The sequence below is a fragment of the Caldivirga sp. MU80 genome (genome assembly GCF_001663375.1).
Classification (GTDB): domain Archaea; phylum Thermoproteota; class Thermoprotei; order Thermoproteales; family Thermocladiaceae; genus Caldivirga.
This window is the reverse complement of record NZ_LCTF01000012.1, coordinates 1-56,457: the sequence shown is the minus strand read 5'-3', so window position 1 is coordinate 56,457 and position 56,457 is coordinate 1. Positions and strand designations below refer to the sequence as shown.

Sequence of the window (56,457 nt, the reverse complement as noted above, 5' to 3'; positions counted from 1 at the left end):
CCAGGTAAAGCATGAATCCAAGGTTAATAAGCCTGACGCATATCCCCACGTAGTGGGGTGACCCCGCCATGAATGGCGACAGCTCATTATCATTAGTGTAACCGAGGTACTCCCCGTTGAAGGCTCTCTTCACAATACTCCTAATGGCCTCCTCATTCTCCCAGATAATCCTCTCCATGTTTACCATTCCCATCATGGTGTTGATTAGCTAATCTGGGGCTGGTTGGTTAGCCCAGTGTGGAGTGGCCCGAGGTTGTCGAAACTGCGGCAAGGGGGATTGCCATTGCGGTAAAGGAGGCAAAGGGTAATTGCGTTAGTGTTAGTCCATCCATGCTTTTCAATTACCTCGAAAAACCATTCCATCCCATGATTGCCTCACAGTTCAAATATATTCTTACACAGCTTGAGGGTATGGGGATTGTTAGCCACAGGCGTTATAGGCGTTATGGGAGGAAGGCTAAGGTGTTCTATGTAATATGCCGTGATGTGAACCCAATGACTGATGGGCACTTCAACCCAACTATTGCAGGGCTTCTTTGGGGCTTGGTTAAGGCCCTGCCCCTTGAGGATGCTGTGAAGGCTCTCACGTTACTAATCCTAAGCCACGATGGGCAGTCCCCCTTGCCCAAAACCCTCAAACCTAATCATAATCCAATTCAAGCACAATCGTGGTTAAGGAGCTACTGGTAGAGTACTTGAAGTGCGAGGATTCCTGCCGTGGAAAGTGCGATACATACACTTGCCTTCACGATTGCGTAAGGGATTGTGTTACTAATACGGCTGAGAGGCTTGGGGTTAGCCCTGAGGAGGCTGATATGCTTATTAGGGAGTTCAACGCATGTGTCCTCAAGTGCATGAAGCATGGGCGTAGGGGTTATGGGCTATGCAGTCGAATATGCCTTGGAACGTGAGGCGAATGGTGGCTAGGGGGATTGTAATCCTCATTAAGGGAGCCCCAGGTGACTGTATTCACATTACGCCAAGCCTCCTGGGCAGTATGATTGGTGATGGCTCGGTTAGGGAGGCTTTAAGGCTCTTGAGGGCAATGTCCCTTCACGGCATCCTGGATAGGGTTGATGGCTCCTACACCCTATGCTCAACTGACAACCCAGAATTGTGGTTCATGGTGAAGAGACTACCAATTGACGAAGCCGTTGCATGGCTCCTATGGCTCATTGAGGACGCCTCAGATGGAAAGCCAATATCCGCTGGCCCTAGCTACGAGCTGTAAGCCCAAGGAGCCTAGCGTATATGGCATTAGCCCTGAGTGCCCTTGCCCTATTCACGACTTGGATAATGTATATCCCATTCCCATGGACACCACCAGTCCTATGCTCAACCAGGCTTAACCCAAGCCCCTTGAGCCAGGCCTCATTATTCAGGTACCATCCAACAGCCCTTGATGCGCTATTAGGCTTGACTCCAGTTAGTAGGCTTACGGCATTGGCAAGAGTGCTCGACCTAATCTTGAAGGTTGTGGCGTGGTTTATATTGTAGGCTAGTATGCCCCATACTGCTGGGCTTGTTATGATGTAGGCTATTGCACCTTCAAGGTTGCCCATAGGGTGGTTGGTGCATGAGGGTTAATTAGGGTATGGTGGATTAACAACCCTTTTCAAATGTCCAATGGTTTTTGGATTCTCCCATCCGAGTTTGTTGATTATAAAACTTGTATGGGAGAATCCATGCGGTGATTATATAATTATTGAAGGCACTCTAAGCCTGGTACCATGGGGCTATAGTACTACTGCCAGTCCTCATGGTTAATTATCTTCTCCTATTCTCCCATCCCCCACCCCCTACCCCCAGAGTGGGGAGGCTATTAACCAGTATGTGGAGCCGATGGTGCCACTCATGGTACTCTCCCACTCACCCCCACCCCCACCCAGATGGGAGAATAGGAGAAGACGTTTTACCGTGTGTTTTTGAAGTGTGCCTATTAGCATGTTGTTATTTTACTGGGGTTCTTCACCAAGGAAGAGCCACCTTAGGAACTTGTCAATCCTAATACTATACCCCTTATACTTCTCCCCACCCTTACTGTAAGTCCCAATCTCAACGCCAAGGAGCCTTGATGGGCGCCCTGGCACAATCATAGTCCCAGGCTTGAAGACAATCCTAGTCTGCCCACTACTAAGCCTCATGGCAATAAGCCTAAAAGCCTCCAATGCATCCTCACTAACCTTCAAGGTGGTATCCCCCTCAACAATACTCTGGAGTGAGGCATTACTATTGAAGAGCTTAGAGAGAACAGCATCAATACCAAGCCTAACCTCCTCAAGGTTATCATCACGCCCCTCGGTGAAGGCAACCTCATTATCACGCTCCCCATGCTCCAGCACTGCCCTCAACATACAGTACCCATTAACCCTTGAACCACAATACTGCCTAGCATAGTCAGCAAGCCTCAACTCCTCACGAATAACACCCTCACCCTTCAACTCACTAGCCTTCTCACTAGCCAACTCCCTAAGCCATGCAATAGTCTGGTCGGCAATGGGCTTAAACTTAGGGTACTTCGAGCCAAGAGCCTCCATGAGGAGTTCAGATAGTTCAAGAAGATTCCCTGAGGAGAGCAATTGGCTCCTCACGTTCTCATCCCTCATCAAGTCCATTAGGAGCCCGTAAACCTGCCCCCTAATGTAGGGTAGATTATCAAAAGCCTCCTCTGGGAGCGTTTCATTAGCCCAGGCAAGTTCAATAAACCTCCTTATAATAGCCTTCCAGCCACCAATAGTCCCATAAACCTCGTCAAAATACCTCTTGAAGGGCATGTTAGTACTCACAATAATACCCCTAAAGTTCCTGAAGCCAACCCAACTACCCGAACCATAACGGCTAGCATGAATCCCAACCCAATTCTGGCCCACAGCAGAGGCATGAAGCATCTCAGCAAGCCTAGTAAGGCTCAAATGCTGTTCATCAATAATCAAGGGTAGTCTGTTGAGGTTCACAAGCTCCCTCAACTGGGGCTGTGTATTAACAGAACCACTGATAACAACAAGGTACGGGTCTACCTCATAGACACCAAGCAACCTCTTCCCAACCTCATTGAAGAGTGTCGTCTTACCCTCCGAGCCACTGCCCCTATTCCAAATAATGTGGTCAATGAACTCCTGGTTCCTCTTCCTCACGATTGGGGTAATAATCTTAGCAATAATGAAGACAACATTCAACCATGCGTACCTTGCGTTCAGGCCATAATACTTGTTAATCCAGTTATAAATGTTAATGAGGTCATCAATACCGTGATTGGCAGTGTCCAGGATACCATAGGGGTCTGATAGTGTACCGTCCTCATTAAGCCCAGCGCTCAGTGGCATTGTAATCCTCTTGAAGGCACGCCCAATGAATATCGTGTACTTGAGCTCGCTGACACCGTATAGTCCACCACTGGCATCCTTCAACGCCATTAGGAATGAGTCGAGGTTCTTGGAGTAGGTTAGAATGCGCCCACTCTCATCCCAAGCTACATAATACATTTCACTTAAGTATGGGTCGTAAACACGTGCAATCCTGCGGGGTAGTACCCCAATCACATCGTAGCCATCCTTCCTCTCAACCTCAATAATGAAGGCACCATACTCATCATCATACTCCCCAACCAAATGCCTAAGGCAACCCTCCTCACCCTTCCTAATACAAACTGAGAAACCCACAGCACCAACATGGCTTAACCTCACAGCATCAAGAAGTTTAGCAAGGCTCCCAAGCAGGCTAATCCTATCAACACCCCCAGTTGCACTAATAGTGAGGGAATCTGGAGTATGGTTCAATTCAAGTAGCTCCATAGCCTTCCTCGCAATGTACACAATACAGTGGTTATGAAGGCTCCTCCAATGGCACTTAATGTCAATGCCAGCGTTCTTCAATACCTCAACCTGATGCTTATTAATAATCATGAGGCACCAGTCCCCCTCACAGTAAGGCTCAGCCAGCATATCCTCTTTGATTTTTGCCCCACGCTCCCTCAAGGTATTAATGAGCCCCTTGAGTGCATCCTCAGTGGTAGGTGGGTTAAGGCCCTCAATCATGACACCCACCCCAGGCATAGTTCATAGAGGCACCTAGTGGGCATAATGTAGTCTGGGAGCCTTGAGTGGAGAACCATGAAGTCATCAATAACGAAGACAAGGGGCATGGGGTAGCCATGATTGAGGTGCCATGCAACAATCGCTAAATCAACAAGGTGCCTACCAAAGCGAACCCTCAATGCATCTATATCAGCCCTGAGGAGTTCAAAGTCAGAGTCCCCAGCACCATTATCAAGAACATGGTCGAACTCCCCCATCAATGCATCAACGTAATTGTAAACCTTGAAGTAATCCTCACTCGCCGTTGAACTCGCATTAATAGCCTTAGCCTCCTCAAGAAGCCTCAAGCTCTCACAGACCCTGTCACGACTCTTGGCATCACTCTTATTTAACAGGTAGATGTATGAATCTCTCTCACCATTCGAGCCAACTGCCACGGCAATCCAATCACCAAAATCACAATAACCACGCCTCACTGCGAGGATTAACCTACCCCATGATTCACCACGCCTACCATACCTCCCCCTACCATCAATGAGGCGAAGGTACTTGTGGTTAGTTACCTTGGCAAGTCTAATCAACCCCCTCTGACCCTCAAGGCTTGAGGCGCCAAGCTCCACTAGCACAGCCAAGCCACTACCACTACCGCCACCACCCATGATTCTCACCAATTCTAAACATCTACTTCAACTTCTGAAGCGGAAGCTTGTTTAAAAGCATACCGTTAATAAATTTAAAGTTTTAGTTTACTCCTAAACCGAGACCCGGGATGAAATCTGGATTCTGGTCTAAACTACGGCTTGCTGGGTTGAAACTACTGGTAACTGCCTACGAGGCTGGTGGCTCAGTGTGGGTTGAGGAGGTTTTCGCAAAGGGTATTGGTAGGGGGCTCGTCTATCATTTAGGCGATTTAGAGGAGCTTGGCCTCATTAAGGTTGAGAGGAGGCAGTATGGCATTAGGGTTAGGACTTACGTTACCCTCACTGAACTTGGGAGGAAAATTGCCGAACACTTGAAGGCAGCCGACGACCTGGCGCCTAATGTGGCTGAGGAGACTGAGGGTGGGGAAGAGTAGCCTACTCCTCCCCCAAAACCCCCCTCAAATACTCATTGGCAATCCTTACCGCATCCTCTGGGCTACCTGCCTCAACTAGGAGGCACGTCATTGACTCATCACAGACAATGTACTTGCCCTCAACCTCGGCCACATAGTAGGCTCCAATCCTCCTGAGGTTTAGGAGCCTTACCTTAGTGCGCATGCTTACGCTACCCCACTGACCTGTTAATTAGCGCTTGGATAGGTAGTTCACTAAAACTATTAGTATAGTAGGATTAAGGATTGGGGTTGGATGTTGGCTTCTCATTGTTGGCTTTCCTGTATTCAACAACCTCGATTACAATGTTTAACACTGCCCCATTCTCGTACCAGTACCTCCAGAGTTCGTTCAACTCCATTGGTAGCTGGATGAAGTAGCGGTTACCCACTTTGGCTATTCTCCTCCTGAATAGTGGCATTGTCTTGATCTGGGTTATTAATTGGCTTGTTGCGTCGGCCATATTGGGTTCACTGGAGTGGGGGTAATTAGGTGGTGGTCATGCCTAGTGTATGGCAGGTTTGTATAGCGTGTTTAGTATGCATGATTGCCCATGTTGGTATTCATGACTAGTGGGGCTAATGGAGGGTGATGAGCACTAGGTAGATGATTAGCGTTAGGATTAATGTGAGTACCGCCAACTCAACGTAACTGGTATCCGTTATCTTAGATAACAGGTACATGAAGACTAAGGGCACTGCCACGTAAAGCACCGGCGTTAGTGGCTTAATTATGATCAGTGAGGAGGCGTACTTAATTAACAACGCAGCTAAGGAGCCTATTATCGACATTACGACCCAGTGGGCTGTATCAACCACGGACTTGAGCATTAAACCCCTATGCAGTGTTGACCCAGCTAAGTAACCCCTCTTAACAAGCAGCCTCCTCTCAACGTCCCTTAGGTAAGCCGTGTTAAGCACGTAGCTTGATAACAAGCCCGTTACTGCGTTAATTAGCACTGTCACAGTTACTACATTGATGAAGCTGCTGAAGGCTAAGTCGACTAGAACCATGGTTGTGTAGTACCCATCCAATAGGCCAAGGACCATGTAGACGCTGAGCCGGGGCATCATTAACCCTTCAGTATGTACTCACCCACGGAGACCTCATCAATGCTCCTTATGACTGCACCATTGACTTCAATAACCCTCCTAATCTCATTGAAGTCTATTGAACCCTCCATGACTATCCTAAGCCCTAGAACGCCCACATCAGTCTCCTCAACCTTAACGTAAACCGCCGCAACACCCTTAATCCTACCCAACTCATTGGCCAACTTAATAATCTCCAGTTCACTTGGGGCATCTACATCAAGCACTACCCTCCTTAGCAATGGTTCATCACCCCCACTCATACCTCACTCACTCTAATTTCAGTTAATAAACTTAAAACGCCATTTAAATTTACGATTCATTGAACAATTAGGTAATGGGATAATGTTTTGAACACCTGGTTCCCGTCAACAAGCATCAGCACTTTGCCCATACTTGGCGGTAATTATAATTCATTAACACATACTAATCTATACTAGGCCTCATGAAGCACTAGTGAGGTTAGTGATCTCGCTTAAGAGCCAGTAAAACCCACTAGCTGAGAAGCACATCCGCGCGGCTGCGCATTGCATCATAAGTTAAACCAGTTTTGCAAATATCTTCACCAGTACTAGTGCGATTATGAGGACGACAATATACTTCACGTAAAATGGCCTTAAGCGATTCAATAGGTATGATCCAGTGAGTCCTCCTAGGGAACCCCCCGTCAGCACTACTAGCCATAGCCTTTCAGCCAGCATCACCAGCCATAACTTTTCCCTCAATAAAAGTAAGTAACTGGTAAAGCCGCTGACCGATATCAATAATGCTATGTATCCTGTTGTAGCTGAAGCCTTCTTTATATCCTCCTCTATTAAGACCATGACGGGCAAAATTAGTATTGCCCCTCCTATCCCCAACATACCACTAAGGAAACCCGTGATGACTCCCACTAACGCAGTGAGTACATAACCCTTAACACTTCCGTAAAACCTGCTAGACCTTACCTTCGCCCTTTCCCTTACCAAGTTGTATAATGTGTAGCTTAAGAATGCTGTGAGTGCCCATAGTAGTGCAATCTTTGGGGCATGGCTACCCACATATGCCCCCACTGGGGCCATGGCTGCTGCAGGAATTAGGAGGATGGTTCCTAGTTTCCATAAGACATTACCCCTTCTCGCATTATTCACCATCGCAATAAATAGGGAGAAAATGTTAAGGAAAAGTCCCGTATCTGCCGCTACCGAGAATGGTATACCCAGTGAGTATAATATTGGCACCAGGACAACGGCACCACCTAGGCCCGCCACCGTAAAAATGCTCGTGATGATCCAAGTTACAAAGAATATAACGATAAGCAGTATAGTAGAAACCATCCTTCACACCCCTTCATTTTCTTATCATTTTAATGCCCATATTTAATACCTAAACCCTCAGTACAGGCGCTTCCTTCCTATACCTGGTTAATTGAACCCAGACTAGGATGAGCATTAAAGGTATCTCTAGTAACGGGCCTATTGCTGTAATAATGGGTACAAACGTGTATTTTGCGAATGCCGTTACTGCAATGGCTATTGACACCTCGAAATCCCTGGCAGCCACTGAATACCCTATTGCTGTTGAGTCCGCGTAATTATATCCCAGTTTCCTTGATGTGTAGTAACCTATGTGAAACAGTACGAAGTAGAAGGTGAGCATTACAATAGCCATCATCCATATTAGGCTTGGATATTCCACGATTCCATACCCCTCACCCCAGAATATAACGACTATTGTGAACAGAAGCGCTATAGTCTGCACATTATCCAGCACCTTCAGAACCCTCGAGAAATACGCCTTCTCCTGTAGCAGATACCTAGTAACCACACCAGCGGCGAGGGGAATGGCTAGATACTCCAGCACACTTTCCAGTATTAACATAGGATTAACGAATACGGTGGTTCTTGTTAATAGATAAACATAGACAGGCGTCGTGAAGATCTGTATAATGGAGTTCCACGCAACAAATGAAACACCAAGGGGTAAGTTACCCCTCGAGAGGTCTGTCCACACTATCACCATGGCTATACAGGGTGCAGCCCCAAGTAGTATAACCCCTACAAGCGCCTGGCTAGCGATAGTAAGATTCACGAGGCCCAATGCCTTATAGAATATTAGGTAGAAGAAGAAATATCCGAGCCCAGCCACCAGGAATGGGTCTATCGCATAGTTTAACGCAACCATTAAGCCCACCTTCTTTGCATCCGTTAAGCTCTTCGCAAGCTCATTCACCTTGATTTTCACCATGGCTGGGTAAATCATGAAGAACAACCCTACGGGTATGCCGTACGTGGACACCAAACCGCTAAAACTGGTTAGATGTACCCCTAACTCGAGCCCAAGTATTATCGCAATGGCAACAAATATGGGGAACAGAATTGCCTTTAGACCTAGTGCCCTGAGAATACTAGCATTGTTCCCCTGGCCTGAGTTACCCATGCCTGGGTTGCTCATACCTGGTCAGCTAACTGACTGACTGGACAGTTTATAAACTTTTCCTTAAGTTATTTTAACGATTAATGGTTATCTTAATGAGCGTCTCTAGGTAGGTTTTCTTATCTACTCCTGGTAGGTTAATGACGTAGCAGAGGAGCCCTCCCATGAATGCCCTTACCCTCACAACATCCTCAGCACTATCACTATTGAAAACACGCCTGCTAACTTCAGCAACCAAGGGGCCGCATAATTCCCTACTACTTGCCGCCAATTCCTCATAATTACCCATTAAAGATATTGTGCGTAGGAAGAGCATTCTCATTGTGGGGTCGCTGTACTTCTCAAGGTACCTACTCCCAATGCATCTAAGGATTTCCTCACCATTACTCTCACTTAGGCAGTTAGTCACAATGTCATGAGGTAGACTTCTCTTGGCAATCTCCAGGATTAACTGATCCTTAGTATTGAAATGCCAAAAAACTATCCCCTTAGAAACCTTAGCCCTCTCACATATGCGATCCACAGGAGCATCAAAACCCTCCTCGGCAAACACCTCTATCGCAGCCTGCAGTATCCTCTCCCTCATCAACTCCTTATTCCTAATTCTCGCCCCCGGTCTCATAAACTACACCAGTGGAAAATCTAAGCCATAATTTAAATATTTTAATCATTTTAATCACTGATCTGCCACTCACATGAGGAGTTCTACTATGAAGAGCGCGCCTGTGATTGCTGCGAATACCCAAAATGTTGCGGTGAATCCTGTTATGGATGCCATGTAGCCCACAAGGGGCATTAGGGCTGACATTATCATCATTGATGAGCTGAAGAATGATGTTGATGTCGCTATCTCCTCAGGCTTGAATACCGTGTTTGCTATCTGGAGCCCCAGAGTCCAGGAGATTCCATCGGGTATTCCAGCGATTAGGAAGGCTAGGACTAGGAATATTACTGAGACTGAGCTAAGGGCTAGGAACACAGCAGCCACCAATGCAATTGTTACTGCAAACACTAAGTATGGTCTCCTATTCTGTATTGGGGACTTTAACCTGATTATGAACCTGGTCACCACGTCACCAACGAACATTGCCGCAAGTAGGTAGAAGGTTGTTGATGCAGATAACCCCAGCATTTCGCCGTAAATCCCCCCGAAACTCATGATTATGAAGAACGGTATTGTGTACGTGAACGCCGCCACAACCGCCCAGTTATACTCCCTACTTCTGAACAAGGATCTTATGCTTGCCCTACCACTATGCCCCTTCGCCTCCATGTACTTCAATGCATACCTACCCCTAAGTGCTGCGACAAATGGTATTGCAATAAAAGCCATTACCGCGAATATGAGGAATAGCTCCCTTATACCGAGACTGAGCAAGTAACCGGTGGTGAACGGTGCCACTATTAATGCTAACGCAACCCAGAATGAGAATGCCGCCTGCTCAACCTGTCTCTTCCACTGCTCCACCGATGCCATCCCAGCCATGGTCATGAAGGAATCCATAATTATGCCGCTTAGGAATCCATCAATAGTCATTAATGTGTATACCTCGGCATAACCATGTATTACAATGTAGAGTGGCATTGTGATTCCAAGGAGTGGTAGTGAGATTAATTCAACAGTTTTAAGTTGACTGGGCTTAAACTCCCTCATTAGGAACGCCGCTATGGCGAATGCAACCGTGAAGAGGGCAAACCCTATACCAACCTCAAAGGAGTTCATACCGAAGGACTCTGCTAAATTCCATATTGATGTTTGGTAGAACTGCAACAGATATCTTCCAAGAAACGCCGCAACTATTACCAACCACTCAGCACCACTTATCAGCCCAAAATCAAGACCCACTTTCCTTAAACTCCTTCCCTGGTTTACACCCGGGTTACCCATACCTGGTCAGTTAACTGACTGACTGGACAGTTTATAAACTTTTCCTCCTACACCACTGCCCACTACTACAGCATTGACCCTGTGACTGGTAAGGGGGAAACCAAGAAATGTCACTTGAGGCCCAGCATCTACAAACATGTCATGATCATTCACAACAATGCAAGCCTTACACTAAAGGGCTTCGTTGACAAAAACAGGAAGCCTAACGGCCTGCAGAGCTTAACCACGCTCTTGAGAACAAGATGGAAACCAGCAGCTTAACCCTACGCAGGCGCTAAAGCAGGGGTATGAGACGAAGATGCAGATGCTTGAGGACAAGGCAACAGGCCGAATCCTCTCATAAGGAACTATAAGCTGTATTACAGCGTGATCTCTAGGACAAGGTAGACCTAGGCCGTGCCCAGTCTGTTCAGTTCCCAATGTATAGGAATATGCGAGCCCGCGGAGCAATGGCTTAAGGGTAGGTAGATGGCTCAAGGTAAGAAGCGAGCTTACTTATCCTTCTGTTCTTAATCTTCGCTTCGTAGATGCCTTCCTCCGATATTACAAGGTAAGAGCCAGTTCCCGTCCTCATTACACCTAGTGTCCTAATCCTTTAATACGTTTTGTATTCAAAAACTTCACCCTACCTAGGAGGGGTAAGGCTGCTATTCTTTTCATCAAAAACTTAAAATATGATTCAGATTTTAGATTTAAAAATGATCACGGATTTTTCCTGATCACCATGACTGGTATGGGCGATCTTGATATGACCTTCAGCGTAACACTGCCTACAAAGAAGGTCTCGGCGTATCCATAACCCCTGTGCCCCATCATTATCATATCAAATTTTCCAGCATTAGCCTGCTCAAGTATTATTCTTGCTGGGTCTCCTACAGCTATCTCATAGCTTACCTCATAAGGCCCGAATGTTGATATTGTTTTTACCAACTCTCTCATTTTATGTTCAGCAACCTTCTTCCCACTTTTTATTACATCTTCTGTAACGAAATCACCCACTTCAGATAGGCTAAGGGGGATTACATGCAGAAGTGTTATGCTGTTGACGTTGTTTAGCCTGCCGAGTCCCTCACGTATCCACTCCTCTGTTCCTCTAGAAAAGTCAACTGGAACCAGGATATTTAAACCAATCTTTCTCACGACACCTCCGGCACTTAATTCCTGCACCTCAACAACTTCACTTACTTCCTTTTCTTCACTCACGACGCCTCTAGCAGGTATTTCTCTTACCTTAAGAATTTCTTCAATTTCTTTCCTAGCACCATAGTAATCTATTATTTTCTCCCTGAGCTTTAAGAACACTATTATGAATACTACTTGAAAAGCAGGTATGAGAGAGGGCGGCATGGATGCCAAAAATGCAACCTGAGGGCCGAGGGGCGCGAGCGCTAAGGCGCTGAGTGCTATGGCTGTGGCTTCATTCTTTGGCAAACCAGTAAGTATTGCAACCATGGCTGAACTGTATGGCGATTCATTTCTCCTGTTCAGCTTAATGTACTTAAACAGTATAGTAAAAACAGTGAGTGAGACGGAGTAAAAAACCACGGTAGAATAGACTACGCCAAGCATATCCATAATGTGGGTAATTAGCACACCGGCGTGGGCAAAGAATATTGTGAAGATTAGCGTTATCATGCCAAGTATCGTAAGAGTCGGGAATAGAGGACTTATCCTTCTGAATTTTTCTTGCCCCATTTTTCTAATCATCGCTTCATGTGTGGGTATGGCGAGAGCCAGCGGTACAATTAATATTTCAATTATGGTAATAACTAGGTTCATTTCGATCTTAGAAATCATGGCACTAGAAAGTGCAAGTCGTTCACTTGCGAGAATGTTATGGATATACAGCGATGCTTCAGTTGGAATCAGCGCGAGCGAGAGGAAAAATGAAAGTGCAACCATGGCTGTTGCTGCGCTTACATCTGCCTTCATTAACCCCACATATCCGATGCTCATTGATGAACAGGGTACAACCCATGCCAAGAACAATCCAAGCCTTACATAGGGATTAATGAGAAACAGGTTTCCTAGAAGCACCGCCATGAGGGGTCCATAGGCGAAGTTGAGTAATATCACGGCGGTGATGAGTTTCCAGTTTCTGAATGCGTTCCCCAGCGCTTTAATATTGAGCATTAGCATCATTGGGAAGATCATCACGTATACTGATGCCAACATAACGTTTTGAAGCAGGGCTATGTGACTATGCGCCCAAGCCGTGTCATAGTAACCCGCTATTAAGCCTATGATTATCGCTAATCCAACATAGAGCCCAAGAAACTTATCTAGGTGATCCCTAATCTTTTCAAGTTTAGTTCTTTGACTTAGATTTATTAGATTATTCATGGAACTCGTGGAAATGCGGACTGACCAGACGGTTTATAAAACTTTCGCATTGAATTATTTCTATATAAATAATTATCACTAATAAAAGTTAATATATTTTAGGTGAATAACTAAAAATATTTACAAATATGTATGGTTCATTGGTTTAGTTTTGTCTTTTCAAGGGATGTACATGGTAGCTCGATGAGCAAGTGAGGGTTTTGTTGGAGTTTCGCATCAAGTTCCTCCTTTATTCTTCCCGAGGCAATAAGCTTCCTAGTAAGCTCCCTTACCTCTGATATACTTGGGAATGTTATTGCATCCCAGAGGCAGGCAATCTGGCAGTTATTACACCCTACCATGCAGTTTTCAGGAACTAACACAACAGCCTTTCTCCTCTGTTCATCATAACCAAACACACTCCTCTTTTCTGAGCACTGAACTACGCACATGCCGCATCCAATGCATTTCTTCTCATCTATTCTAGGACCCCAGTTTATGGTTTTTCTATTAACCCCATGCCACTTGCTGAACTCCGGCTTAATGCTAATATCAGTGATTGCCTTCCCAGTCGATACCTTATGATCAGGGTACTTATTGAGCCTTTCCCCAAGTTCCCTCTTGACTATGGGGTATACCTTCTCCTTAATAATTATTGAGTGAACGAACTTCTTTGGGTCATCAGGGAATGTTATTGCATCCTCTGGGCAGAGTTTTGCACATGTTGTGCAGCCTAGGACGCAATTACCTGGGTTCGCAACTATGGGCAAGCTTCCCTCAGGATACCACCTAAATACATCATTGCCACAAGTAAGGAGACAGAGACCACATCCAATGCATTTATCATAGTCAATCCTAGGGAACCACACGTACTTTAACCTATCTACCCCATGCCAGGTTTTACTCATACTCTGGGTCATCGAATTTGACTGATCGGTCAGTAATTAAAACATCTTGGTAGATGCATAATTTACACATCTCCACTTACCATGATGCAGTAATAACACTCAAGGTAACGGTATGAGGGATAGCACCGTGGTGCCCCGGCCGGGATTTGAACCCGGGACCTTCCGGTTATGAGCCGGACACTCCACCCAGGCTGAGCTACCGGGGCCTAGTTAGCATTTAGATTTATGGATTTTATAAGCTTTTTCATTAAACCCAACACTAACCATGTGAATGGGCAATGACTATTCTTAGATGGTCTAAGTGGGCTCGCGGTAAAGCAGTTCGATCATTGCACCGAGACTCCTCCTAGCGTCAACGTAAATGTACCCACCACCCTTGAACTTGCCCTCCTGTTCTATCAAGCCACCAGCCTCCTTAAGCATCCTTAAGGCCTCATCTACGTTACCCACGTTAAACGCTATGTGGTGTATCCCAGGTCCATGCTTCTCTAGGAATTCACTCCACGTGCTCGGCCCACCCACAGGTTGAATAAGCTCTATGGTTATGTTGCCTAACCTGAAGAAGGCCAACTTAGCCCTTCCCCTGGATGGAACACCCCTAAACGTCATGTTAGTCTTCTCCCACTCCTCAGTTTCCACAATCTCAGGTTCCTTAACCTTTAGTACGCTGGCCCATAGCTTCACGGCTGATTGAATATCCGGAACTACCATGGCTACTTGGACAACTTCATTAAACCCCTGGGCACTCATGAGCGGGGTAAGCATTGTATGTTTTAAAGCATTGCCCATATGGGTATGCTTAAATACCTTAAGCTATGGGTTTAGTAATGTCGTTTGACAAGGCTGGTTACCTAGTGGGTAGGGGTTTCACGTACCCGGATTATGAGCCGCAGTACCAGAGGTACTATGGATACGTGGTTAAGTACCTATCAGCGGCAATTAGACTTAACCTAGCCACCAAGTCCATTCAGGGGGAGGCTAGATATGCAATAACGCTTACAGACAGGATTGACCATGTGGATTTTGACGCCGCCGAGATGCAGATAAACTCAGTTATGGTTAATGGTAGCGAGGCTCATTTTAACTATGATGGGCGTGTCTTGAGGATCTACATAACCGGTAATGCTGGCTCCGAGTTTACAGTAACTGTTAGCTATAGCGCTAAGCCTAGGAACGGTGTACACTTCATACTTCCCGATGAGTATTACAAGGATAGGAGGCCAATGGTTTGGACGCAGGGTGAGAGCGAGGACAATCACTACTGGTTACCCATACCAGATTACCCAAGCGTTAAGTTAACCAGTGAATTAACATTGATAGTACCGAAACCACTAACGGCTGTATCAAACGGATACCTAGTTGAGAGTAGGGATTTAGGCGACGAGACCCTATGGCGTTGGAGGCTTGATAAGCCACACTCAGCCTACCTAATAGCCTTTGCGGCTGCTGAATTCGAAGTCATTGAGGAGAACTGCGGCGGCGTTGAGGTTAAGCACTATGTGCCTAAGGGTTATGGTGAACTGGCTAGGTACAGCTTCCACAGGATATGCGACATGTTGAACTTCTACAGTGAATACACCGGCGTTAAGTACCCATGGCCCAACTATAAGCATGCTGTTGTTAGTGAATTTGGCGGCGGTATGGAGAATACGACGGTGACTATACTAACCGACACGACTATTCATGATGAACACGCCCATTGCCCAGGCTCAAAATTCCCATGCCCAGGTAGGGAGGATTTTTCTTCTGATGGTTTGGTTGCTCATGAGTTGGCTCATCAGTGGTTTGGTGACTTGGTTACCACTAGGGATTGGGGTAACATTTGGCTTAACGAAGCCTTCGCAACGTATATGGAGGCCCTTTACACGAGGCATTCGAAGGGTGATGACGAGTTCATTTACGAGCTCCACCAGAACCTTAGGGCCTACCTTAATGAGTATAGGCGTTACTCAAGGCCCATCGTCATTAGGCTTTACAAGTACCCTGAGGAAGTTTTCGATAGGCATACTTACGAAAAGGGTTCACTCGTACTACACACGTTAAAAGGCATAATAGGGGAGGAGAACTTCAGGAGGGGTATTAACATTTTCCTAACTAGGCACGCATTCAGTAATGCCGATACCGAGGACTTGAGGAAGGCTATGGAGGAGGCCTCAGGTAGGCCCCTTGACTGGTTCTTTAACCAGTTTGTTTACTCAGCTGGGCATCCCATGATCAAGTACTCCTGGAGCCATGAATCAGGTTACTTAAGGTTAAGTGTTAGCCAGACCCAGGGCGAAGACTCATACCCCATATATAGGTTGCCGCTGGAATTCGAGGCGGGTTATCAGGATGGGTCAAGGCAGCTGGTTAGGGTTGATGTTAATTCGAGGGAGTCCGTGGTTTACATACCAAGTAAGGAGAGGCCCGCCTACGTATGCATCGATCCTGAGTTTAAGATTGCGATTAAGGTTGTGAGCAGTGATAAGGGTGTTGAGGAGGCTAAGGCTGAGTTGGGAAGCATCAACCTGGCCTGCAGGCTTGAGGCGATTGATGCCTTATCCAGGAATAGTAGCTTAAGATCAATAGAAGCCTTAACAAGTGCGCTACTTAGCGACAAGTTCTGGGGTGTTAGGGCTGAGGCCGCTAGGGCATTGGGTAGGTTAGGCGTTAATGATGCGGCCAAGTCTCTTCTGGAGGCACTTAAAGTTGAGGAGCACCCGAGGGTTAGGCGTGCCATAGTTGAGGCGTTGGGTAACTTTAAGGGTAGTGAGGAGACGGCTAAGGTACTCTCCTCAATCCTAACTGACGTTAAGGAGAGCTACTACGTTAGGTCCACTGCAGCTGAATCACTGGGCAAGGTAGGCATTAGGGATTATTTCAATGAACTAGTTAAGGCTCTCAACTACCCAAGCCACAACAATGTCATAACACAGGGTGCATTAAGGGGGCTAGCTGAACTAGGCGGTGACGAAGCCGTTGACATAATCTTAAAGTATACTCAACTCGGATACCCAACATTAGTCAGGGCCGCTGCAGCGCAGTCGCTGGGTAGGTTCACCAGTGACAGGAGGGTCTATGAAAGGTTGATTGAGCTGCTTAAGGACCCGTACATTAGGGTTGCCTCAGCGGCGTTAAGCGCCGTGGAGTACTCAATGGACCCGAGATTCCTCGATGTCTTGGACTCCATAGTCTCGGGTAATGCACCAGGCTTCATAGCAGCTGAGTTAAGTGGCAGGTTTAGGAGGTATGCCAGGGATGTTGCGACTAGGATAAGGGAGCACCTGAGCAGGGGTGTTGAGTACCAGAGGTTGAGGGAGGAGTTGGAGCAGATTAGGGAGGAGCAAAGGAGGTTAATGGACAGGGTGGGGAGGATTGAGTCCAAGGCTTAGTGGCATGCCATTAAATACCTATCGATGTTTTTACCTGATACTCTTAATTTAAGGCTTAGACCCAAGTAAGGTAATGGGCCTAAAGGTTAAGGTTGGGTTGGAGGGGGAAAACGTGGTGATTATGCTGGTGGTGCCGATTAAGGACTATGAACTGGCCCACAGGGGGGCAAGCCTAATTTACAGGTGCAGTGGTGTACAGGTTAAGAACCCATTAGCTAGATACATAGCCGAGTCGTTGAGGTACCTTGAGTCGATTAGGGGCTGCAGGGATACTTAAGGCGACCCTCACCATGAAGCCTAGCCCTTAGCCTCAATTAACCTCTTAAACCTTAAGGCATCGTCAAGCATGTGAACATTGTTGAACATGACGTAGACCACCCGTGAAACCTGGCCTAAAATCAGTCTCCCCAATGAGTCAAGGTCCGAATCGGAGTACCTATACCTGTAGTTAACCTCCCCCTCACCAATGCCGTGCAGCCTGAAGTAAGCTACCTCCCTAGTCACCATTGGACTCCTCCTAAATGGGTCAACCACGTGTATGACGTCAGTACTATTGAATACTCGCATGAGGGAGTTTGGGTCACTGTAGCTGGCCCCCCTTGGCTCCCAGCCAACCCTACCTGGCTCACCTATTGATCTGAAGAACTCAACCACATCCTTGGCACTATCACTGTTAATGACCATTGATGGTGGGGTTTGGAATATGTAGAAGGCTGGGTTAAGGGGCTTGGTTAACCTGAGGAACTCACCCCAGAGCTCAAGGTTCTCCCTAGTTGGCTTAAGTAAACCATAGTTAGTGGTGTTGCCGGTTAACCTAGCCCTCCTAACCCTCCTCCAAGTGGGTGAGTTAGTGCCATGGGTTAACCCTTGGAAGACCTTAACGGTGAAGGCGAATCCACTCGGTGCCTCTTCCCTCAAATGCCTCATCCTATCCTCGGTGGGTAGGTCATAGAAGGTTTCCTGCAACTCCACCACTGGGAATAGCTCATAGTACCTTGACCTAGCCGTTGGGAAGCCGCATGTACCAACTAGGATACTTACCATAATAGCCTTAGTGGCAACTCTCCTTATTATCCCTTTATATCTACAGCACTACACCCCTACCTGGAGCATGTATTAATAGGCTAATATGCTTAACCCCATGCTGCTCATTAATATTACTGGTAATGCTGCCTAGGCTTATGCCCACACCATTGGGTTTGTCATTAATTGCAGGCTGATTGATGCACATTGGGTTGACGTTACCGCGGTTAAGTGGCTCAACGTTAATTAGTATTATTGATAATGCTAGCAGTAGCCATGCAGCTGGGTTAACTGGTGGTGGACTTAAAAATGCTGAGGATGCTATTGAGGCTAAGATTTCAATTGACGACGTTAACGATGCTGATACGGGGCCAATGTGCTTAATGGCCTCTGAGTATAACACGTAAGGCAACACCACCCCCACTAGTGAGAGCACCAATGGGTAGTATATGTAGTTCACATTAAACATATCTATGTGTGACGTCTCACCCAGGTTAAGTGCCATTAAACATGAAATCACTAAGGTGCCTAGTGATTGACCGAAAACCATACTAATGGTCTCAGCCTCCTTAAGCATATCTAAGGCAATCGTGTAAACCAGATTGATGACCATCATCAGTAAGGCAATTGCCAATGAGCCGTAGTACCCCTGGTAAAGTAGATAAATGCTGAGCAGTAGCATGATAGCTGATGCAACATGCCTAGTGTTAAGGCTCTCACTATTCATGTAGTCTATTATTATGAGCGGGATTATGTAGCTGGAGCCAGCCAAGGCCGCTAATCCGTCAACATCACCAGTCAGCCTAATGTATAGGTAGTTTAGGGCGTAGTTTACCGGGGATATTGTAACACCCTTAACCACTGACTTTATCTCGAAGCCACGGGCTAGTAGAGGCACTGAGAGTAGTATCGTGGATACTAGGTAACTTAAGGTTATGAGATCATTAACCCCATAAAGCCTTAAGGCTAGGTAACTGACCGGGTACGATACTCCCCACAGCGCCGAGGCTAACATGGACAATGCCAGGTACTTCTTCTTCGTCATCAAGACCACCTTAAGGTGATGGGTAGGGTGAAGGTGATGGGGTTATTTTAACTTCATTTAAAAACCTTACTCAATGGTGAATCATTAATTTTTCATTTAAATAAAATATTACTAAGCGATCCATGATCCTAAGCTATGGTTCCAATACAGTTCCTCGTAATGATAGGAGCCGTGGTAGGCGCATTGACCGAGGTTACAGTTGCCAGTGGTTATGGTTGTAGTGCCAGCATTAACTTTAATAAGTCTGCACTAACATATGTCTATTAGGACTCAGATTATATCCACAGTTAATGAAGAATATATAAACTATGTGTACCTACCTAACCACTCCGCAACCATGGGTAACGTAAGCCTAGACCCAGCCACATTCATTAACGACCACTACACACTATACAGTCTTTTAACGGCTTCTTAATTATTTAGTAAGTTGTGAAATTATTATTTCCTATGCTTTACCTTTAACTCAATAAGTATTTATCTGGTTAATAAATAATGATCTTTACCTCTTTACATATAGCCAGCATGCTACGTATATGCCTTTCTTGATCTCTATCATTGGTGGCTCCTCCCTGCGGCAAATATCCATGGCAAACGGACACCTAGGATGAAACCTACAACCACTAGGCGGGTTAGCCAGGTTCGGGGGTTCACCGCCAACCACTTTCCTCTCACTAAACCTATTCTTAGGGTCTGGGTCTGGTATTGCCTCAATTAGGGCTTGGGTGTATGGGTGATGCGGCTCCTTAATAACATCCCTATAAGGCCCTATCTCGGCCATCTTACCAGCATACATGACCAGTATCTTGTCGCTGAAGTACTTGGCGGTTGAGATGTCGTGGGTGATGTAGGCGAAGGCTATCTTATCCCTTTCCTGAATACTCTTAAGTATCGTCAATATCTCAACCCTGACTGATGCATCAAGCATTGAAACAGGTTCATCAGCCACTATGAAATCGGGCCTAGTCACAATAGCCCTAGCAATGGCGACCCTCTGTCTCTGGCCGCCGGATAATTGATGCGGGTATTTGTAGAGGTAATCACTCACCGGGGTTAGTTTAACCTCCTCAAGGGCCCTATGAACCATCTCATCCCTTTCCCTGGGGCTAACACCATTTATTATCAACGGCTCCTCAATTATGAACTTTACGTTGTGGTATGGATTAAGGCTTGAGAATGGGTCTTGAAGAACGATGGAAGTTCTCCTCCTAAACCAAAGCAGTTCACTATCCTTAGCTTGGGTGATGTCCCTACCGTCGAAAAGTAGCTCACCCCCAGTGGGTTTAAGTAGCCTAAGCAGTGTCCTGCCCAGGGTTGTCTTTCCGCTCCCTGACTCACCAACTATTGCTAAGGTTTCACCACGGCCAATGCTAATGCTTACGTCGTCAACCGCCTTAACGTACCTCGGCTTTGAGAACAAACCAGGGCGCACAGTATACCACATCCTTAACCTATGAGCTACCACTAACTGTCCACCATCAACCCACGGCGTATCCGTGAAACTAACCATCAACTCACCACAACATTAAGTTAACGTGAAGTAGGGTATTTAAGCATTATAGCCCTTAAAGGCATAACTCTTAACAATCTAAGTGCTATGTAATATGACCCCCGTTATGTCTCCTGGTGTCTTCGATGCGAGTCTCCATTGATGATGACAGATGAGTCTCGCCATTTATGGTGGGGTTGCCTCACTCGTAGGGTTTTATGGTGATGGGTTTATAATGGTTGCCTCATTGATAAGACCAATAACCCCGTGGTAGGGGGTGGTAATCGAGACCCTGGGTTAACCTAACCTTAAAAGTGCGGGGGGTCATCTACTGATCAATTACGTATACCCACAGAAGCTATTAGATGGGGAACTACCCTGGAGCCACATGAGGATACCAGGTGCTGACGAGCAGTTACTCAGGAAGCCCTTAGTGAAGTACGCTAAGGAGGTGGATGTAGATACTAAGATTCATGCACGATGAGTGATATACTTCTACTTTAATCTATATTTGTATATGTATGCATATATTATGTAAGTTTTCTACCTACATAAGTTTTATTAAGGTTTTTGTTGCTAGGTTTGTGACCCTGTATGGTTTAGAACGGTGTGCACTTTAACTTAAATACAATAATACCGTGGCCGATCATACTCATATGGACGCTACTCTACTTCGCCCTACTAGCCTGGGCCTGGAGACCTAAGGAAGGTAGACCCTTTGGTAATTTTAAGACCATAGATTTTGTGTACATAGCCTTAGTGGCGGCACTACTCATCGTCTATAACTTCTTCATTTCACCCCTAATCCCGAAGGTTGGTGCCGTAACCACGTACTTCTACTACCCAATAATTGGTGAGACATTCCTCGTGATGCTCGCGGCGGCTCTTGTTGGTAAGCCTGGTTCGGCTGGGTTAACCATGGTAATATATACCCTTCTCTCCGACATAATACATTACGGTTTTGGCGGCGAGCCCTTCTGGTTCATTTATGAGGTTACTGCCTATGCCGCAATAATTGATTTGTGGTTAATCTATAGGGGTAAGTATTACATGATGCCATTCCAAGGGGTATTCAGTAAGTCTACCGATCCAGGTGTTGGTGAGGGGGGTTCTGTAGATGCTGAGGAGCTTGAGGAGGAGTTAAAGTCCGCTAAGGCATTATTCATAGTTGATGCCCTAATTGGTGGTATAACAATATCATCAGCCTTCCCAGTCTGGTACAGGGGCTTTTGGGCAACCTTTGTGGAGGGTTATACATATACACCGAGCTTCTGGGCAATAACAAGCGTAGTTAGTATTGGTGCGGGGGTGGTCCTTGGGTTAATAGTGGCTCCATTTATTTACTACATAAAGAGAGTTTTATCATAGGGGGGTTTATGGCTAGGATTATTAAAATCAATAATCTTTCTGTTCGATACTTCGGTTCCAGGAACCCTGTCCTCAGGAACGTTTCCCTCGAAATTGAGGAGGGCGAGTTTGTTCTATTGGTTGGTAGGACTGGTTCTGGGAAATCCACATTATTGAATGTGATTAATGGTGTTATACCTAACATAGTAAGTGCCTCGGTTAGAGGGTCAATAAGCGTGGTTGATCGTGATCCAAGAAAGACCCCTGTGCATGAAATGGCCACAATAGTTGGTACGGTATACCAAGTGCCAGAGAGTCAAATATTCTCGCTAATTGTGGATGATGATGTAGCCTTCGGTCTTGAAAATAGGGCTATGGACCCTAATGAGATTAGGCGTAGGGTTGTTGAATCACTGGGTTTAGTTAACCTCATCCATAAGATGAGGCATCCAACCTTCCTCCTCAGTGGTGGTGAGAAGCAGAGGTTAGTTATTGCTGGTGTTCTTGCCGTAAGACCGAGGATTCTAATACTTGATGAACCAACATCGATGCTGGATTCCATGGGTGCAGAGAGCATCTTCGGTCTTGTTAAGAAGTTGAATGATGAAGGATTGACCATTATAATGAGTGAGCATAGGGTGGAGAGGGTGATCGGTGTGGTGGATAGGGTTATTGGTCTTAAGGATGGCACGATATACGTAGATGATGAGCCACATAGGGCCGTGGCTAAGGAGCTACCAAAGCTTGGTATTGAGGAACCTCAGGTAACCACGTTATATAGGATGATCGATAAGAATGCAGAGTATTACCCAATCTCTGTCGATGAGTTCATGGAGTTAGGCGTGGCTAATAGAATTGATGTAGTTGATAAGGTTGATGATGGTGTTGGCGAAGATGCGATACTTGTAAGTAACGTGCACTTCACATACCCAGGTGGCGTTCAGGAGGTTTTGAAGGGTGTAAACCTGGTCATTAAGGATGGGGAGGTTGTAAGTGTAATCGGTCCCAATGGATCGGGTAAATCAACACTGATGTATTTATTGGCGGGTATCTATAAACCAAGCAGTGGTTCCATAAAAATCCTTGGTTATGACTCAACAAGACTCGTTGGTAAGGAAAGGACTGGGTTAATTGGTTATGTATTTCAGGACCCAGATCAAATGCTCTTATCAAGCACTGTTAAGGGTGAGCTCGAATTCACCCTAAGGCTGTCTGGTATTCATGGGAGGGAGGTTGAGGAGAGAGTGAAAAGGATAAGCAGTTACCTCGGCATTAATGATCTACTAGGCCAAAGCCCGCATAAGTTATCTGTTGGTCAGAGGAGGCTGGTGAGTGTTGCCTCGGTCCTTGTGGCTGAGCCACGCATATTAATTCTTGATGAGCCAACTAGAGGCCTTGATAATGAGACCAGTACATCATTAATGGACTTACTCCTGACAATTAAGGAGGAGAGGGGTATGACACTCATAATGGTGACGCACAACATGAGGCAGGTTGGTGAGTATAGCGATAGGGTCTTTGTAATGTATGATGGCAATGTGGTATTTAGTGGGACGCCGGAGATTGTTTTTGAGGAGTCACATAGGCATCCTGAGTGGGGGATATCGCCACCACAGGTTTTTGAGGTTACACGTAGGATTAATAAGCCCACAGCAAGTATTAGGAGGGTGAGGGTTCATGCAGCCTAGCCCAATAATTGGGCAGGTGCTCTATAACCCTATCGTTAATTGGACAATAACCCTAATAATGCTGCTTTACGGACCTGCCCTCGTTATCTACCTAATATTCAGGTTAATAGGTTTCCAGGGCTATATGTCGTTGTTTAGGTTCATAGAGGGTAAATCGGTAATATATAGGTTAGATCCTAGGGTCAAGATCCTATTATCGATAGTGATCACCACTGTTGCCGCAATAACGATTTGGTGAATTTCAGCAATAATTTTTATTGCTGTCATGGCATTATACTCATTATTAAGTAACATTAGGGAGAAGCTCAGGATAGCTGTACCACTTATCTTAGCCTCATTCATAGGAACCGCTTGGACAGAATCCATGTTCACACCATACTCATACCTACAGGTTATATTTCACCATGTAACCTTCCTCTACGTGCTTCCACGATCCCTAGCAATCTTCGGTGTTACCCAGGGTAGTGGTTCCTTCTATGTTCCATACCTGGGTTATGTAAATAATCCAGTGGGTATTACCTGGGAGGGCATTATTTATGGTCTCCAGATAACCTTCAGGGCCGTGGCAGCAATAGCCTCTGGTTTACTGCTAATATTCAGCACACCACCCTCGGACATACTCAGATCTCTCGAGAAGAACGGTTTACCCATTGAACTTGGTTTCACATTATTACTTGCCGTAAGTTCTGTACCAAAGGTTCTCGAGAACTCCATGGTTGTACTCAACTCCCTAAAGGCTAGGGGTGTTGATTTTAGACCAAGGAGTAGGAATCCCATAACGTTCATTAGGGAATCGTTATTCATAATAAGGGTGGTTATCATGGCCCTCATTGGTATCGTAACACTAACACTTAGGGATGCCAGGCAAATAGCTATTGCAGCCGACTTAAGGGCCTTTAGGGCGTTTAGGAAGAGGACGTATTATAAGGACATTAGAATGACTAGAATGGACTACGTAATACTAGCATTCCTAATAGCCCTATTGATTGCGGGCATCTACATATCTGGGTTGCCGGGCATGGGGGCTGTGCCCTACAACCCATAGGTTAGGCATTCATGATAAGCAAACGACAAACCTCGCCCTTCATGGCGGGGTTACCCCATTGCGTGGGGTCTTATGGCGATGGTTTTAAACTCAATCCTAGGTAGGATGTTCAGTACCTCCCTTGGTCAACTCTCAAGAGGTGAGGAGTGGAGGGCCGATTCCCCCGCAATATAATCCCTAAGACCCCAGGAAAACCCCACCATCAAGGACGGGGAAGGGGTCAGTACCCAGTCTGTTCCAGTAATGTCTAGGCACTGAGGGTTATTTTAAAATACCAAGACTTGGTAGCCGTTGTTTATGAATTTTGATAGGTCTTCGTGGTGTTCTTCATCTCCGATTAGCCTAATTTTTAAGGCCGTTAACTTATCCCTAATGTTGAGGTGGGGTGGTGATGCGCAGTAGCCGCAAACACCATAAATCACCCCCTCCCTCTGCGCCACCTCATACGCAGGCCTCAAACCCTTATACGGACTATCAGCTATCGGTACCCTAGACCCAAACCCATCAAAATAAACCACAACATCATAACCAGCCCTCTTATTCCGTAGGTTATCTATTTAGTTCCTTATTAATTGACCTTATACAATAATAAACGTGAGCGCTATTAAATGAATTGCAAGTGATGGTAAGGATGGTGGTAAAAGCACAATAACAATACTCATGGCTAGGGCTCGACTACGTTGGGTATAGAATTGGTATCATTGACCTAGCCCTAGGCAATCCAAGCGCATCCCTTGTACTACTTAAGGAGGTGCCTAGGCATACCTTAACAACCTATGTAATTAATACACCTAGATTGGGTGAGGTCGTTCATGTGGTGTTCACGGAACATGGGCCAATATACCTAGTGTCATCGAGTCGTGGTGATTTAACCTTGGTGAGTAGTTATGGTGGTTTGGCTAAGGGCTAGTGTCGTTTAAGCATGAGTAATGTTTATATATTCAGTACAATGCATATTAAGTTAAAATGCATGTTGACAGTTACGGCGTATTAAACGGATTAGTGAGGATATCTATATTATTAAGTAGGAGCGGTGAGTACGTTTACTGGGTTGATGAGCCTAAGTTAAGCGATTCCGAAGAGGAGTTAATTACGAGGATTAGGAATGAACTTAATAAGTCATTAAGCCTTAGGAGTATCCCATCCATTGATAACTACAGTGATGTTAAGAAGTACGTGAGGGAGAATGCTGAGTCCTTACTTAGGCGTTATATCCAAGATACTGACTCTGAATCCCTTAATAAGGTGATGTACTACATCTTAAGGGATACCGTTGGGTTTGGCCCACTGGAACCCCTCATCAATGATCCAAGGGTCGAGGATGTGCATGTCAATGGCCCTGGTAGAAGCGTCTTCGTTTGGCATAATAAGTACGGCCACATTAAAACCAACATAATTATTAAGGGTGAGGAGCTTGATAGGCTAGTAACCCTACTATCCCAGAGAATAAGAAGGAATCCCAGCTCAGCTAACCCGATACTGGAGGGGTTACTAATACCTGAGAACTTTAGGGTTGAACTGCTGCTGAGGGATGTATCGTCAATGGGCCCCACCTTAACCATCAGGAAATTCAGGGAGATGCCGTTAACGGTGATAGACATGATTAAGCTAGGTACCTTAAGTAGTGAACTGGCCGCCTACCTATGGCTTATGCTTGATTACGGCAGGAGCATGCTGATAATAGGGCCCACTGGGGCTGGTAAGACAACCCTACTGAACGCACTCCTCTTCCTCATTAGGAATGGGCGTAGGATAATAACCATAGAGGATGCCAGGGAACTATACCTACTGCACGACCACTGGGTCCCCTTAGTCTCAAGGACTTCGGAAATCCCAGGAGTCGCCAATGTTGACCTTTACGACTTGGTTAAGGTCTCCATGAGGCTTAGGCCAGATTACATAGTCGTGGGTGAGTTGAGGGGTGAGGAGGCGTACGTGTTCTTCCAAGGGTTGGCTAGTGGGCATACGGGCTTATCAACACTACACGCCAGCACCGCTGAATTAGCCTTCAGGAGGCTCATATCTAAGCCCATGGAAATACCCCCAACCCTACTGGCATCGCTGGGCGTTGTTATTCAGATAAACATAGTAACCACGGGTAGGGATGAAATTGTTAGGAGGGTTGTCAAGGTTGAGGAGGTTGTCGATGTGCAGGAGGATAGACCAGTCCTGAACAGGGTTTTTGAGTGGAGGAGGGATGAGGATGAGGTAGTTAAGGTTAACGAATCAATGCTAATTAATAGGGTAGTTGAGGAGTACGCTTTACCAATGGAGAAGGTTAAGGCTGAGTTGGATAGGAGGAAGAGGTTCATTGAGCTTATGGTTAAGAACAACGCCGCAAGTCCAAGCGCCGTCTTCGAGCTAATAAACAAGTATCACACGGACCCCGAGTCAGCCTTTAAGGCCATGGAGGGTTCTAGTGGATAAATATGGCTATCGCAAATGTCATTAAGGCGCTTAATAGGTGGATCAATGACTACTTCGAGCGCATCAGCATGATGACCGGCTATGCTGTGCAGCCCAGCTTCATTAAATTCACCATCCTATCAATGATCGGGTTATCATCAGTATCGCTGGTGCTAGCTCTATTAAGCATTAGGTTAGTGCCTAAGTTAACAATACTCTTCGCCCTAATTGAAATAGTCTCACTGCTTATGATAACCATGTTGGGCATTTACCTAGTGGCTAAGGTAAGGTCAAGGGCTGGGAAGTTTGAAAAAGCCATAGTGACAATACTACTGACCACAATACCCCTACTCGCCAGTGGCGAACCACTGGTTAACGTCATTAATCAGCTAACAATGGTTAGGATGGATCCTGAGGTTGCGGGTGAGTTTAGGAGGATAGTTGCTGAGGTTTACGGCGGCTTCGATATTGTTAATGCGATTAGGAGGAGCATTAATAGGGTACCTTCAAGGACGTACAGCGACGTTATGAGCATAATAACTGAGTCGTACGGCATCAGCAGCAACATAGCTGATATACTAATGCTTAAACTAGACTCAATAGTCAGGAGAGAGCAGTCAACCTTTAAGTCAAGGGTGCAGACACTATCACTAATGATGGAGATATACCTAGTTTCAGTTCAACTACTCCCACTACTACTCATAATACTAGCCATTTCACTATCACCCCTTGGCTCATTCCCAATAAACCCAACAGCATTAATATTACTACTTTTCCTAGTTTACATGCCAATCACAGGTATGGTATTCTACGTGGTGATGAGTGGGCTTACTGATTAGGCTTAATTCAGGCCCCAACCAGCAGGACACTAAATCGAGGGAAATATGTGCTGGCATGGATGGTAAAGCATAAATACTTGACCTAAGCGCTATTGTCCATGGCCTACTGGGGTGTGTTAGCGGCGTTACTGTTCCTGGTATTCATAGGACTTGTCGTGGATGGTTTAGTGTTGCTCATCAGGAGGATAATCAAGGTTAGGTTAACGAACCCGGTTAAGGTCATGAGGTTCGAGGCTGGTAATGTACCTGTTGGGCCTGTGAGGAGTATATTACCTATGCAGTACGTGGGCTTCCTATTAATGTTCCTCTCAGTGGAACCAGTCACGGCACTCCTGTTAACATTATCAATAGGCTTCACAGGTTTTAGCCTAGGCTATGTACTACTCTTCATAGTATTCCTAGTTACCTACTCACCGTTAATATACGTGGCCTATAGTGACATTAAGTACATGGCCTATGAGGCTCCTCGTAGGGTTATTTTAAACAGAAGAGCCGAATAGTAATTTTTAAAAATATAACAAGTTCAACAGTTCGTGAGGAATTATGGGTGATACGGGTGTCAATACATTAAAGATAACGTTAAAGTCCATTGGGATAGACATTAAACTGCTCCCTGACTCATGGGCCAGCTGGGGCACCAAGTTCTCCATATGGCCAGCCCACCTGGTCACGGCCTGCTGCGGTGTTGAGTTTGCCCACACGTCAGCCCCTGGTTATGATGCGGAGAGGTGGGGGTTCCTACCCATATTCGGCCCGAGACAAACTAATGCGATAGTAATTGAGGGTACCGTGACCAGGAAGATGGCTAAGGTGGTTAAGGTGGCCTATGAGCAGATGCCCTACCCAAAGTTCGTCATAGCCATGGGCTCCTGCGCAATGGAGGGTGGTGTCTTCTGGAACTCATATCACGTCGTTAGGGTTAGCGATATTGTACCCGTTGATGCCTGGGTCATGGGTTGCCCGCCAACCCCTGAGGCTGTTATTAGGGCCATTAGGATGGTTCAAGATAAAATTGAGGGTAAAGAGGTTAAGCCGAACATTAGGCCCAGTCAATTCGACCTAACAAAGCTTAAACCAGATAAACCCCAAAGACCCCCGAACCCGCCACATAGGATTGAATTTGAGCTTATTAAGGACATTAATGTCTGCAAGCCGATGCCCAATGTTAAGTGGGAGTTAGGCCAAAAGCTGGTGGATGGGTTTAAATCAACCTTAGGCAATGGTGTTAAGAACGCCGTGGTCAGGAATGTTAATGATCTATGCATAACGCTTGACAGCGCGGGTAGGCTTAGGGAAGCCGTGGAGTCAGCCTTTAAACTGGGCTTTGACCACGTTAAGTCCATAAACGTCATAGACCTCATTAACGCTGGCGTCTTTAGGATGGAGTACGTGCTTGGCTCATACATGAATAAGGAGCTCATGCCAGTGCTATTGACCATATACTTCGATGTGCCTAGGGATGAGGCTAAGGTGCCGTCAATAATTGACCTATATCCTGGGGCTGATTACCAGGAGAGGGAACTCTACGACCTATTTGGCGTGTGGTTTGAGGGTAACCCATGGATGGGTAGTAACTTCCTGCTAGACCCAGATACACCAGTTAAGTACCCGCTTAGGAAGGAGTACAGGATACCGTCACTAAAGGGTGTTGTGGTTGAGAGGTGATGGTGATGAGTGAGCGTGAGGTCTCCATAAACGTACCCGTGGAGTTACCCACTGAGGTTAAGTCACTTTTCCTACCGATCCCTAAGAATATGGTTGAGGAGGTCTACAGGTCAGACGAGTACCTAGTCCTAATCGGCCCAGCCCACCCGGGTAGTGGGCACATGAGGATAATCCTGAGGCTGAAGGGTGACTACATAGTTGAGGCCATTCCTGACCCAGGTTATGTACATAGGGCTGTGGAGAAGTTGGCTGAAACAAGGCTATTTGTCCATAATATACCACTCGTGGAGCGTCCAACAATAGCTGAATCATCCATAATGGATCATGGTTACGTTAGGGCAATAGAGGAGTTGGGTCAACTAGACGTTCCACCCAGGGCGCAGTACCTGAGGGTCATAATGGATGAGTTGAGTAGGATAGGTGACCACCTTTACGATACAGGCATTTTAGCTGTCTTCCTTGGCCACTCCACGGGTTACATGTGGGGTTTTGGGCTTAGGGAATTCATAGTCGATGCCTTAGCCAGGATGACGGGGGCTAGGATAACCGTATCCTTCGTTATACCAAGCGGTGTGAGGTGGGATGTACACCCAGACACCTTAAGGTACATATACAACATGACCTTCTTCATAGAGAAGAAGATCGATGAGTTGGGGACCATATTCACTAAGAACCCCGTCACCGTGAGCAGGATGAAGAGTGTAGGCGTGTTAACCAAGGATGAGTGCATAAGGTTCGGTGCCGTTGGCCCATTCCTAAGGGCATGCGGTGTTGAGTATGATAACAGGAAGGTTAGGCCCTACGCAGTCTACGATCAACTGGAGTGGGAGGTTCCAGTGGCCGATGAAGGTGACGCATACTCAAGGTTCCTCGTTAGGGTTGAGGAGATTAGGCAGAGCCTAAACATAATAAGGCAGGCCGTGAAGAACATACCCGAGGGGCCTGTGATAGGCAGTAAGTTAATGGCTAGGGTGCCGCCGAAGGAGAGGGAGAGGGTGGCTAAGGATATTAGGAATTACCTCTTTAGGCTCCTAATAGGCCTAACGCTACCTGAGGGTGAGGCAACAACGTTAACCGAGGCGGCGAGGGGTACATTGCTCTACTCCCTTGTCAGTGATGGAAAGTCTAATGTGCCTTATAGGCTCAGGATGATTACCCCATCCTGGTACAACCTAAGGCCATTCATGGAGAGCCTGAAGGGCTATAGGTTAATGGACCTACCCGCAATATATGGGTCATGGGGCTACTTCCCGCCTGAGGCTGATAGGTAACGATTAAACTTAAAAAAGACTAATAACAGCGCCCCTATGACCATTGAAAGGACGCTTGTGATAGTTAAACCTGATGGGGTTAAGAGGGGGTTGATTGGGGAGGTTATTTCAAGGCTTGAGAGGGTTGGATTGAAAATAGTGGCTATTAAGATGGTTTGGGCTAGTAGGGAGCAGATTGAGGGCTTCTACCCAAGTAACCCTGATTGGTTTAAGAGCGTGGGTAATAAGACCCTGGGTAGCTATAAGGAGATGGGCATTGACCCTAAGGCTGAATTGGGTACAGATGACCCGGTGGAGATTGGTAGGCTTGTTAAGAAGTGGCTAGTGGACTACATGACAGAGTCCCCAATAGTGCTAATGGTGGTTGAGGGTAATCATGCCGTTGAGGTGGTTAGGAAGCTGGTTGGTAGCACACTACCCTATAAGGCTGAGCCGGGTACTATAAGGGGTGACTACTCGGTGGATAGCCCAGACTTGGCTAATAGGGAGAAGAGGGCCATAAGGAACATTGTGCATGCCAGTGATAGCCCTGAGGAGGCGAGGAGGGAAATAGGGTACTGGTTTAGGGAAAATGAAATATATGAATATTGAAATATACGAATATCGAGTAGGCCCTGTATCAACGTTACCTATGCCCAAAGACAGGCTTAGGCTTATACGGCTCCTCAAGGTACTTAATCTCATCGTCGGTTAGCTTAATCTCCAATGCACCAACAGCCTCCTCAACATGCTCAGGCTTAGTGGTTCCTATTATAGGCGCCGTGACGCCCTTATGCAGTAGCCAGGCGTAGGCTATTTGTGTTGGTGTGGCGCCCTTATTCTTGGCCACCTCAATAACCCTCCTAAGTATCTCAGCGTTTTCAGGGGGCTCAACGTAGATCCTATAGTCACCTGTACCTGGCCTAACCCTGGTCTCTGTTTCAGGGACGACTATCTTACCATCCTTATAGTACTTACCGCTTAATATGCCGGCCGCCGTCGGGCTCCAGGGTATTATACCTATGCCGTGTGCCTTACAGAAGGGTATCATCTCCCTCTCCTCCTCCCTGTAAAGCAAGTTGTACACGTTCTGCATGCTGATGAACTTCTCGTAACCCTTCATCTCAGCTATGAATATAGCCTTGGCGAATTGCCACGTCCACATACTCGAGGCTCCAATGTATCTAACCAGGCCTTGGTGAACTAAGTCGGTTAATGCGGATAGGGTCTCCTCAATGGGTGTTTCATAGTCCCACCTATGAATCTGGTATAGGTCTATGTAATCAGTCTTAAGTCTCCTCAACGATTCACGGGCCTGCCACATAACATGCTTACGGGACAAGCCACGGTCATTTGGCCCATTCCCCATTTGACCATAGACCTTGGTGGCTATCACCACGTCCTCCCTCATACCCTTAACCAACTCACCCACAATCTCCTCGCTCCTCCCCCTTGAGTAAACATTGGCTGTGTCTATGCAGTTTATGCCTAGGTCCCATGCCTTCTTCCAAACCTTCACGGCCCCATCAAGTTCAACCATCCATGGTGCAGTATTGCCGAACTGCATGGCGCCGAGGCATATTCTTGAGATTTTCAAACCGGAGTTACCCAGGTTAACGTATTCCATAACCCGTCACTCAGCTCGCAGTACCTACTTTTTAAACGTTGAGGATATGGTTATTTAGCTGTGAAATTAACGGTGGTGAATCATCAATGTGAGCCAATGCTTAAAAACCTTTAATCAAACATTTAAGACGCATGAGGTGCATAACGACCAGGAGCCAACTGGCATTACCATTAGCAATCGTCATCCTAATTTCACTAAGCGCAATCACCATGGCTAGTAATGCGGTTATTTGGTCTGTTCAGGTCCCTTATCTTGGCTCAAATGGCCTACCCCATGACTTCACTTACTTTAAGGCAATTAAGGAGCTTGGGTACAACACAGTTTTCCTAACCATTCCCTGGGGTTCGGTTGAGTATGGACCTAATGAGTATGACTTTAAGGTGCTTGACACTTACATGAACTACACCAGGGCACTTGGCCTCAACGTAATCCTGGTGTTCTTCTACTCCGTATGACCCCCTTCCCGCCCTTTTGAGGGGTGGGGTTTTTCACTGTGGGGGTCTCGACAGTTACCCCCTCTTTGGGGGTTAATGGTTTCACGCCATTGCTTGTTACTATGTAGCTGAGTATTTTTCTCGGTATCGGTGTTTCGTAGCCTGCTCTTTTTGCGATATTTCTCGCAGCATTCAAGTCTGCGTTAATCTTTATGCCCGTTACTGGGCATACGTATAGTCCTCTCTTGATTCTTCCGTTTTCATGGTTTGCATTGCATATTGAGCATTGTTTGCTAGTCCCATATTCATTCACCACATTGAGTCTTATCCCGTATTCCTGCAGCACCTCACCCAACCACTTGATTATCTTTACATACCACCAAATATTGGCATTATACTCATTACTATTGTTTTGGTTAAGCATGTATGGGTATCCGATGAATACCTCGTTGACTCCCATTCCATGGAGTGTCTTTGCCAGAAATCTGATTGCTGTCCTGTAGTAGTGCCTAAGCCTCTCGTGTTGCTTATACTTGGCATGTAGGTGGAATGCATGGTACTTGCGCCATGTCTTGAAGCCACGATTCCTCAACCAATCCCTAATCGCCTGGTAGGTCTTGGTTTCACGCTTCCACCAGTAATACTCAGCTTTAATCGTCGAACCCTTGATCAGAATAGCAACGTCGGTGTGATTAAACGCCACTGCGAATAGGTTATTCAAACCAACGTCAATGAAAGCCTTATTGGTGCCCTTAGGCTTGTTTATCTGCACCCTATCGTAAACCCCCTTCACGTAACCCCTCGGGTTACTCCTAGCAGGCTTCTCACCGACAGTGATCGGCACGTATGCGAACCACCTATTGCCCTCAAGCTTAATCACCAACGTGCCCTGTTTACCAGACCACTTGATTCTACCAGTATACTTGATCCTTAAATTCCAATCCTTAAGCAACAAGTAACCCTCCCCACCGTTGGTGGGCTCTAGGTAATATCTATCGTTCCTAACCAGGATTACTAGCTTCCTCCTGCCTAGTAGCCTGTCCTTCCAGAAGCCAGGAGGCGAAGGCTTACCCATGAATTTAGGTAGTTTGCCTTGCCTGTACAGCCTGAGTGTTTCGAAGTATGATTTCCAGGCACTGTTATTCAACCTTATGACTTGCCCAGCATTCACACCCAACACACTCTTATACCTATGGTAAAATTCATGCTCCGTTCCTTTGAAGTCTATTTTGCCCATCATCCTAAACTGCATAAGCCTAGTGTAATTCAACTCATTCCAAAGCCTAGCAGTGGCATCAGCAATCCTCCACAGTTTCCTCTCCTGGGCACCACTAGGCAGTAGCCTAAGCCTAACAGTGCGCATATTTTCATCTCTCAATTTCCTACTCCCCTTTAGTTTAGGAGTGGAGGAGGAAGGTGTGCCTGGGTTGGTGGAAACAGTGGGTGATCGACCCACCGGCTCATCCAAAGAGATTGAACCCCCTCCCGGAGGCACCAACCCAAGCACCGAGAAAACACAAGGCAAAGGAGGAATTAAAACATAACCAGAAACAAAAATACCAACCAATAGACTAAAACTTTAAACAAACTCTAAGAAGCAACACCACCCCTAGAAGGGGTGAGACTTAACATGGATGTCGCCGCCTGCATTGGCGTGGTGGAACATGACGGATAGGCGGTATTACTTTGATTTCATTAAAACCGTGGTTAGCAGGTATGTTAATTACTCAAACTTCCTAGGTGTACTAATTGACTATGGGTGGCTTGATGATGACTGGGGCCCTGGGGTAGGAGGCTTACCCACTGGTTACGCCAAGAGTGATGTAGCAATGTTTAGGTTATATCTGAATAGGACGTATGGCGGTAACATTACTGCGCTTAACCTGCAGTGGCACACGGCATATAGGAGCTTTAACGATGTAACGCCATCATTACCCTTCATGGGTAATTGGCCCTACTTCCAGTTATTCAGGGTCTGGAGTATTAATGAAACCTACAGTGAGTTATTCGGCACGATTAGGAGTATCATAGGACCCGATAGGATACTCCTGTTCTACTGGGGTGGCTCAATTGATGACATATATGGTCTTCAAATGCCTGAATTATACTTCCAACTGGCGAGGAAATATAACGTAACCATAGTACTTGACGATGCTGACCACACCAAGTTCGCAATCTTCTTCAGTAACCTAGCCAGTGTCTATGGAGTTCATTTAATGATGGAATGGACACCTGTACCCAGCACCAGTGCGTACTACGGCAGGTATGTATCCCACATAATGCTCGGTTACCCATGGCTCATGGGTGGTGATTACTACGTATTTATCAGGAGTTTAAGTTGGTTTTGGCCAACAACCCAGTTAAACGCCATGGCGGCTGAGGTATATAGGCTAATTAACGGTAGCCGTCCAAAGACCAGTGTAGCCGTACTCTACGTAACAATGTATGGTGAAACATACAACCAGTGGAAGCACCTTGAGGATGAGACTTACTTAATATCAACAGGCCTAGTTAAGGTTGGTGATGAATATGCATACTACCCGTACAACATAGTAACCGCTGATGAATTAGAGCTAGGCCTAGTTAACCTATCGAGGTACAGGTACTTAATCCTTATGGTTCCTGAATCATACATACCAAGTGGGGTCATGAGCATTATCAATAAGTGGAGGGGCAGTGGCGGCGTTCTGATACCCTACGACTCATCCTGGTTAACCACCGGTTTGGGCACTGTGTTGCCGAATATTGAGGAACCTGTCTTAACCACAAATGCCTCAGTTGAGGTGTTCCCAATAGTAAACGCCAATTCAGCCTACATATCCTTTAACGACTATGGCAATCCGATTAATGCGCTTCACGTTAATGTTAATTTAACGGCCCTTGGGTTACCTAATGGCACCTACGCCATCATTAACCTCAATGGTGGTGACCTGCTTAACATAACAAGTGACGGCATGGCCTCATTTAACCTAGGTTTCTACTACACCCAGGGTGCAGTATTAGTCGGCGTAATACCCATTAAGCCAATGCACCTACTGGTTAACTTAACTAGTATAAAAGCAACCTACGGCTATAATGGTGGCGTTTTTAAAGTAAGCCTAAGTGGTATGTTGATACCGCGCCTAAGCGGCTGTAGCGCATTAGCGTTGATGCACACTAACCTGACGGAATTTGGAGCCCCATTCACCAGTGATGGGTTGGTTTATGAGTCAATAGGGGCTGGTGAGGCTAGGATTAAGGACGGCTACTTCACTGTTAACTTAACGCTCCCACTTTACCAACTCATGTTCAATAGCTACACGTTGGTGCTAAACCTATATACAATGTGTAATGGGTTGATTGTGAGTGGGGAGTCCTACCAATTATCCGTTAACTTAACCTTCGCCATGTCTACCTACGGCTCAGTGCCATCAGTAACTGGGGTGGGTGTAACCAGTATGGCGCCTATATTCACCGTTAGCCCGCCATCAACCACAACAACGGTTAGCACCACTACAACCACCGTTACCTCAACAATCACCTTAATCACAACTATGGTGAAAGTAAGTACATTAACAATAACCTTAACATCGACAGTTGCAAGGTACGTATTAACTAAACAAACCACTGCAGCTCTAATAATCGGGGTTATTGTCCTGGTAATAGTGCTAGTGATAATCTTGGGTAATGTATTTAGGCGGAGACCAGACCTGCCGCAGCCATGAGGTAACCCTAATTAAAATTACGTTGAGTGTTATTCAATAAGATAGAACCTTATTCTCAAGTTCCTGCAACTCCCTAAGTGAATACTCAACGCTCTTATTGTTGGGTAGCCTCCTTATTATTATGAATGGGAGCAGGCCTCTCTTCAACTCCTCGGTGGCTATGGCCACGGGGTCTGATGTACTCAATTCCTTGGGGTTAACTAGGGGTGGTGCACCATCCATTAGCTGCCTTGTCCTTACCGCAATTATCTTGGCAAGCTCATACTTAGTTAATCGGGGTGGGTAAGGTAATTTACCGTCCCTGATCAATGAATATAACTCATCTATTGTTGACATGTTCGTTCCCAATAAATATATCCCCTTATAAACTTAACTACACATCACCCTAGTTGGAGGCTCCATCCTTTAGGGTGGTGAGGTGTTTTATTGCCCAGTGCAGTGGGATATTGTCCTTATTATCCATGAAGCTGCAGTTTGCGCATCTCATGATAAAGCAGACGGCAAGTCTCGCCCTTTATGGTTAGGTTGCCTTACTGCGTGAGTCTCATGGCGGTGGATTTATGAAGCCTAGTTGAAGTATCTAGCAGTCTCAGAGAAAGCAGGGTAACTCAAAAACCCCAAGGAAACCCCACCCCTCAAGAGCGAGAAACCGCCAGCTAACCTAAAGCTAAAAACTGTAAATGTGGCTGTTTCGGTTTTCATGATTATTTGTGGCGTTTATTTTCGTTGATGACCAATCCCAGTTGGATTTATAAACCCGACCTAACATTTTTACTAGTGACCCTGGGTTCTCGAGATCCGTAGTGGCAAGGAACCCTAGGCGACGGGTGGGGAGTCGCTGCGGTGAGGGGGCCCAGGGAGACCGTCGAGAAGCAGACGGTGGAGACAACAAGCCTCCACCACCTCCGGAGAGACGGTAAGTATTAAAGGGGGTTATAGCCTTCATTTTGTGGAGGATTTACGAAGATGCGTATTACTGGACATGGTTAGGATGCTTAATGGGTCATGCAGTATAGATAAGCTGGCGCTCTTAATGTACATGGTGGATAAGCTAAGCGGCTACTTCATATTCAACTGGAGCATCGAGGATTACATGCCAATCAGCCAAGACTTCCTGGACACCATCGAGAACCTGAGAAGGGGTGGTTACCTGGATGTTAACAATGGGAGGGTGACTATAACCACCCTCCCATTTGATGTATCAACCTGTGGCAATAACTGGCTTTACAGCAGGTTGATTAGCTATGTTAGTGAGGTGGTGAGTAGGTATAGAGATAAGGATGTGCATGAGCTACTGGGTGAAATCACAGACATTGTTATTTAGCGGCCACACAATCCCATTTACACCACCTTAGCGGTGTACCCTGAATTTTAAGGTGCATTCCAATGGTGGTTAATGTGTGGTGGCTAAGAAACACTTAAAACCAGTCACCTACCATCGCTACCTGATGGGTAAGGTTAGGCCAGCTTACATAAAGAGGGTTGGAAGGGCACTAATGGAGCAGTACCCGGATAGGTTTAGTGATGATTTTGAGCATAATAAGCAGGTAGTGGGGCAGCTGGTTGAGGGGGCTTCTAAGAGGGTGAGGAATAGGATAGCGGGCTACATAACGTCACAGGTCAAGAGACTTAAGGAGGCTAGTGAGGAAAGTGTAAAAACTAGTGAGGAGGGTGGTTCCTGATGGTTCTACAGAAGGGTGACTATATACTACTGGACTACACCATTCAGACGAAGGATGATGGTAAGGTGATTGAGACAACTATTGAGGAGAAGGCTAAGGAGGCCAATATCTACGACCCCAACCAAACCTATGGACCAAGGCTAATAGTGCTTGGTGAGACAAAAATCTTCGAACCCCTGGAGGAGGCGCTGCTCAAGAGCGATGAAGGGTCTGAGGTAACTGTGGAGGTGCCACCTGAGAAGGCCTTTGGGGTTAGGGACCAGGGCAAGGTTAAGGTGGTTTCGATTAGGGAATTCTACAGGGCTGGTAAGTTGCCTAGGGTTGGCGATATAGTGGAGTACAATAACCAGAGGGCTAGGGTTGTGTCCGTATCCAGCGGCAGGGTTGTACTAGACTTCAACCACCCACTGGCTGGGAGGACCATAATTGTCAACGCTAAGGTTGTTAAGAGACTTGTAAGTGATGATGATAAGATTAGGGAGATTGTTAGGCAGTACTTACCCAGGCTGGACGCCAGCAAGATCGAGGCTAAGCACGAGAACGGCCAAATAACCATTAAACTACCCCCCGAGGTCCTATTCATAGAGGGAATCGGGACCATTAAGTTCAGGGTAGCTGAGGAACTGGCGCAAAGGTTCTCCAACGCCAAGAAGATAATTTACGTGGAGGAGCTTGAGGTTTCAAGGGAGGAACAGCAGGCAACCCAAGCACAACCCCAACAAGCCCAAGCAACACCCCAGGCGCAGCAGGTGGAGGGTCAGGTTCAGACTCAAGGTGGTTCAGGTGGACAGGGCTAGTAATCAACGTGGAGTCTTAACAACGGGTACAACAACAGTTGGCATTGTGACTAAGGAGGGGGTTGTGTTAGCGACTGATAGGAGGGTTACGGCTGGTTATTACATAGCCCACAGGAAGGGTAAGAAGATTTGGAAGATTGACAACCACGTGGCTGCAACCATGAGCGGCGCCGTTGCAGATGTCCAAATGATACTTAATGAACTAACCCACTTAGCCATGGACTACAAGATAAACCACCAAACCCCAATACCAATTAGAACCCTCGCCAACTATGCCTCAGTCATCATGTTTTACAGTAGGCCAATGATATACATAGCGCACATGATAATAGGTGGCGTGGATGGAGAGGAGGGGCCAGTCCTATACGCCGTTGACTGGTACGGTAGCTTCACCAGGGAGGATAGGTTCATGTCAACTGGTAGCGGTTCCCCAACAGCCTTTGGCGTACTTGAAGATGGGTATAGGGATGACATAACACTTAATGATGCCGTTAAGCTAGCCATTAGGGCCGTGAAGGCTGCAATGCTCCATGACCCAGGCAGTGGTGAAGGGGTAGATGTAATTACCATAACTAAGGAATCCGGCTACAGCGAGGTCCAGGTTTAAGGCAAGATTTAATAAATATAATTACCTCATGCAACATTCATGATGGTTAACTAATCGCATACATATAGACCCCAGGAGCTAAATTTAATATTAAGCATCCATAAGGTTGTGAGGAAGGGGTGAGAAACCCTAGTGGCCACTTCATCAATATGCTTACTTAATTCCCTATTAGTGTAGTTTAGGAAGAAGGCGTGGTTCAGGGGTATGCCAAGCACACTCAAGGCCCCATTAGCTTCGGCAATCTATATTGTTGCTTAAAAATCACATACACTCTACATTGAAGGCGTATTCGTTGCTCATGCCTGTAAAAGCTTATTAACAGGTTCATTAATGTACACGGGTATAGCCATGACCGAGGATTACAGGGCACCCATAGTGGTGGTTGTGGGGCACGTGGATGTAGGAAAGACACTACTGCTAGATAAGATTAGGAACACCATGGTGGCCTATAGGGAGCCGGGCATGATAACACAGCACATTGGCCTATCCTACCTACCATGGCCATCCATTGAGAAGTATGCGGCACCACTGATTGAGAGGTATAGGCTTAAGGGTAAGGTTTGGGTTAAGGGCTTCCTAATGGTTGATACCCCAGGGCATGCGGCATTCTCAAACCTTAGGCGTAGAGGGGGATCAGTGGCTGACTTGGCTATACTCGTGATTGACTTAACAAGGGGTTTCGAGGAACAGACGTATGAAAGCCTAGTCCTACTTAAAAGCAGGAACATACCCTTCGTGGTGGCCGCTAATAAAGTTGACAGGATATACGGGTGGAAGCCAATCCCCAACGCGTCCATACTGGACTCGTATAAGGCCCAGGGTGAGGATGTACAAGGTAGGCTTGAGGATGCCTTAGTCAGGATAATTGAGGAGTTCAATAGGCAGGGTTTTGAGGCTGAGAGGTTTGACAGGGTTAGTGACTTTAATAGGCAAGTACCCATAGTACCCACCAGTGCAGTCACCGGGGAAGGCATCCCGGACCTGTTAGTCCTAATGGCTGGGTTAACCCAGAGGCTCGTTAAGGATAGGTTAAGGGTTAGTTATGGGCCTGGTAAGGGTGTCGCCATGGAGGTTAAGGAGGAGAAGGGGCTAGGCACAACCATGGACATGGTACTGTACGACGGCGTAGTTAAGAGGGGTGACACCCTAGTGGCCATGGGCCTAAATGGACCTGTGCTAACTAAGGTCAGGCTGATGGTAATGCCCAAGCCCCTTGACGAGATGAGGGACCCGGAGGACAGGTACATGCACGTTGATGAGGTTAAGGCAGCGGCAGGCGTTAAGATAGTTGCTGATGGCTTAGAGGAGGTTGTCCCAGGGTCACCGGTCTACGTAGTCTACGGCGACCCCAAGCCCTACATTGATGAGGTTGCGAAGGATGCAGCATCCATTAGGATTGAGACTGATCAGGTCGGTGTTGTGGCTAAGGCGGATACGCTAGGTACCCTTGAGGCCATGGTGCTTTACCTAAGGTCACAGGGCATACCAGTCAGGAAGGCTGACATCGGCTCAGTCACAAGGAGGGATGTTATCGACGCATCGGTGGTTAGGAGGAAAAACCCACTATACGGTGTAATCTTAGCCTTCAACGTCAAGGTCCCTAAGGAGGTTGAGGATGAGGCTAAGGTTCAGTTAGTCACAATATTCCAAAACAACATACTATATAGACTCGTTGAGGAGTTCACTAAGTGGTTTAATGAGGAGAAGAGTAGGCTCATTGAAAGTGAACTAAGCAAATACATACGGCCAGGCAAAGTGACGATAATACCGGGTTATGTATTTAGAAGGAGTAACCCAGCCATAGTCGGTGTGGAGGTTCTCGGTGGCTTAATTAAACCTGGGTACAGGCTGGTTAAGGCAAATGGGAGGGAGATTGGGGTTATAATGCAGATCCAGGATAGGGGTAAGCCAATCCAAGTGGCTAAGAAGGGCATGAGTGTGGCAATATCCATAGAGGGTAATGTAATGGTTGGCAGGCACATTAAGGAGGGTGAGGTGCTCTACGTCAACGTCCCTGTTGAGCACGCAGCCAAATTGATAATGCAGTATAAGGATTACTTAAGCAGCGACGAGATTGAGGTTCTTGAGGAGTTCATGAAGCTTAGAAGCTCCTGGAAAACTAGTCAATAAGCCCCTCCTCCCTAAGCCTATTAATTATGAACCTTTGAATACCCCAAGGATCCTTAACATCCCATAGCCTAACACCGTAACCACCACCCATTATCAAGACCTGCGAGTGGCTCCTTGACGTTGTCACCAATATGACTGATCCACACTTAAATAACCTAGCCAATGGCCCTCTATGGGATGCATCAATTTTCAATTTGCCAATACCTTAGTTACCCAGATGCCATGCTGCTATTGTTGACCTAGATTGGTGCCCAGATTGGCTTGACCCACTGTTCTAAGAGGTGTGGCCGCTGGCCAACATTATTAACGGTGGGATTAGCGGTAACTTGGCTTGGTACAACAATAGCCTTGTGAATGAGTTAACCAATGAACTACCATTCATAACTAACTTAACGGAGCAGCTTAAGCTAGATGCCGAGGTATATAAGAGATTAAGATAATGTATGACCAGGCACCATACTACTGGTTACCAAGCGGCCTAGAATACATGATTGTTCAGCCATACGTGAAGGGCGTGATCTACAACCCATACTTAAGCTACTACTACAACACCATGTACTATGTGCCCTTCACCGCAACGTTCTACAAGACCACAACGACGACAACTACAAGTTAAGCAAAACCCCCTTAAAACCTTAAGTTAAACTCCAATGATTTATTACTTCTAACAATACCATGAATAAGGACTTTACCATTGAGTAAGGTTTCACTCAGCGACTCAATTTCGGTTAAGGCGCCTAACAACGTTTCATCACTAACACCACTTATGCCCGCCACCACTATCAGTACATCAGTGGTGAATTCATCAACCTTAGTTAGCTCTGAGTCTCTGTACGGGTAGACATGCAGTATCTTACCATCACTTGTTGCCAACACTATCTGGTTCCTCGTTAAGGTCATTTTAGGTGAACCCAGGGGTGTGAACAACTCCCCATCAGCAGCCCTCCTTAGTACAATGTAATCCACCTGCCCAATCTTCCTAATATCGTAAAGACCCACGGGCACCTTATACTTAACACTAACGGCATTACCAATATCAACCATTGGATTTATCCTAGGTAACCCATCACCCCTAAGAATCCTCCTAATCAAGGCTTCTTGGGCTGGCCTTTGCTTTGTTGGGTCTATGCCGAGGCGCCAGTAGAAGTTCCTGTAAAGCCTAATTAACCCATCATCCCTCAGCGACTCCAGGCTTATGGTGTTCTTCACCTCTGAAACCGCATCGTTAATTATCTTGTCCAATTCAGGTGCATTGACCCTATTATTAATGCCTATAACTATGCCAACACCCAGCGCTACATCCAGGTCGCTGAGGGAACCATGTATGAATATGCGCATACACTAATACTACCTCACATTGCTTTAAAGGTTTCCCTCACTTAAAGGTTGTGGGATTGTATTACTGACCCCTTCCCCACCCTAAAGGGCGAGTGTTGTCATTTGCTTTATCACGTTTAGTATTGATAATACGGCCACTATAGCCTCCTCAGTTCTCACTGTTACGAGCCCTTGGTTAGGTATAAAGTTTACGAATAGTGAACGCTCAAGCACGTCACCAAGCCCCTCACCCTTAAGTATCTCGTCCACGCCCATGCGTGGTGAACCAAACACAACAGTGGTATCTCCACTCTTATTGATTAAGCTCCTTAACTCGTTCATAACACTGACTATGCTTTTACCCTCCTTACCCGTGAGTATGAGGTTACCCATCCTCACCAATTCACCCAGCTTCACAATACTGACCGTGTAGCCTATATATACACTAGTATTCTTAACCACATGTCCCCTGTAAAACCTGCCGTCAATCACTGAGTCTATTGAAACGGCAACCAGTGACTTAACAGGGTAGGGCTTGGGGACCTTGACGTATGCTTCTTCACCAATCTTAACAATAGAGTAGTACCCATCCCACCTAACCACCAATCCAACCCTGACTTCATGAACCCTTACATTACCTTTCCTATGTCCAAAGACTGGTAAATTCAATGGTTGAAGTAGGCCGGCTAACCTTAAATCTGGGTCAATGCCAAATATGTCCTTCCTTAGGTATGGTGGAGTCACCAGGTATTCGAGGTTCTTCTTTATGAATAAAGCCCTTCTAGGCTCCTCACTACCCTTAAACGTATAGATATACACGTTCTTAATCCTAAAAATGGCAGCTGCCCTACCTATGTAGCCGATCTTCCTAACAGCCTCCTCCTCCGTGGTGGCCTCCTCAGTTACGTTGTATGGAACGGCAATGTTAATACCCATTCAAGTAATTAACCATGGACCGATTTATAAGCGTACCTAAATTGCCATTGACAGTAGGCCTTAAAATAACAACCACCCTGATGATTAAGCATATGAAAGAACACGCTTTAAATTAGGTTTTAGCCTTAATGATCATGGTACAGTATTGATACTTAACGCATTGACCTGAGGTGAAGGCTGATCTAAGGTTTAAATTCCTATTAACACTGGGTTAACCCATGGACTTTGAGTCGTTTAGGGCTGAGGTTAAGAGGGTTGTGAGCGGTGACAAGGTCATAGAGTCGAGGGGTGAGTTGATGCTTTACTCTTATGATGCCTCACCGGCTGAATCAGCCATACCCAGGATGGTTATTCAACCTGAAACCACTAATGAGGTTTCTGAGGTCATTAAGCTAGCTAACGAGTACCTAATCCCCATAGTACCCAGTAGCGGCAGAACTAGTCTACATGGTGGACCGATACCGTATAATGGCGCAGTTGTGCTGGATTTAATGAGAATGAATAAGGTTCTTGAGGTTAACCTCGAGGATAGCTACGTCCACGTGGAGGTGGGTGTTAGGCTTGATGAGTTAAACGCTGAGTTAGCCAGACACGGCCACTTCTTCCCACCCGACCCAGCCAGCAGCACAGCCGCCACTGTGGGCGGTTCATTGGCCAATGGGGCAGGTGGCATGAGGGGTGCTAAGTACGGTACCGTTAAGGACTGGGTCCTTGGGGCCGAGGTGGTTCTACCAACAGGTGAACCAGTCTTCATGGGGTGCAGGACCCTAAAGTGTAGGGCAGGTTACGACCTACTCAGCCTAGTAATAGGGAGTGAGGGGACCCTTGGTGTAATAACCAATGCATACCTTAAAATATGGCCCCTACCTGAGGCTATTGTTAGGCTTAGGGTATACTTCAGAGACGTTGTGGATGCAGCCAGGGCGGTTGGCATGATTAAGGCTAGGGGCTTTAGGCCCCTCATAGTTGAATTCCTGGATAGGGGCACCATGGAGGCTGTATCAGGCTATGTGAAGGAGTTCACATACCCAAGGGACTCGGAGGCCATGCTGATAATTGACTTAGACGGGCCCCCTGAGGCCATGAAAAGGTACATAGACTCCATGGTTAACATACTTAAGGGGGCTGGGGGCTATGAGATTGAGTGGACAGGTGACAAAGATGAGATGGATAGGATATACATGGCCAGGAGGGCCGCTTACCCAGCTCTCCTGAGGCTATTCAGTGGGATGAGAGTGATGCCGGAGGACATATCCGTACCACCATCAAGGCTACCTGAGGCGGTTAAGGGGATAGGTAGCATAGCCAGTAAGTACGGTTTGAAGATAGTTACCTGGGGGCATGTTGGTGATGGTAACCTACACCCAAACATAATCTACAACCCAAACGACCAGTCATCAGTGTCTAAACTTTACTCAGTGAGTAGGGAATTGGGTTTAATGGCCATTAACCTGGGTGGGACAGTGAGCAGTGAACACGGTATAGGGGTGTTGAAGAAGGACTTACTTACCAGTGAACTGGAGGTTAAGGGTATAGCCCAGTTAAGGTTGATGAAGGCCATTAAAAGGGTCTTCGACCCCAATAACATACTTAACCCAGGTAAGGTGATCGATATTGATTAATGACCAGGTTAAGCTTCTAGTCGAGAAGTACTCATTAACCAGGTGCGCCAGGTGCAATTTCTGCGAATCAGTATGCCCTACTTACGCAGCCACTAGGCGTAGGATTCATGGGCCTAGGGGGAGGATATGGCTGATAATTTACTTATCTCAGGGCATTGACGTGAATAGTGACGAGTACGATGGATTATTATCATGCCTAAACTGTAGGGCATGCAACCAAGTCTGCCCAGCCGGCATTGAGATAGCCGAGGCTATACATGACGCAAAGGCCCTGTTGGTTAGAAACGCTTTAAAATAGCCTTAATGTAAACTAGCAAGATCAGGCTTACGATATTAAGAGATTTAAGATACATGTGAAAACTTCCCGCTGTATGATCGAGTTAAAAATGCCAATACCACATGAGTGGGTGGTGTTAGGCGCCATAGGGCTCCTTGTGGAAATGGCCATAGGCTTCACCATAGAAATAAGTAGAGGCATTCTCTCATTATCAAGCCTAAGCGTATATACACCGATGAAAGGACCAACACGCAATTGGAGTGGCGCCGGCGCCTTCGTGGCCGCCCTAGTGACCGCATTCCTATACCCATTTTACGGTGCACCAATGACCGCATGCCATACCCAGTCATCATACTTAAGTAAGCCGAAAACTAAGGCGCTGGCCCATGCACTCGTCTGGTGGGGGTTTGTATTAGCCGCAGTATCCACTACACTCGGCTTCATTTACGATAAATGGATTAATGGAACAACCTTCATACCAGGCGGTAAACTCGGCCCAATGGGGCCCTACGCGGTTATTGCGACTGGTGCAGCGGGTGGATTGTTGATTATAATAGGCTTTATACTAATGATGATTACCAGGTGGCAGGGTACTAGGCCCATTGGTGAACAGGCGCTAACAGACCTCTTCCTGTGGCTAGTGTTCTTCACGGCATTGAGCGGCTTCAGTGTAATGGGTGTTGAACTCACGATGCCAACTAATGAACTAGCCTTAGAGTTAACATTTGGAGTGCACATAGTTATTGTGATAATGCTGTTCGCCACAATGCCCTGGACTAAGTTTAGCCATGCTATATACACGTATGTTTGGCAACTCTATGACCGGTATAGGACCTGGAGGGATGTGGAGCCTAGGCTCCTAGGCCCATGGAGCGGTGACTTAGCCGAGAAGGCACTGCACTCCCACCACCCAGCCCATAAACCCAAGGTGACCGGCTAATGCCATCGTACGTGATACCAGCCAGGTGTACTGGGTGCGGCGACTGCGTCAACATATGCCCAAGCCACATAATGCAGTTCACCAAGACCGGAGTCTTTGGTAGGAAGGCCGTTAATATTGAACCTGAGTCCTGTTGGGAATGCTACAACTGCGTTAAGCACTGCCCGCAGGGAGCTGTTCAGATTAGGGGTTATGCCGATTTCACACCATTGGGTGGTGCTGTTGAGGTTTATAGGGATGAGGAGACTAACAGGGTCTACTGGACAATTAGGTACAGGAACGGTACTGTTAAGCACTTCGTATTCCCCATAAGGACTACGCCATGGGGCTCAATAAAGCCACCTCACGAAACCCCGGAGCCGCCTAAGGATATGCTGAGGACACCTTACTTATCCTTTGAGCATGAGAAGCTTGGCGGTAATAAACTGGGTGTTGAGCTTCCAAGAATCAAGGTTCCTGAAATGGTGAAGGTTGAGGTGAGGGGGTGAGAATATGGTAAAGACTAGGGTTAGGTACGTAGATTCGGACATCCTAATAATTGGTGGAGGAATGGCAGGAACAGGTGCGGCTTGGGAGGCTAGGTACTGGTGTAGGAACTGCAGAATAATACTAGCCGAGAAGGCCAATATAAATAGGAGTGGCGCTGTGGCGATGGGGTTATCGGCAATAAACACGTATCTAGGACTTAGATGCAAGGAGAACACCGTTGAGGACTACGTTAAGTACGTGAGAGGTGACCTAATGGGCGTTGTTAGAGAGGACCTCGTCTATGACTACGCTAGGCATGTTGATTCAACGGTGCACCTATTCGATGAGTGGGGATTACCCATATGGCCTGAACCAAAGACTGGGTGTTACGTGAGGGAGGGCAAGTGGCAGATCATGATTCATGGGGAGTCCTACAAGGCAATAGTGGCTGAGGCCGCTAGGAAAGCCATTGGCGATGAGAACATACTCAATAGGGTCATGGTAACCCACCTATTGAAAAGCCCAACAAACCCAAATAGGGTTGTCGGTGCCCTAGGGTTCAATGCTAATGATGGGGCAATCTACGTCTTTAGAGCTAAGGCGGTTATAATGGCCGCTGGTGGTGGCTCGCAGATATATAGACCCAGGTCCCAGGGTGAGGGGTTGGGTAGGAGCTGGTATCCACCATGGTCATCAGCGTCATCATACGGTATGATGATTGAGGCAGGGGCAGTCATGACCATGATGGAGGCTAGGTTCGTTGTGCCTAGGTTTAAGGATGGATACGGGCCAGTTGGGGCGTATCAATTACTGCTGAAGACGAGGATAAGCAATGTCAATGGCCAGGACTTCTGGAAGCCACACCTTGATGAGATAAGGAAGCTTTACAGTGGTAAGGGTAAGTACGTCGACCTACCGATAACACCAACAACCCTGAGGGTCTACGCCCAACGCCTTGAGTGGATGGCGGGCAGGGGTCCAAGCCTAATGAGAACTGATGAAACCGTTAAGAAGGGTACTGAGAGTGAGGCAGTAGCCTTTGAGGACTTCCTGGACATGACAATTAGCCAAGTTGGCATATGGGCTGGGCAGAACCATGAACCCTCAGAGAGGCCTTACGAAGTCATAACCACCGAGCCATACGTCATGGGCTCGCACGCAACCGAGTGCGGTGCCTGGGCCAGTGGGCCTGAGGATTTATCGCCGAGGGTTATTGACGGGTTACCCAATGATAGGAGGTACCAGTACTACTGGGGTTACAATAGGATGACGACTCTGGATGGCTTATTCTGCGCTGGCGACGCCTGTGGTGCTAATCCGCATAAATTCAGCAGTGGTTCATTCACAGAGGGTAGGTTAGCCGCTAAAGCTGCTGTACTTTACCTAATGGACCATAGTGACGAGAGGGTTGAGGTTGATAGGCAGCAGGTTGATTCATTAACAGCCAAGCTAATTGAACCACTGGAGCGTTGGGAGAAGGGTAAGAACACTGTTGTTACTGGTCCAGGTTACATGCACCCAATTGACCCAGGTAAAATGTATTGGAAGCAGGGTTTATTTAGGCTCCAGAAGATCATGGATGAGTACGCCGGTGGCTGGTCAACAATGTACATCACCAACGAGTGGATGCTTAATAGGGCCCTTGAACTAATTCAATTCCTGAAGGAGGACTTCATAAAGTACGCCGTAGCCCAAGATTGGCACGAATTAATGAGGACTTGGGAGCTCTGGCATAGGATACTGACCGCAGAGGCTGTGGTTAGGCATATGCAGTTCAGGAAGGAGACAAGGTGGCCTGGCTACTACGTTAGGGCTGACTACCCTGCACTGGACGATGATAACTGGCACGTCTTCGTCAACTCCAAGTATGATGCCGAAACTGGAAGGTGGGAGTTGTGGAAAGTGCCTGTTGTTCACATTATAGAGTTCCCATGAGGTGGTGTGCATGAGCCTGAAGATACAGACCCCACCCCCGCATGGAGGCAAACTCGTTGACTTAGTCATCAGGGACACTGATAAGGCTGTGAACATGGCCGCTGGGGCCGTGGGGTTTGATATAAGGCCAACTAGGAGCGCTATCGATGGCAGTCCCATTAGGAACGTTTACAGGGAGGTGATGTCAATAGCCTACGGCTTCTTCAGCCCACTTGAGGGGTTCATGACTAGGAATGAGACTGAAAGCGTCCTTAAGGAGAGGAGACTGCTCAGCGGCTGGTTATTCCCATTCCCAATAATATTCGACGTAACTGAGGATGAGTTAAGGAAGCTTAACGTCAAGGAGGGTGATAGGCTACTGCTTAGGCTTAAGGGACAGCCCTTTGCAATACTCGACATTGAGGAGGTGTGGAGGTTTGACCCTAGGGATATTGCAGATAGGACCTTTGGCACACCTGAGAAAAACCCTGAGGTCGTTAGGAGGAGGTTTGATGAGAAGCATCCAGGCTGGTTAATATACAGGAGTATGGGTGGGGTTGCACTGGCCGGTAAAGTCCACGTAATAAATGAACCCATATTCAAGGATCCATACAACAGGTTCTGGTACCCACCAGCTAAGTCCCGTGAGGAGATCCAGAGGAGGGGTTGGAGGACTGTTATAGCGCACCAAACAAGGAATGTCCCCCACACTGGCCACGAACACCTAATGAAAAACGCCGCCTTCATGGGTGACATTGAGCCATGCCACGGCATACTGGTCAACGCAATAATTGGCGCAAAGAGACTTGGTGACTTCGTTGATGAGGCCATATTAGAGGGGCATGAGGCCGTTAGCAAGTACGGCTACATAAGCCCCAAGAGGCATATGGTCACCATGACGCTGTGGGACATGAGGTATGGTAACCCGCTTGAGTCACTCCTACACGGCATAGTTAGGCAGAATATGGGTTGCACTCACCACATGTTCGGTAGGGATCATGCAGCCGTTGGTGACTACTACGACCCATACTCAACACAGATACTCTGGGAGAGGGGTATACCAAGCTTTGGATTACCAGCCCCACCCTACGACCTTGATAAGGGCCTTAAGATAAGGCCCGTTAACATCAAGGAGTTTTGGTACTGCCCCAAGTGCGGGGAGATAGCCTACAGCGATACCTGCGGTCACGCTGATGTGGCGCAGAGGTTTAGTGGAAGCTTCATCAGAGGCCTTATCGCAGAGGGTATTGAGCCACCACCCATAATATTCAGGCCTGAGGTTTACAGGGTTATTGTTAAGTGGTGGCGTGTGTATAATTATCCCTTCGTGAACAGGAGGTATCTTGAGTTAAAGGAAAGGGAGCTTGAGGTTGATTTGAAGCCAATGGAGGTGAGCAGTAGGAGGTGACCCACATGCCCTATAAGATAGCCGTAATCCTAGATAAGTCAAGGATTGAGAGAATCAGGGGAACCCCCGTAGAGAATGAGGTTAAGGACCTATATGGAGGTTACTTGAAGGTTATTGAGCTAACTGTACCTGATGAAATAGCTCAAAGGATTCTTAAGGAGTTTCCAAGGGCTAGAATCGACGCCAGGGGTTTCATTGAGGAGACACCCGTAGTCTTTAAGAGGGAGCTATTTGAAGTTATTGTACAGTTGAAGAGTACCGGGCCTGAGGTTTTCAGTGAATTACTTAAGCCTAATAGACTTAGTAGAATTAAGGAGGCTGCAGCGAAGGAGGATGAGTATCTGCCTCCGCCTAATGTGGCCTACTGCGGCTGAAGCCTTAAAAATGCGTAAATTCTTTCTTACTTACAACCCATAATAGCTTAGCGAAGTTACTATGCGTATTCCAACGGGTGATCCATGAAACTGGCTGAATGAACCATAATGCACAAAAACACCTCAGTAAAATGGCGCTGACCCATAGGTGAAGCCACTATTCATAGGTAGGTTTCAACCGGTTCACCTGGGGCATTTAAGCGCAATGGAGTGGATAAGTAGGCAGGATAACGTGGATAGGTTAATAGTGGGTATAGGTTCCTCAAACCAGTCATTTACCTTTAAGAACCCGTTCACAGCCGGTGAGAGAATTGAAATGTTAACTGAGGTTCTCGAGGGGATGGGTATCAAGTTCAGTGTATGCACAATACCTGACACTGGTGGGTTGGCGTCAATATGGTTCTCCTACGTTAGGAATTACTGCCCAAGCTTCGACCTAATATATAGCAACGATGAGTTCACTAGGATTGCCCTCTCCTACTGGAAGATACCCGTGTTCAATACACCACTGTTTAATAAGGATAGGTTAAGTGGATCCAACATAAGGATGCTCATGGCCCTGGGCAAGGATGACTGGGTAACACTAGTACCTGAACCAGTAAGGGACTTCATTAGTCGTGTAAACGGCGTTGAGAGGGTTAGGAAATTGGCGATTATTGAAGGTGTTCTAAAGGGTAATCCCTAACCGTAATTAAGGGTATGGGTTAAAAGACCCAGTGAACACATATTGTTAATGCTTGATCACCTACTTAACCCTACGGTTAAGGAAGCAGCACAGTTCATAAGTAGGTATAAGTCAAGTAGGGTTATTGTCATTTATGGGCAGGTTGAGGCAACCTACAGTGGTAGGGCAGCTGCCCAATTAAGGCTAATGCCCAGGTTAATAATAACTAAGCCCGATGGGGTGCTCATGGTTCATGAGGGTTATAGGGAGAAGCCAGTCATATGGAACCCACCTGGTTCACAACTCTTCGTATCAGTTGATGGTGATGTGCTCGTCCTAAGGAGTATTAGGTATAGTCCACGGGAATACGTGACCATACGCATCCACAAGGTTTACATGGTCTCCTCCATGGAGATCGGCCTAACCGAGGACTTTAAGGTCATTGGAACTGAGAAGGACGTGGTTGACGCCATAATGGCTAACCCCAGCCTCGTGGAGGACGGCTTCAAGGTGTTAAGCAGGGAGTACGAGACTATGGTTGGTAGCATCGATATACTGGGTGAGGATAAGTTAGGTAACCTGGTCGTGGTTGAGGTTAAGAGGGGTGAGGCATCTCCAGAGGCTGTTCACCAGCTCAAGAGGTATGTAGAGTACATTAAGGGTAAGAACCCCGGAAGAGGTGTGAGAGGTATCTTAGTGGCCACTGGTATTTCCACGTCGGCGTACAGGTACCTTAAGGATTATGGACTTGAGTTCAGGAGGTATACCCACGCTAACATAATTAACTACACTTAAACCTATTGAAGCACCCAGGGAATGCTTAATTAGCGGTGAGGGTTAAGGCATTCATGGTGCAGGCAAGTAGGCCCATGGTCCTGGGTAACTTACCCAGGTCCGTGCTTGGTGAGGGACCCATTTGGTTACCTGAATCAAACACACTTTACTGGGTTGACATTTTAGGTGATAGAGTTCACTCGTACAGGTTAATCGATGGCCATGTGGGGACCATTAACATTGGTCCATATCCAAGCTGCGTAATGCCGAATGAGGATGGTAACCTCGTGGTTACTGTTAAGGATAGGGTACTCCTCGTTAACCCTCACAATGGATCAGTGCTAAGGGTGCTTGCCACGGTTAATGAACCACCCAGTAACAGGTTTAATGACTGTAAGTGCGACCCTGAGGGTAGGCTGGTTGCTGGGACTATGGACATGAATGAGAAGAACCCCACTGGCTCAGTATACGTAGTAGACCCCGGCTTTGGCTTAAGGAAAATAATGGGGTCGGTGACTATTTCAAACGGCATTGCGTGGTCCCAGGATGGTTCATCAATGTACTACATAGATAGCCCAACTAGGAGGGTTACGGTGCTTAGGTATAATCGGAGGGAGGGCGTTGTGGAGGGTGTCATCAAGCATATTGACCTATCCAGCTACCCAGGCGTGCCCGACGGTATGACAATTGACTCTGAGGGTTACCTGTGGATTGCCCTGTACGGTGGTGGTAAGGTTCTTAGGGTTAACCCTGTTGACGGTGAGGTCACTGGGCAGGTTGAGGTTCCAGCCCAGTACACTACATCATGCACCTTTGGAGGTAGCTCATTAACTACGCTATTCATAACCACCGCCACGGATAGGAGCAGGCAAACCACTGGGCCGGATGGGTACGTGTTCAGTGTTGAAGCTGGCGTTAGAGGTACCATGGTTAGTAAATGCAGGTTCTAAACAGCCGTTATTGAACTTCCCTTGAAAACCCTCACCTTAATAATGATGTTGTAGCCGCAGTAGGGGCACCTTATAGTACCGGTCGACCTTCCGAAGATCTCAAGTTCACTTTTACCGAAGGTTCTACCGCAACTTAAGCACATGTATATCTTCCTCTCCTCCAACCCACCCTCCTCAGTTTCCCTCGTCTCCTGCTCCTCCACACCACCCGCTACTGTGTTACTTAACTCCTCACCCATGCAGAAACCTTAGCTAACCCTGTTTAAAATACATTTCTTCTGCAATGCATTGAGGGAATCTAAGACTCAATATAAGCCACAATGGGTACTTATTGGCTATGACCCCCTCCCCGCCTTTAAGGGTGGGGTTTCACTCTGGGGTCTCGGTAGTTACCCCGCCTATTGCGGGGTTATTGAATACTTAGTAAGGCTGGGTTTTATAAACCCATCTCCGCGAGACCCCACGTAGTGGAGCGACCCCGCCATGAATAGCAAGACTTGGCATTTTGTCACCACCAGCTTTTATTCTATACGATACACTCTTATATTACATTAAACGTATCATTAATGATGTATAAGCCTTACTCAGAGGACCTAAGCTGTGATGAGGTTAGGAGGATTGAGCTGCTTGGTGAAAGCGCCGTACACGCCTACAGGAGGGTTATTTCAATATTCAAGTCTGGCAAACCTGGCCTCTACATGCTTATGGGTGATTACGGATCAGGGAAAACCCTAATTGTGAGGAAGGCTAGTGCTGGATTAAGTAGCGGTAGGGTGGTCATTAGGTCACTTAGGCACGTTAACGGCGATGTTGACCTATCCTGCTCCAGTGGCAGGGTGGTCATGGGGTACGTCATAGATAACTTCGAGATGTTCTTTCAGAAACCAGAGGAGCATGTGGGTTTAATCAGAGATTACATATCAATATCCCTCTACTACCCAGTCCTACTAGTCATCAGCCTCCCCCTAGCCATTAGCAACATTAATGGGTACGGCGACATCGTGAACGCCGTGGGTAACATACCCGAGGCTAATAAGATTAAGATTAACCTAAGCCCCGAGGAGACCAAAGCAATACTCAGTAGGATGGGGATTAAGATTAGTGGAATAACCGATAACCGCATAATAAAGACCCCTGGATTAGGGATTAGGGCTTTAACATCAAGAAGTAAGGGGGGAGATGACTCAGTGGATATAATAATCGTGTAGCGTAAAATAATAATTAATAACCCTAAAGGTAGATGGGAAATATTAATGCTGCAACACCTGGCAAAGGAGCAGGTACTATCAATAGTGGACTATGAGGGATTAATTGACTCGGTGAGCAAAGCCTTAATTAAGCTGCATGAGGGTGGTGGCATCGCACCCCCCAGGTTCAGCACCAGTATTAAGGGTAATTGGTGGGGTTTAATGATTGGTTACGTTGAGGGGATGGGGGTTGGTGTCAAGGTGGTTAACCTATACCCGGGTAATGCCGCTAAGGGGCTTGAGACTATAAATGGCCTAGTAATCCTGTTTAACGGCGATGATGGCTCACCATTGGTAACAATTGATGGTGGATCATTAACTGGGTTACGGACGGCGGCTGCATCAGCCTTAAGCGTTAAGGTTACTAATGCCTCAACCAAGGTGCTAGGCTTCATTGGGGCTGGGGAGCAGGCAAGGTACCATGCGCTAGTGTTTTCACGGGTGTTTAAGGTGGAGGAGGCTTACGTTGTCAGTAGGGGTGAAAGGAGGCTTAGCGAGTTCCTAAACTACCTGAGGGGGCTTGGGATTAATGGCCATAGGGCCAGTGGTGTTAGTGAGATTATTGAGCGCTGCGGGACCATAATCATAGCCACAACGTCAACAACCCCAGTCCTCAACGTGAAACCAAGGCCTGGGGAACACGTAATATCTGTTGGCGCGCCGAAGCCTGTTGTTGAAATTGATAGGGGGGTGCTTGAAGGTGCGGATTGCGTAATAGCCGATAATAGGGAAGCGGTGCTTAATGAGGCGGGTGAAGACCTATCGAACCTAAGGTTAATAGACCTATCAGAGGCCCTTGCCGGCGAGGTTAGGTGCACCGTGGGTAATGGCTACACTATATATAAGTCGGTGGGCTTCCCAATACTTGACGTGGCCGCCGCCCACCACATATACACAAGGTACATCAGTGGTGCAGGCAGGTGATTTAACATAGCTGGGTTTAACATTGGCTTGCTTATACATTGCAGTGCACGTAAACGCATTAGACCAGATAACCCACCAGGCTTCGACCTTGACAACGAGGATTACTACACCTCAACCCTACCATCACTACCAGCATTCATGATGTACACTGGGCTTGAATTCGTTAAGACAATTCAACACCTGAGACTTAAACCTGAATCAGTATTCATACTATCGGCCAGGTATGGCCTAATACGCGGTGATCAACCGATACTACCCTATGAAGCCAAGATAACCGTCAAGAACTACACCACCGTTGTTGATGGCTGGGTCAAGAGCAGGAGGGGTAATGGGGGCCTTAACTCATTCATCAACTCAAGGTTCAACCTACTCATCGTTAGGTTATCTAGACCATACATGATGGCTTTCAGCTACTTAACGCGCAAACTAGGAATTAACCCATGCATAGGTGGCTCAATAAATGTATACTCACCCATTATGGGGCCATTTGAGAACTGCCGAAACGCCACATTGATTAGGGTTAGGGGGCAGGGCGACTACGTCAAGAGGATTATGGAACTACCAGTCTCATGAAGATTCTAATTCACAAATAGCTGGTTAGGAAGAGCCGTCTCTCTGGAGGCGGTAGGTGTTAAACCTCCACCGTCTCCTTCTCGACGGTCTCCCTGGGCCCCCTCACCGCAGCAGCTCCCGCCCTGTCGCCAGGGGTTCCTTGCCACTGCGGGTCTCGGAAACCCAGGGTAA

At 46.8% G+C, this 56,457-nt stretch carries 62 protein-coding genes, 1 tRNA gene and 1 pseudogene; 38 read left to right on the top strand and 26 right to left on the bottom strand.

Translation table 11 applies throughout. The features are described from left to right. Positions 1 to 237: 237 nt before the first annotated feature. From AAX04_RS05005 to AAX04_RS05000, 3 genes are read left to right on the top strand one after another with little or no spacing between them, the layout of a single operon-like run. Positions 238 to 690 carry a hypothetical protein gene (locus AAX04_RS05005; RefSeq protein ID WP_066794925.1) on the top strand — a complete coding sequence of 151 codons (453 nt, stop codon included), beginning with the start codon at positions 238 to 240 and terminating at the stop codon, positions 688 to 690. Beyond that, positions 669 to 911, top strand: a complete 243-nt coding sequence (locus AAX04_RS12155) for a hypothetical protein (protein WP_162270110.1) — start codon at positions 669 to 671, stop codon at positions 909 to 911. The genes AAX04_RS05005 and AAX04_RS12155 overlap by 22 nt, the downstream gene beginning before the upstream one ends. Beyond that, positions 884 to 1,231, top strand: coding sequence for a hypothetical protein (locus tag AAX04_RS05000; protein WP_156519705.1), 348 nt, complete (start codon positions 884 to 886; stop codon positions 1,229 to 1,231). The genes AAX04_RS12155 and AAX04_RS05000 overlap by 28 nt, the downstream gene beginning before the upstream one ends. Here AAX04_RS05000 and AAX04_RS04995 read toward each other — a convergent pair. The 3 genes from AAX04_RS04995 to AAX04_RS04985 all read right to left on the bottom strand — a co-directional run bounded on the left by AAX04_RS04995 (position 1,215) and on the right by AAX04_RS04985 (position 4,693). Next, complete coding sequence (locus AAX04_RS04995) at positions 1,215 to 1,562, bottom strand: hypothetical protein (RefSeq protein WP_066794916.1); 348 nt, start codon at positions 1,560 to 1,562, stop codon at positions 1,215 to 1,217. The two genes, AAX04_RS05000 and AAX04_RS04995, sit on opposite strands and share 17 nt — an antisense overlap. Positions 1,563 to 1,955: 393 nt before the next feature. Beyond that, positions 1,956 to 4,034 (bottom strand): hypothetical protein, encoded by a 2,079-nt coding sequence (locus AAX04_RS04990; RefSeq protein WP_156519704.1) that lies wholly within the window; start codon positions 4,032 to 4,034, stop codon positions 1,956 to 1,958. After that, positions 4,031 to 4,693, bottom strand: coding sequence for a hypothetical protein (locus AAX04_RS04985; RefSeq protein WP_066794913.1), 663 nt, complete (start codon positions 4,691 to 4,693; stop codon positions 4,031 to 4,033). The genes AAX04_RS04990 and AAX04_RS04985 overlap by 4 nt, the downstream gene beginning before the upstream one ends. Positions 4,694 to 4,803: 110 nt before the next feature. Here AAX04_RS04985 and AAX04_RS04980 point away from each other — a divergent pair, with 110 nt between their 5' ends. Continuing rightward, positions 4,804 to 5,109: a hypothetical protein gene (locus AAX04_RS04980; protein ID WP_066794912.1), complete on the top strand. Its 306-nt coding sequence runs from the start codon at positions 4,804 to 4,806 to the stop codon at positions 5,107 to 5,109. A 1-nt stretch (position 5,110) separates the two neighbouring features. Here the strand turns inward: AAX04_RS04980 and AAX04_RS04975 are convergent, their stop codons facing one another. From AAX04_RS04975 to AAX04_RS04920, 12 genes are all read right to left on the bottom strand, one after another. Then, a complete protein-coding gene (locus AAX04_RS04975; RefSeq protein ID WP_066794910.1) occupies positions 5,111 to 5,293 on the bottom strand; it encodes a hypothetical protein in 183 nt (60 codons plus the stop codon). Positions 5,294 to 5,366: 73 nt separating this feature from the next. Next, complete coding sequence (locus AAX04_RS04970; RefSeq protein WP_066794908.1) at positions 5,367 to 5,591, bottom strand: hypothetical protein; 225 nt, start codon at positions 5,589 to 5,591, stop codon at positions 5,367 to 5,369. A gap of 115 nt (positions 5,592 to 5,706) precedes the next feature. Next, positions 5,707 to 6,177, bottom strand: coding sequence for a hypothetical protein (locus AAX04_RS04965; RefSeq protein WP_066794906.1), 471 nt, complete (start codon positions 6,175 to 6,177; stop codon positions 5,707 to 5,709). Positions 6,178 to 6,200: 23 nt separating this feature from the next. Then, the gene (locus AAX04_RS04960; protein WP_066794904.1) at positions 6,201 to 6,482 is read right to left on the bottom strand and encodes a DUF211 domain-containing protein; all 282 of its coding nucleotides are present in this window, start codon (positions 6,480 to 6,482) and stop codon (positions 6,201 to 6,203) included. Between the two features lie 276 nt (positions 6,483 to 6,758). Next, a complete protein-coding gene (locus AAX04_RS04955; RefSeq protein WP_066794902.1) occupies positions 6,759 to 7,535 on the bottom strand; it encodes a sulfite exporter TauE/SafE family protein in 777 nt (258 codons plus the stop codon). A gap of 49 nt (positions 7,536 to 7,584) precedes the next feature. Further along, positions 7,585 to 8,637, bottom strand: a complete 1,053-nt coding sequence (locus AAX04_RS04950) for an arsenic resistance protein (RefSeq protein ID WP_238377807.1) — start codon at positions 8,635 to 8,637, stop codon at positions 7,585 to 7,587. 70 nt (positions 8,638 to 8,707) lie between these two features. Further along, positions 8,708 to 9,256: a TetR/AcrR family transcriptional regulator gene (locus AAX04_RS04945; RefSeq protein WP_066794896.1), complete on the bottom strand. Its 549-nt coding sequence runs from the start codon at positions 9,254 to 9,256 to the stop codon at positions 8,708 to 8,710. Positions 9,257 to 9,325: 69 nt separating this feature from the next. After that, positions 9,326 to 10,522, bottom strand: coding sequence for an MFS transporter (locus tag AAX04_RS04940; RefSeq protein WP_066794893.1), 1,197 nt, complete (start codon positions 10,520 to 10,522; stop codon positions 9,326 to 9,328). Between the two features lie 702 nt (positions 10,523 to 11,224). Beyond that, positions 11,225 to 12,865 (bottom strand): universal stress protein, encoded by a 1,641-nt coding sequence (locus AAX04_RS04935; RefSeq protein WP_066794891.1) that lies wholly within the window; start codon positions 12,863 to 12,865, stop codon positions 11,225 to 11,227. A gap of 137 nt (positions 12,866 to 13,002) precedes the next feature. Next, the gene (locus AAX04_RS11620) at positions 13,003 to 13,764 is read right to left on the bottom strand and encodes a ferredoxin family protein (protein ID WP_084761206.1); all 762 of its coding nucleotides are present in this window, start codon (positions 13,762 to 13,764) and stop codon (positions 13,003 to 13,005) included. Between the two features lie 116 nt (positions 13,765 to 13,880). Next, positions 13,881 to 13,958: transfer RNA gene (locus tag AAX04_RS04925), tRNA-Met, on the bottom strand. Positions 13,959 to 14,049: 91 nt separating this feature from the next. After that, entirely contained in the window at positions 14,050 to 14,502 is a 453-nt protein-coding gene (locus tag AAX04_RS04920) for a VOC family protein (protein ID WP_066794887.1), read from the bottom strand. Positions 14,503 to 14,579: 77 nt separating this feature from the next. Here AAX04_RS04920 and AAX04_RS04915 point away from each other — a divergent pair, with 77 nt between their 5' ends. Together AAX04_RS04915 and AAX04_RS04910 are read left to right on the top strand one after the other, a co-directional pair. Continuing rightward, positions 14,580 to 17,123 carry a HEAT repeat domain-containing protein gene (locus tag AAX04_RS04915; RefSeq protein WP_066794884.1) on the top strand — a complete coding sequence of 848 codons (2,544 nt, stop codon included), beginning with the start codon at positions 14,580 to 14,582 and terminating at the stop codon, positions 17,121 to 17,123. A 73-nt stretch (positions 17,124 to 17,196) separates the two neighbouring features. After that, positions 17,197 to 17,400, top strand: a complete 204-nt coding sequence (locus AAX04_RS04910) for a hypothetical protein (protein ID WP_066794882.1) — start codon at positions 17,197 to 17,199, stop codon at positions 17,398 to 17,400. A gap of 20 nt (positions 17,401 to 17,420) precedes the next feature. Here the strand turns inward: AAX04_RS04910 and AAX04_RS04905 are convergent, their stop codons facing one another. Both AAX04_RS04905 and AAX04_RS04900 read right to left on the bottom strand, forming a co-directional pair. Then, a complete protein-coding gene (locus AAX04_RS04905; RefSeq protein WP_066794879.1) occupies positions 17,421 to 18,167 on the bottom strand; it encodes a DUF72 domain-containing protein in 747 nt (248 codons plus the stop codon). A gap of 40 nt (positions 18,168 to 18,207) precedes the next feature. After that, positions 18,208 to 19,191 (bottom strand): EamA family transporter, encoded by a 984-nt coding sequence (locus AAX04_RS04900; RefSeq protein ID WP_066794877.1) that lies wholly within the window; start codon positions 19,189 to 19,191, stop codon positions 18,208 to 18,210. 256 nt (positions 19,192 to 19,447) lie between these two features. Between AAX04_RS04900 and AAX04_RS11870 the strand changes: the two genes are divergently transcribed. Continuing rightward, positions 19,448 to 19,606, top strand: a complete 159-nt coding sequence (locus AAX04_RS11870; RefSeq protein WP_156519703.1) for a hypothetical protein — start codon at positions 19,448 to 19,450, stop codon at positions 19,604 to 19,606. 84 nt (positions 19,607 to 19,690) lie between these two features. Here the strand turns inward: AAX04_RS11870 and AAX04_RS04895 are convergent, their stop codons facing one another. Next, positions 19,691 to 20,698, bottom strand: coding sequence for an ABC transporter ATP-binding protein (locus tag AAX04_RS04895; RefSeq protein ID WP_066794875.1), 1,008 nt, complete (start codon positions 20,696 to 20,698; stop codon positions 19,691 to 19,693). A 588-nt stretch (positions 20,699 to 21,286) separates the two neighbouring features. Between AAX04_RS04895 and AAX04_RS04890 the strand changes: the two genes are divergently transcribed. Genes AAX04_RS04890 through AAX04_RS04880 form a run of 4 tightly spaced genes read left to right on the top strand, consistent with a single transcriptional unit; the run spans position 21,287 to position 24,757 of the window. Further along, on the top strand, positions 21,287 to 22,045 hold the full coding sequence (locus AAX04_RS04890; protein ID WP_238377806.1) for a hypothetical protein: 759 nt from the start codon (positions 21,287 to 21,289) through the stop codon (positions 22,043 to 22,045). 8 nt (positions 22,046 to 22,053) lie between these two features. Beyond that, the gene (locus tag AAX04_RS04885) at positions 22,054 to 23,712 is read left to right on the top strand and encodes an ABC transporter ATP-binding protein (RefSeq protein ID WP_066794873.1); all 1,659 of its coding nucleotides are present in this window, start codon (positions 22,054 to 22,056) and stop codon (positions 23,710 to 23,712) included. After that, positions 23,702 to 23,950 (top strand): hypothetical protein, encoded by a 249-nt coding sequence (locus tag AAX04_RS12365; protein ID WP_238377805.1) that lies wholly within the window; start codon positions 23,702 to 23,704, stop codon positions 23,948 to 23,950. Before AAX04_RS04885 ends, AAX04_RS12365 begins: the two co-directional genes overlap by 11 nt. Next, on the top strand, positions 23,951 to 24,757 hold the full coding sequence (locus tag AAX04_RS04880) for an energy-coupling factor transporter transmembrane component T (RefSeq protein ID WP_369818407.1): 807 nt from the start codon (positions 23,951 to 23,953) through the stop codon (positions 24,755 to 24,757). Between the two features lie 266 nt (positions 24,758 to 25,023). Here the strand turns inward: AAX04_RS04880 and AAX04_RS04875 are convergent. Beyond that, positions 25,024 to 25,296, bottom strand: a pseudogene (locus tag AAX04_RS04875) (hypothetical protein); the annotation flags it as partial. A 427-nt stretch (positions 25,297 to 25,723) separates the two neighbouring features. Here AAX04_RS04875 and AAX04_RS04870 point away from each other — a divergent pair. The 6 genes from AAX04_RS04870 (at position 25,724) to AAX04_RS04845 (ending at position 31,529) form a co-directional block, all read left to right on the top strand. Beyond that, a complete protein-coding gene (locus AAX04_RS04870) occupies positions 25,724 to 27,184 on the top strand; it encodes a type II/IV secretion system ATPase subunit (protein WP_066794870.1) in 1,461 nt (486 codons plus the stop codon). 2 nt (positions 27,185 to 27,186) lie between these two features. Continuing rightward, positions 27,187 to 28,002 (top strand): type II secretion system F family protein, encoded by an 816-nt coding sequence (locus tag AAX04_RS04865; protein ID WP_066794867.1) that lies wholly within the window; start codon positions 27,187 to 27,189, stop codon positions 28,000 to 28,002. A gap of 98 nt (positions 28,003 to 28,100) precedes the next feature. Further along, on the top strand, positions 28,101 to 28,502 hold the full coding sequence (gene ndhC, locus AAX04_RS04860) for an NADH-quinone oxidoreductase subunit A (protein ID WP_084761205.1): 402 nt from the start codon (positions 28,101 to 28,103) through the stop codon (positions 28,500 to 28,502). A gap of 43 nt (positions 28,503 to 28,545) precedes the next feature. Continuing rightward, positions 28,546 to 29,667 (top strand): NADH-quinone oxidoreductase subunit NuoB, encoded by a 1,122-nt coding sequence (nuoB, locus tag AAX04_RS04855; protein WP_066794864.1) that lies wholly within the window; start codon positions 28,546 to 28,548, stop codon positions 29,665 to 29,667. Between the two features lie 5 nt (positions 29,668 to 29,672). Beyond that, on the top strand, positions 29,673 to 30,938 hold the full coding sequence (locus tag AAX04_RS04850; protein WP_238377803.1) for an NADH-quinone oxidoreductase subunit D: 1,266 nt from the start codon (positions 29,673 to 29,675) through the stop codon (positions 30,936 to 30,938). A 36-nt stretch (positions 30,939 to 30,974) separates the two neighbouring features. Next, positions 30,975 to 31,529 carry a nucleoside-diphosphate kinase gene (locus AAX04_RS04845; protein ID WP_066794860.1) on the top strand — a complete coding sequence of 185 codons (555 nt, stop codon included), beginning with the start codon at positions 30,975 to 30,977 and terminating at the stop codon, positions 31,527 to 31,529. A gap of 34 nt (positions 31,530 to 31,563) precedes the next feature. On the opposite strand, the gene AAX04_RS04840 is transcribed toward AAX04_RS04845, so the two are convergent. Next, positions 31,564 to 32,544, bottom strand: coding sequence for an aldo/keto reductase (locus tag AAX04_RS04840; protein WP_066794858.1), 981 nt, complete (start codon positions 32,542 to 32,544; stop codon positions 31,564 to 31,566). Positions 32,545 to 32,675: 131 nt separating this feature from the next. Between AAX04_RS04840 and AAX04_RS04835 the strand changes: the two genes are divergently transcribed. Further along, positions 32,676 to 32,999 (top strand): hypothetical protein, encoded by a 324-nt coding sequence (locus AAX04_RS04835; protein ID WP_066794856.1) that lies wholly within the window; start codon positions 32,676 to 32,678, stop codon positions 32,997 to 32,999. Here the strand turns inward: AAX04_RS04835 and AAX04_RS04830 are convergent. Then, positions 32,965 to 34,341: an RNA-guided endonuclease TnpB family protein gene (locus AAX04_RS04830; RefSeq protein ID WP_066794854.1), complete on the bottom strand. Its 1,377-nt coding sequence runs from the start codon at positions 34,339 to 34,341 to the stop codon at positions 32,965 to 32,967. The genes AAX04_RS04835 and AAX04_RS04830 overlap by 35 nt on opposite strands. A 271-nt stretch (positions 34,342 to 34,612) precedes the next feature. On the opposite strand from AAX04_RS04830, the gene AAX04_RS04825 reads away from it, so the two are divergent. Further along, positions 34,613 to 36,682 (top strand): hypothetical protein, encoded by a 2,070-nt coding sequence (locus AAX04_RS04825; protein WP_156519702.1) that lies wholly within the window; start codon positions 34,613 to 34,615, stop codon positions 36,680 to 36,682. Positions 36,683 to 36,715: 33 nt separating this feature from the next. Here AAX04_RS04825 and AAX04_RS04820 read toward each other — a convergent pair whose 3' ends face one another. Beyond that, positions 36,716 to 37,018, bottom strand: coding sequence for a DNA-directed RNA polymerase subunit K (locus tag AAX04_RS04820; protein ID WP_066794848.1), 303 nt, complete (start codon positions 37,016 to 37,018; stop codon positions 36,716 to 36,718). 613 nt (positions 37,019 to 37,631) lie between these two features. Between AAX04_RS04820 and AAX04_RS04815 the strand changes: the two genes are divergently transcribed. From AAX04_RS04815 to infB, 5 genes are all read left to right on the top strand, one after another. Further along, the gene (locus AAX04_RS04815) at positions 37,632 to 38,006 is read left to right on the top strand and encodes a hypothetical protein (RefSeq protein ID WP_156519700.1); all 375 of its coding nucleotides are present in this window, start codon (positions 37,632 to 37,634) and stop codon (positions 38,004 to 38,006) included. 124 nt (positions 38,007 to 38,130) lie between these two features. Next, positions 38,131 to 38,364, top strand: coding sequence for a 30S ribosomal protein S17e (locus AAX04_RS04810; RefSeq protein ID WP_066794843.1), 234 nt, complete (start codon positions 38,131 to 38,133; stop codon positions 38,362 to 38,364). Next, positions 38,364 to 39,161: a peptidylprolyl isomerase gene (locus AAX04_RS04805; protein WP_066794827.1), complete on the top strand. Its 798-nt coding sequence runs from the start codon at positions 38,364 to 38,366 to the stop codon at positions 39,159 to 39,161. Before AAX04_RS04810 ends, AAX04_RS04805 begins: the two co-directional genes overlap by 1 nt. Further along, positions 39,148 to 39,768, top strand: a complete 621-nt coding sequence (locus AAX04_RS04800) for a proteasome subunit beta (RefSeq protein ID WP_066794939.1) — start codon at positions 39,148 to 39,150, stop codon at positions 39,766 to 39,768. Before AAX04_RS04805 ends, AAX04_RS04800 begins: the two co-directional genes overlap by 14 nt. Positions 39,769 to 40,116: 348 nt before the next feature. Next, positions 40,117 to 41,898 (top strand): translation initiation factor IF-2, encoded by a 1,782-nt coding sequence (gene infB / locus AAX04_RS04795; protein WP_156519708.1) that lies wholly within the window; start codon positions 40,117 to 40,119, stop codon positions 41,896 to 41,898. Here infB and AAX04_RS11865 read toward each other — a convergent pair. Further along, the gene (locus tag AAX04_RS11865; RefSeq protein ID WP_156519699.1) at positions 41,888 to 42,061 is read right to left on the bottom strand and encodes a hypothetical protein; all 174 of its coding nucleotides are present in this window, start codon (positions 42,059 to 42,061) and stop codon (positions 41,888 to 41,890) included. The two genes, infB and AAX04_RS11865, sit on opposite strands and share 11 nt — an antisense overlap. A gap of 276 nt (positions 42,062 to 42,337) precedes the next feature. Between AAX04_RS11865 and AAX04_RS11860 the strand changes: the two genes are divergently transcribed. Continuing rightward, complete coding sequence (locus tag AAX04_RS11860; protein WP_156519698.1) at positions 42,338 to 42,514, top strand: hypothetical protein; 177 nt, start codon at positions 42,338 to 42,340, stop codon at positions 42,512 to 42,514. A gap of 11 nt (positions 42,515 to 42,525) precedes the next feature. Here the strand turns inward: AAX04_RS11860 and AAX04_RS04790 are convergent, their stop codons facing one another. Together AAX04_RS04790 and AAX04_RS04785 are read right to left on the bottom strand one after the other, a co-directional pair. After that, positions 42,526 to 43,236 carry a B3/4 domain-containing protein gene (locus tag AAX04_RS04790; protein ID WP_066794822.1) on the bottom strand — a complete coding sequence of 237 codons (711 nt, stop codon included), beginning with the start codon at positions 43,234 to 43,236 and terminating at the stop codon, positions 42,526 to 42,528. Positions 43,237 to 43,317: 81 nt separating this feature from the next. Then, on the bottom strand, positions 43,318 to 44,151 hold the full coding sequence (locus AAX04_RS04785; RefSeq protein WP_066794817.1) for a putative RNA uridine N3 methyltransferase: 834 nt from the start codon (positions 44,149 to 44,151) through the stop codon (positions 43,318 to 43,320). Between the two features lie 218 nt (positions 44,152 to 44,369). On the opposite strand from AAX04_RS04785, the gene AAX04_RS04780 reads away from it, so the two are divergent. The 10 genes from AAX04_RS04780 to AAX04_RS04735 all read left to right on the top strand — a co-directional run bounded on the left by AAX04_RS04780 (position 44,370) and on the right by AAX04_RS04735 (position 53,542). Further along, the gene (locus AAX04_RS04780; protein ID WP_066794814.1) at positions 44,370 to 45,773 is read left to right on the top strand and encodes an FAD-binding oxidoreductase; all 1,404 of its coding nucleotides are present in this window, start codon (positions 44,370 to 44,372) and stop codon (positions 45,771 to 45,773) included. Continuing rightward, positions 45,766 to 46,071 (top strand): 4Fe-4S dicluster domain-containing protein, encoded by a 306-nt coding sequence (locus AAX04_RS04775; protein WP_238377802.1) that lies wholly within the window; start codon positions 45,766 to 45,768, stop codon positions 46,069 to 46,071. Before AAX04_RS04780 ends, AAX04_RS04775 begins: the two co-directional genes overlap by 8 nt. Before the next feature lie 73 nt (positions 46,072 to 46,144). Beyond that, on the top strand, positions 46,145 to 46,990 hold the full coding sequence (locus AAX04_RS04770) for a hypothetical protein (protein WP_066794810.1): 846 nt from the start codon (positions 46,145 to 46,147) through the stop codon (positions 46,988 to 46,990). Next, positions 46,990 to 47,478, top strand: coding sequence for an adenylyl-sulfate reductase subunit beta (gene aprB / locus AAX04_RS04765; protein WP_066794808.1), 489 nt, complete (start codon positions 46,990 to 46,992; stop codon positions 47,476 to 47,478). Before AAX04_RS04770 ends, aprB begins: the two co-directional genes overlap by 1 nt. A 4-nt stretch (positions 47,479 to 47,482) precedes the next feature. After that, positions 47,483 to 49,393, top strand: coding sequence for an adenylyl-sulfate reductase subunit alpha (aprA, locus tag AAX04_RS04760; RefSeq protein WP_066794805.1), 1,911 nt, complete (start codon positions 47,483 to 47,485; stop codon positions 49,391 to 49,393). Between the two features lie 10 nt (positions 49,394 to 49,403). Continuing rightward, positions 49,404 to 50,780, top strand: coding sequence for a sulfate adenylyltransferase (sat, locus tag AAX04_RS04755; protein ID WP_066794802.1), 1,377 nt, complete (start codon positions 49,404 to 49,406; stop codon positions 50,778 to 50,780). 5 nt (positions 50,781 to 50,785) lie between these two features. Beyond that, positions 50,786 to 51,154 carry a hypothetical protein gene (locus AAX04_RS04750; RefSeq protein ID WP_066794936.1) on the top strand — a complete coding sequence of 123 codons (369 nt, stop codon included), beginning with the start codon at positions 50,786 to 50,788 and terminating at the stop codon, positions 51,152 to 51,154. A 148-nt stretch (positions 51,155 to 51,302) separates the two neighbouring features. Next, positions 51,303 to 51,839, top strand: coding sequence for a nicotinamide-nucleotide adenylyltransferase (locus tag AAX04_RS04745; RefSeq protein ID WP_066794799.1), 537 nt, complete (start codon positions 51,303 to 51,305; stop codon positions 51,837 to 51,839). Between the two features lie 48 nt (positions 51,840 to 51,887). Beyond that, positions 51,888 to 52,613 (top strand): endonuclease NucS, encoded by a 726-nt coding sequence (gene nucS / locus AAX04_RS04740; protein ID WP_066794797.1) that lies wholly within the window; start codon positions 51,888 to 51,890, stop codon positions 52,611 to 52,613. A gap of 53 nt (positions 52,614 to 52,666) precedes the next feature. Next, complete coding sequence (locus AAX04_RS04735) at positions 52,667 to 53,542, top strand: SMP-30/gluconolactonase/LRE family protein (RefSeq protein WP_084761207.1); 876 nt, start codon at positions 52,667 to 52,669, stop codon at positions 53,540 to 53,542. On the opposite strand, the gene AAX04_RS11855 is transcribed toward AAX04_RS04735, so the two are convergent. Beyond that, positions 53,539 to 53,685, bottom strand: a complete 147-nt coding sequence (locus AAX04_RS11855; protein ID WP_156519707.1) for a DNA-directed RNA polymerase subunit P — start codon at positions 53,683 to 53,685, stop codon at positions 53,539 to 53,541. The genes AAX04_RS04735 and AAX04_RS11855 overlap by 4 nt on opposite strands. Positions 53,686 to 54,108: 423 nt before the next feature. Here AAX04_RS11855 and AAX04_RS04725 point away from each other — a divergent pair, with 423 nt between their 5' ends. From AAX04_RS04725 to AAX04_RS04715, 3 genes are read left to right on the top strand one after another with little or no spacing between them, the layout of a single operon-like run. Next, on the top strand, positions 54,109 to 54,750 hold the full coding sequence (locus AAX04_RS04725) for a hypothetical protein (protein WP_156519697.1): 642 nt from the start codon (positions 54,109 to 54,111) through the stop codon (positions 54,748 to 54,750). 45 nt (positions 54,751 to 54,795) lie between these two features. Next, positions 54,796 to 55,713, top strand: coding sequence for an ornithine cyclodeaminase family protein (locus tag AAX04_RS04720; protein WP_066794787.1), 918 nt, complete (start codon positions 54,796 to 54,798; stop codon positions 55,711 to 55,713). 27 nt (positions 55,714 to 55,740) lie between these two features. Further along, complete coding sequence (locus tag AAX04_RS04715; protein ID WP_066794783.1) at positions 55,741 to 56,286, top strand: DUF6884 domain-containing protein; 546 nt, start codon at positions 55,741 to 55,743, stop codon at positions 56,284 to 56,286. The last annotated feature ends 171 nt before the right edge of the window (positions 56,287 to 56,457 follow it).

Bases quoted from the DNA above. Each gene is read 5' to 3' on its own strand.
- nucS (WP_066794797.1), top strand. From the start codon at position 51,888: ATGCTTGATCACCTACTTAACCCTACGGTTAAGGAAGCAGCACAGTTC.
- AAX04_RS04965 (WP_066794906.1), bottom strand. From the start codon at position 6,177: ATGGTCCTTGGCCTATTGGATGGGTACTACACAACCATGGTTCTAGTC.
- AAX04_RS04900 (WP_066794877.1), bottom strand. From the start codon at position 19,191: ATGACGAAGAAGAAGTACCTGGCATTGTCCATGTTAGCCTCGGCGCTG.
- aprA (WP_066794805.1), top strand. From the start codon at position 47,483: ATGGTAAAGACTAGGGTTAGGTACGTAGATTCGGACATCCTAATAATT.
- AAX04_RS04945 (WP_066794896.1), bottom strand. From the start codon at position 9,256: ATGAGACCGGGGGCGAGAATTAGGAATAAGGAGTTGATGAGGGAGAGG.
- AAX04_RS04790 (WP_066794822.1), bottom strand. From the start codon at position 43,236: ATGCGCATATTCATACATGGTTCCCTCAGCGACCTGGATGTAGCGCTG.
- AAX04_RS11860 (WP_156519698.1), top strand. From the start codon at position 42,338: ATGTATGACCAGGCACCATACTACTGGTTACCAAGCGGCCTAGAATAC.
- aprB (WP_066794808.1), top strand. From the start codon at position 46,990: ATGCCATCGTACGTGATACCAGCCAGGTGTACTGGGTGCGGCGACTGC.
- AAX04_RS04720 (WP_066794787.1), top strand. From the start codon at position 54,796: ATGCTGCAACACCTGGCAAAGGAGCAGGTACTATCAATAGTGGACTAT.
- AAX04_RS04985 (WP_066794913.1), bottom strand. From the start codon at position 4,693: ATGGGTGGTGGCGGTAGTGGTAGTGGCTTGGCTGTGCTAGTGGAGCTT.
- AAX04_RS04845 (WP_066794860.1), top strand. From the start codon at position 30,975: ATGACCATTGAAAGGACGCTTGTGATAGTTAAACCTGATGGGGTTAAG.
- AAX04_RS05000 (WP_156519705.1), top strand. From the start codon at position 884: ATGCAGTCGAATATGCCTTGGAACGTGAGGCGAATGGTGGCTAGGGGG.
- AAX04_RS04950 (WP_238377807.1), bottom strand. From the start codon at position 8,637: ATGGGTAACTCAGGCCAGGGGAACAATGCTAGTATTCTCAGGGCACTA.
- AAX04_RS04935 (WP_066794891.1), bottom strand. From the start codon at position 12,865: ATGAATAATCTAATAAATCTAAGTCAAAGAACTAAACTTGAAAAGATT.
- AAX04_RS04885 (WP_066794873.1), top strand. From the start codon at position 22,054: ATGGCTAGGATTATTAAAATCAATAATCTTTCTGTTCGATACTTCGGT.
- AAX04_RS04830 (WP_066794854.1), bottom strand. From the start codon at position 34,341: ATGCGCACTGTTAGGCTTAGGCTACTGCCTAGTGGTGCCCAGGAGAGG.
- AAX04_RS04905 (WP_066794879.1), bottom strand. From the start codon at position 18,167: ATGGTAAGTATCCTAGTTGGTACATGCGGCTTCCCAACGGCTAGGTCA.
- AAX04_RS04940 (WP_066794893.1), bottom strand. From the start codon at position 10,522: ATGGGTAACCCGGGTGTAAACCAGGGAAGGAGTTTAAGGAAAGTGGGT.
- AAX04_RS04910 (WP_066794882.1), top strand. From the start codon at position 17,197: ATGGGCCTAAAGGTTAAGGTTGGGTTGGAGGGGGAAAACGTGGTGATT.
- AAX04_RS04955 (WP_066794902.1), bottom strand. From the start codon at position 7,535: ATGGTTTCTACTATACTGCTTATCGTTATATTCTTTGTAACTTGGATC.
- AAX04_RS04820 (WP_066794848.1), bottom strand. From the start codon at position 37,018: ATGTCAACAATAGATGAGTTATATTCATTGATCAGGGACGGTAAATTA.
- AAX04_RS04785 (WP_066794817.1), bottom strand. From the start codon at position 44,151: ATGGGTATTAACATTGCCGTTCCATACAACGTAACTGAGGAGGCCACC.
- AAX04_RS04990 (WP_156519704.1), bottom strand. From the start codon at position 4,034: ATGATTGAGGGCCTTAACCCACCTACCACTGAGGATGCACTCAAGGGG.
- AAX04_RS12365 (WP_238377805.1), top strand. From the start codon at position 23,702: ATGCAGCCTAGCCCAATAATTGGGCAGGTGCTCTATAACCCTATCGTT.
- AAX04_RS04750 (WP_066794936.1), top strand. From the start codon at position 50,786: ATGCCCTATAAGATAGCCGTAATCCTAGATAAGTCAAGGATTGAGAGA.
- sat (WP_066794802.1), top strand. From the start codon at position 49,404: ATGAGCCTGAAGATACAGACCCCACCCCCGCATGGAGGCAAACTCGTT.
- AAX04_RS04825 (WP_156519702.1), top strand. From the start codon at position 34,613: ATGTCGCCGCCTGCATTGGCGTGGTGGAACATGACGGATAGGCGGTAT.
- AAX04_RS04835 (WP_066794856.1), top strand. From the start codon at position 32,676: ATGAGGTGCATAACGACCAGGAGCCAACTGGCATTACCATTAGCAATC.
- AAX04_RS11620 (WP_084761206.1), bottom strand. From the start codon at position 13,764: ATGACCCAGAGTATGAGTAAAACCTGGCATGGGGTAGATAGGTTAAAG.
- nuoB (WP_066794864.1), top strand. From the start codon at position 28,546: ATGGGTGATACGGGTGTCAATACATTAAAGATAACGTTAAAGTCCATT.
- ndhC (WP_084761205.1), top strand. From the start codon at position 28,101: ATGGCCTACTGGGGTGTGTTAGCGGCGTTACTGTTCCTGGTATTCATA.
- AAX04_RS04895 (WP_066794875.1), bottom strand. From the start codon at position 20,698: ATGGTTAGTTTCACGGATACGCCGTGGGTTGATGGTGGACAGTTAGTG.
- AAX04_RS04810 (WP_066794843.1), top strand. From the start codon at position 38,131: ATGGGTAAGGTTAGGCCAGCTTACATAAAGAGGGTTGGAAGGGCACTA.
- AAX04_RS04805 (WP_066794827.1), top strand. From the start codon at position 38,364: ATGGTTCTACAGAAGGGTGACTATATACTACTGGACTACACCATTCAG.
- AAX04_RS04970 (WP_066794908.1), bottom strand. From the start codon at position 5,591: ATGGCCGACGCAACAAGCCAATTAATAACCCAGATCAAGACAATGCCA.
- AAX04_RS11855 (WP_156519707.1), bottom strand. From the start codon at position 53,685: ATGTGCTTAAGTTGCGGTAGAACCTTCGGTAAAAGTGAACTTGAGATC.
- infB (WP_156519708.1), top strand. From the start codon at position 40,117: ATGACCGAGGATTACAGGGCACCCATAGTGGTGGTTGTGGGGCACGTG.
- AAX04_RS04865 (WP_066794867.1), top strand. From the start codon at position 27,187: ATGGCTATCGCAAATGTCATTAAGGCGCTTAATAGGTGGATCAATGAC.
- AAX04_RS04975 (WP_066794910.1), bottom strand. From the start codon at position 5,293: ATGCGCACTAAGGTAAGGCTCCTAAACCTCAGGAGGATTGGAGCCTAC.
- AAX04_RS04735 (WP_084761207.1), top strand. From the start codon at position 52,667: ATGGTGCAGGCAAGTAGGCCCATGGTCCTGGGTAACTTACCCAGGTCC.
- AAX04_RS04770 (WP_066794810.1), top strand. From the start codon at position 46,145: ATGATCGAGTTAAAAATGCCAATACCACATGAGTGGGTGGTGTTAGGC.
- AAX04_RS04980 (WP_066794912.1), top strand. From the start codon at position 4,804: ATGAAATCTGGATTCTGGTCTAAACTACGGCTTGCTGGGTTGAAACTA.
- AAX04_RS04960 (WP_066794904.1), bottom strand. From the start codon at position 6,482: ATGAGTGGGGGTGATGAACCATTGCTAAGGAGGGTAGTGCTTGATGTA.
- AAX04_RS11870 (WP_156519703.1), top strand. From the start codon at position 19,448: ATGTCTATTAGGACTCAGATTATATCCACAGTTAATGAAGAATATATA.
- AAX04_RS04915 (WP_066794884.1), top strand. From the start codon at position 14,580: ATGTCGTTTGACAAGGCTGGTTACCTAGTGGGTAGGGGTTTCACGTAC.
- AAX04_RS04780 (WP_066794814.1), top strand. From the start codon at position 44,370: ATGGACTTTGAGTCGTTTAGGGCTGAGGTTAAGAGGGTTGTGAGCGGT.
- AAX04_RS04725 (WP_156519697.1), top strand. From the start codon at position 54,109: ATGATGTATAAGCCTTACTCAGAGGACCTAAGCTGTGATGAGGTTAGG.
- AAX04_RS04840 (WP_066794858.1), bottom strand. From the start codon at position 32,544: ATGGAATACGTTAACCTGGGTAACTCCGGTTTGAAAATCTCAAGAATA.
- AAX04_RS04920 (WP_066794887.1), bottom strand. From the start codon at position 14,502: ATGAGTGCCCAGGGGTTTAATGAAGTTGTCCAAGTAGCCATGGTAGTT.
- AAX04_RS04995 (WP_066794916.1), bottom strand. From the start codon at position 1,562: ATGGGCAACCTTGAAGGTGCAATAGCCTACATCATAACAAGCCCAGCA.
- AAX04_RS04870 (WP_066794870.1), top strand. From the start codon at position 25,724: ATGCATGTTGACAGTTACGGCGTATTAAACGGATTAGTGAGGATATCT.
- AAX04_RS04850 (WP_238377803.1), top strand. From the start codon at position 29,673: ATGAGTGAGCGTGAGGTCTCCATAAACGTACCCGTGGAGTTACCCACT.